The following is a 57,671-nucleotide window of genomic DNA, read 5'->3' as shown; positions in this document are numbered from 1 at the left end:
CAGGCGGAGCCCGAGTGGCTCCGCCCCGGCGTCCTCACCTCGCTCCGCTGGTCGCGCCTCGGCCTCGATCTCGCGATCCTCATCGGCGAATTGGCCCATCTCACCCCGTTCGAGGAGAGGAAGCTCCCCGGCACCACCGTCGAGAAGGCGATGACGATCTTCTCCGAGCACCTCAACGAGGGGTGGACCCTCGATCAGGTCAGCGCCGCCCTTGCGATCTCCTCCGTCCACCTGCGCCGCCTCTTCCGGCAGGTGCTGCAATCAAATCCCCAGCAGGTCTTCGAGAATATCCGCCTCACCCGGGCGAAGAATTTAATGATGCTCCACGACGTGAAGCTCGAGGAGGTCGCCGTGGAATGCGGCTACCAGAACGGGGCGATCCTCTCCCGCGCGTTCAAGCGCCGCTTCCGCGTCTCCCCGAGCGCCTGGAAAGGGAAGTCGAACCGGGGGCGCAAGCCCCTCTCCCTTTCCTAATCGGCCTTCTCATGCCCTCCCCCTCCTCTTTCGTCTTCACTCCCCAGGACTTCGGCGCCAAGGCCGACGGCGCGACGCACGACACCGCCGCGATCCAGGCCGCCGTCGAGGCGGCCCATCGGGCGCGGGGCACCGTCCTCTTTCCGCCGGGCCGCTATCTCTCCGGGACGATCCATCTGCGAAGCCACATCCAGTTCGAGCTCGGGTATGGTGCCGTGCTTATCGGAAGCCTCGAGAGAGAGGCCTATCAGCGCATTCCCGAGACCGGCGTCCCGGTCGAGGGCCAGGATTCCGCCTGCTGGTATTCCCTCCTCCTGGGCCACGGCCTAGATGGTGTCGTGATCACGGGCCGGGGGACACTGAACGGCAACGGCTCCCGCCTTTGCGAGGCTTTTGCCCACCACTATCCCCCGGTCGGCCCCCAGAAAAAGATCGACGAAAAATACCGCCCCCTTCTCATCAATCTCGTCGAGTGCCGCCGTTGCGAGGTTTCCGGTCTGACCCTCGAGGAGGGGGCCTCCTGGATGCAGAGCTATTCCCGGTGCGTCGATCTGCGGCTAGAAAATCTCCGGGTCGAGGGAATCTCCGCGTGGAACAACGACGGCCTCGACCTGTGCGACTCCCGCGAGGTCGTGATTCGGGGCTGTCACATCAACGCCGCCGACGATGGCATCTGCCTCAAGTCGACGCACCTCCCCGTCGAGGATGTCGTCATCTCCGACTGCGTCGTCCGGAGCAGCGCCAGCGGGATCAAGTGCGGCACCGCCTCGAGCCAGGGCTTCCGCAACATTTCGATCTCGAACGTGGTGATCTTCGACACCGCCCGTTCCGGCATCACCCTCCAGGTCGTCGACGGCGGGACGCTCGAGCAGGTCGCCGTCTCGAACGTCACCATGCGCAACGTCGGGAACGCGATCTACCTCCGCCTCGGCGACCGGAGCCGCCGCAACGCCGCCCACCGGAACGTCGGGGCCCTCCGGCAGGTGACGATCTCCAATGTCGTCGCCGAGGTCACCGGGTTCGATGCCGACGCCGGCTATCCATTCCGCGCCCCCCGGCACGAACCTCGGCTGAATCCCCTGCCCAGCGCGATCGTCGGCCTCCCCGACGCGAAGATCGAGGCAATCACGCTCAGCAATATCCGCCTGCTCTACCGAGGCGGTCTCCACGCCCCCGAGTCGATCCTGACTCCCGGCAACGAGGTGCCCGAGAGTCGGGCCGACTATCCCGAGTATGACCAGTTCGGCGAGCTTCCCGCCTGGGGCTTTTACCTCCGTCACGCCAGCGACATCGTCTTCCGCGATGTGCGGGCGCGGCTCGAGGGGGAGGATGTTCGTCCCGGCCTCGTCCAGGATGATGTCGAAGGGTTCGAGGTGAAGGGGTGCCGATTCGAGGGCAACGAGGTTCTCACTACCGCCTGATCCGATCATGCGTATCGAAACCGGACTTTCGGAGGGGCAGGTCCTCCAGCGCAGGGGGAAGCGGGGGGCGACGGTCGTTCTGAAGGGGATCACGACTTCCTCCACCCCTTCCCGTGTCACTGCGACGCTCTTCGAGGGGCACCAAACCCTTGCGGGCTGGAGGAACCGCGTGGTGGGACGGGCGGCAAAAGGGAACTTCTCGGCGTGCCTCCCGGAGATTCCGGCAGGCGGTCCCTACCGCCTCGAGCTTCGCACGGGGAAGGAAACGGCGCGCATCGCCTCGCTCTTTGTCGGCGATCTCTGGCTCCTTGCCGGGCAGAGCAACATGGAGGGAAGCGCCAACCGCTCCGGCGCCGCCCTGCCCGATCCCCGTATCCGGGCCTTCTCGATGCGCCGCGAGTGGCGCCTCGCCGAGGAGCCGCTCCACGTGAAGGCCGAGTCTCCCGACTCCTGCCATTGCGCCGCGCAATGCACCCCCGCCCAGGGCGAGGCGCTTCGCCGGAAAGAGTCGAAAGGCGTCGGACCCGCGCTCCACTTCGCACGCGAGATGTTGCGAAGGACCGGCGTGCCGCAAGGTCTCGTCTGCACCGCCCACGGCGGCACCTCGATGCAGCAGTGGGAGCCGTTCCGGAAGAACGGGAAAGGGATCTCCCTCTACGGCTCCTTCCTCCTCTCGGCGAAGGCGGCCGGGCCGATTTTCTCCGGCCTCCTTTGGTATCAGGGCGAGAGCGATGCCAACCCGGTAGACGAACCGCTTTATACAGGGCGGATGCGGAAGCTCGTCGCAGCGACCCGTCGCGATCTGCGCCAGCCGCGCCTGCCGTGGATCATCGTCCAGTTGGGCCGCCACATCCGTCCTCATACTCCTGCTGAGGCCGCCGCGTGGAACGGGGTGCAGGAGCAGCAACGCCTTCTGCCCGGGAAGATCACTGCTCTCGAGGTCGTCGCGGCCATCGACCTTCCACTGGACGATACGATTCATATTGGGGCCGACGGTGTCGCCAAGCTCGGCGACCGCCTCGCACGGGCCGCGGACCGCCTTGCGCTCGGCAACCGCCGGGAGCCGCTTCCACCCCGTCTCCGCTCGATCGGGGAACCGCGTCTCCTGCGGGAATCGTTTTCCCGGGTCATCGACGTCACGTTCGAGAACGTCCCCGGCGGCCTCCGTGCGTTGGGAGAACCGTCGGGCTTCACCCTCGTCGCCTCCGACGGGAACGAATGCCCCGGCGCCTACCGGACATCGCTGCGCGGCAACACGGCCCGCGTCCACATTCCCGCCGACGCCCCACCCGGCCTTCGTCTCTCCTACGGCTACGGGAAACGTCCCGCGTGCAACCTGACCGACGAGCGGAACATGGCGCTCCCCGTCTTCGGGCCGCTTCCTTTCGGGCGCCCCGCCGCCTACCTTCCCTTCATCACGGAGTGGCGGACCAGCGGGATCGTTTCGTCCGAACTGCCGCTCGGCAGGATCGCCCGCCCCCAGGTGGGCGGAGAAAACATCCGGCGATACGAAGGCGGGACGGGCGGCTTCGTCAACGAACACGTCCTCTGGCAGGGAAGGAGCGGGCAGGCCTACTTCGCTTCCCGGATGGATCTTCCCGAGTTGATGCGGCTCGAGATCCTGGCGGGCTATGACGGGCCGTTCCGGCTCTGGATCGGGGACGCGCCGGCGTTCGGCGACCTCGCTGGGATCAACCCATGCTTCCCCGACAAAGGGAGAAAAGAAATCGTCCTCGCCCCCGGCCTCCATGAGCTGACCGTGGCGATGGACCTCAACCACGGCCTGGCTTGGGGGTTCTATCTCCGTTTCCGCCGCCTCGACGTCTCTGCGGCGCAGATCGCCTCCGGCCAATACTCCCGTCCCACCTACCTTCCTTGAGTTTGAGCACGCTCGATTGGATCATCACCTTCGCACCGGTCCTCCTCGTCTTGGCGGTCGGCCTCTACTGCCGACGGCATGTCCGCAGCGTCGCCGACTTCATGTCGGGCGGGCGTCTGGCCGACCGGTACCTCCTCTCGATCGCGCAGGGGGAACTTCAAGCCGGTGCCGTCATGTTCGTAGCCGGTTTCGAGGTGATCTCCCACGCCGGGTTCGTCCTCGGGTGGTGGGCCTGGATCGCGTGGCCGATCAGCTTTGCGGTCGGGATCTCGGGGTTCGTCAACTACCGCTTTCGGGAGACCCGGGCAATGACGCTGGCCCAGTTCTTCGAGCTCCGGTACAGTAAATCGTTCCGCCTCTTTACCGGCTTTCTCGGCTTCTTCGCGGGCATCCTCAACTTCGGGATCATCCCCGCCGTTGGGGCGCGGTGCCTCGCCTATTTTCTCGGCTTTCCCGAGCATGTGGCCCTATTCGGAACCGCCGTCCCGACCTACGTCCTCCTCATGGGACTCTTCCTCTCGATGGCGCTCTTCGTCGCCCTGACCGGCGGCCTGGTCACCGTGATGATCATCAATTGCCTCGAGGGGATGATCTCCCAGCTTTTCTACCTGATCATCATCGCGGCGCTGCTCACGCTTTTTGACTGGTCGCAGATCATCGCAGTCTTGGAAAGACAGCCGCCCGCCCATTCCTTCCTCAACCCCTTCGACGCCGGCGGGATCAAGGATTTCAACGTCGGCTACGTCTTCATGGGCCTCGTCGTCAGCGTCTACGGGACGATGGCTTGGCAGAATGCGGCGGGCTACCAGGGGGCGGCTCTCAGCCCCCACGAGGCGCGGATGGGAACGGTGCTGGGCAGCTGGCGAAGCATGGGAAAGGGGGCCGTCGTCACCCTCCTCGGCATCTGCGCGATGACCTTCCTCGCCCATCCCGATTTCGCGGGCGGTGCCGCCGAAGTCGCGGGGGAGATCGGCAAGATCGCCGATCCGAAGGTCCAGGGGCAGATGACCGTGCCGATCGCCGTCTCCCACCTGCTGCCGTTCGGCGTGAAAGGCGTCCTCTGCGCCGTTCTCCTCATGGGTGTCTTCGGGGGTGATGCGACTCATCTCCATTCGTGGGGTGGCATTTTTGTCCAGGACGTCCTCGTTCCGTTACGGAAAAAACCGTTCGGCCCGAGGCAGCACCTCTTCGCCCTCCGCTGCTCGATCGCGGGCGTTGCCCTTTTTGCTTTCCTCTTCGGGGCGTTCTACCGGCAGATCGACTACATCATCATGTGGTGGGCTGTGACGACGGCGATCTACGTCGGTGGCGTCGGCGCGGCGATCATCGGGGGACTCTATTGGAAGAAAGGGACACCGGAGGGTGCCTGGGTCGCCCTGCTCGCGGGATCGACCCTCTCCGTCCTCGGGATCGTCGCCCGGCAGCTGAATCCCCGCTTCCCGCTCAACGGGATCGAGATCTCCCTCGGCGTCACGGGCATCGCGATCTTCCTCTACGTCACCGTCTCCCTTCTCACCCATCGGGAAGACTTCAACATGGACCGCCTCCTCCATCGCGGCGCCTACGCGAAGCCCGCCGACCCCGCGCTGGTTCCCGTGCCGGTGCCGGGAAAGAAGCCCTGGCTCGGGCGGCTGATCGGGATCGACGAGACTTTTTCCAAGGGGGACAAGTGGATCGCCGGGCTTCTCTTCGGCTGGGGACTGATGCTGGCCGGGATCTTCCTGGCGGGGACGACGTGGAACTACCTCGCGCCGTGGCCCGTCGCGGCATGGGCCTCCTTTTGGCATGTCGTTGGCATCGGCCTCCCCGTCTTCCTGACCTGCGTCACCGGCATCTGGTTCACCTGGGGCGGCATCCGAGGCATCCGGCGGTTCTTCTTCCGCCTCCACGGCGAACGCGCCAACCACCTCGACGACGGCACGGTCAAGGACCACCAGAACCTCGACGAGCGCGCCTGATCTCCCATAAAATTAGGCCAAAGAGAAGCTGAAGGCTCTTCTGAAATCTTGGCCCACCCTTCCGGAAATGGAAACCGGACAAGCAACGCCAAGTGCCGAGGCCACTAGGAATTGCCCCCCGGTCCGATCCAACGCAGGTTTGGAAGATTCCGAGATTTCTGCAAAGGTGGAGCCGCAGAATCTGCGAAGGATCCTTTTCGACGCCATCGTCAACGGCGTCTGCTGGCGGAGCGTTTGGCAGGACGCTCGGCAATATCGACGTTCGCCGCTTTCCAGCCTTTCGCTCCCCGAATCAGGAGGAAGGTTGCGATCCCTCCCCCGGCGATAGGGCCGAGGGCGATCTTCTCCCCGAGCCACTCAAGGCGGGCCTCAACGCTCCTTCCGGCGCGGGCCTGCACTCGCAGAACGAAACCTTTTCCGTCTTCCGCACGCTTGAGAGCCAAGAGATCGAGCGAGGAGGGATGAAGCGCGGCAAGTGACCCCTTCCGGTGCAGTGTCCCCTTCCCCGGAGGCGCGATCGTGACCAAGGGAGGTTGCTCCAGCTCTCGGGAGAGGCGGGGCAAGTCGGCACGGCCGGATGCCAGCACGAAGCGGAACTTCAATTCGCCCGCATCGACGGCAGGAAGCCAGGGCTTGTCCGAGGCCGGCGTCGGGACGTCGTCCGCATAGCGGCTGGCGCGAACGACTGTCGCGCCGATCCGCCCATCCAGGCCGTCGAAATTGTAAAGCGCGTCACTCACGAAGCCGAACCCCTCCCCACCCTTTTCCGGCACGCGGAACCAGCGCCCTCCCGGCACTTCGCCGCTCGGACCGCGGACGACCGAGGCGCCGGGTACCTCGAATTCGGCGGTGTCGCCGACCGGGAAGAGGAGCTTGAGGCGAGCGGACCTCTCGTTCCAAAGCACCCGGGCAGAGACATCGACCTTCTCGTCCCCACGGTAGAGGGAGCACGAAAGCTCGATGCGGGAACGCGCTCCGGAGAGACAGATCCATAAAAGAGCCCGCTCCGGGCCCGATTCAAGCAGTTCGAGGCCGGTCACCTCCCACTCTTCCCGAACCTGATCCAAATGAATCGACTCGGCCTCTTCCCTCATTCCGCCCCAAGAGCCCCAGACATCGTCGAACACCGAGGCCGCGAAGCCCCCGCGCGCGAAGACCTCCTTCCCCTTGTGGAGAAGCCGGATCGTGCGGGCACCCATCGCAGCCTCCAACCTGTAGATTCCGTTATCGATGGCGGCCCGGCCTGGCGTGGTTTCGCCGCGCGCCTTGCCCGACTCGGGCGTTTTGGCGAGGCGGCGCTTCCCTTCGACCCATCCCATTTCGAGGACGTTCCATCCGAAGGCCGGAAGGGTGACCGGAACGACGACCCGCTTCCGCCACGGCAGGTCGACGATGCTCCGGTTTTCCGTCGTCACCTCCTGAAAAGAGACCGCCGCCCCATTGTGACCCAGCACCTGGAGGGGGACCTCTGCGGCCCGATTCTGGTAGGGGAAAATCGGTCGGTAATCGAGACAGGCCTCGGCCTCGACGTGGCCGACAAACGGCCAGGGATGGGGGTTCCATGCCAGGAAGGCCACGCCGGAAGGATGTCCCTCGGCGGGAGCCGCGACCCGAGTGTCGACGCGGGCCGTCAGTCCGTTGAGAGCCCGAAGTTCGACCCGCTGACTTTCGTGAAGCACGCCGCCAATCCAGGCGATCTGGTCGTCCATGGCCCGTTCGATGCTCGATCCGGGAAGGATGTCATGGAATGAATTGAAGAGCACCCCGTCCCAGGCCCGGGAAAGATCGGCACCCGACCGTCGCGCGAGGGCGGCGATCACGGAATCGGTCTTTTCCGCGCGGTTGAGGAGGCTCTCGGCCCGCCGGTAAGGGAACTTCAGCTTCGCGACCGACGAGTAACAGCCTCGCAGACAGTAGTTCAGCTCTCCGCGCCGCGTCGGCAGCACCAGCTTCCTGCCCTGGATCTCTTGCCGCAATGCTCCGAAGAAGCGGTGGAGGCCGGAATGGAACACCTGCACTTCGGGATGGGCCTTCGCCCACGCGCGGATGTCGGCAAGCTGGCGACGGCAAGGGCCGCCGCCGTGGTTCCCGAGGCCGTAGAAGCAAGCCGCGTTCTCGATACGGCTGGTCTTGGCGGCGGCGAGGAGGCTGTCGAGGCGGCGAGGCATCTCGTCGTGTTCGGACCCGTACCAGCCGACCAACGGCCGATAGGCGAGAATACGGGCCCCACCGGCGCCCTCCCACCAGAAGGCGGGCTCCTCCAGCTTCAGCACCTTGTCGTCGGGACGGGTGAAGGCGAAGGAATCGATTCCGGCGGCGGCGAAGATCTCGGGCAGGCCCGCCGTGTGGCCGAAGGAATCGGCCTGCCACGCCACCGTCGGCCGCACTCCGAAGCGCGACTCAAAGTAGCGGAGGCCACGCGTGAAATGCCGCGCCAGCGTCTCGGCCCCGGCGAGGTTCGTGTCGGGCTGGATATAGGTCCCACCGACCACGTCCCAACGGCCCGCCTTCACATAACGGGCAATGCGGCGGAAAGTCGCCGGATCGGTTTCCTCGATGTGCTCGTAGATCAAGGACTCGCCGCGAATGAACGTCAGGTCTTTGTCCTCGTCCATCAAGTCGAGGATCGTCCTCACGGTGATGAGCCCTTCATTGAGCCCCTCCCTCCAATCCCACAGCCAGACAGGATCGAGATGCGCGTTGGAAATCAGATGGATTTGCATAATTGGAAAATCAGGTCGGAAAATGAAAGGCTTCCATCCTACCGGGCCGACCTCGGGAGCGTTACGCCAGGGCGGTATTTTCCCTAGGATGAAATCGATATCTTGCGCGTCATCGTCCTCCCATCGGACGGTGGTGAACGGCGGAAGCCCAGGGAGTCGCCGCCACCCCGCTCGGGCAGGCCAAGACCAAGACAAAGATGATCGCGCCAGCACATCAAAGATGTCGGGTTCATCCTAGGGAAAATACCGCCCTGGCGTAACGCTCCGGCACCCAGCCGGGATAGAACGGACGGCTTGTAATTTCGACATGAAACGACTCCATCTCGCCGTTCTCTTCCTATTCCTCGTCCGAATCGAATGCCCTGCCCAAGAAACCGGCAGTGCTCCGGAAACACTCAAGATCCTTACCCTGGGAAACAGCTTCGCGTGGAACGCTACCGAATATCTGCCCCGGCTGGCCGAGGCGGCGGGGAAACGCGTCGTCGTCTTTCCGGCGAATCTCTCGAACTGCTCCCTCGAAGAGCACGCGTCCTACCTGCGCGCCTACAAAGCCGATCCCAACGACCCGAAGGGAAGGCCCTACACGAATTTCAATTCGCCGGGCCGCGAAAAAATGAGCCTGCCCGAGGCGCTCCGGTCCGACGCCTGGGATGTCGTCACGCTCCAGCAGGCAAGCGCGCTCAGCTTCAAGCCGGAAAGCTACGAGCCTTATGCCTCCGAGCTGATCGCCGCCATCCACAAGGATGCGCCCCGGGCCCGCATCGTGGTCTTCGAGACGTGGGCCTATCGCGAGGATTTTCCCGGCTTCGCGGGCAGCGGGTTCACCCAGCAAGCCATGTTCGAGGGCCTCGCCTCGGCCTACCACGATCTCGCGGCCCGGAACAAGCTTCCGCTGATCCCCGTGGGGAGCGCCTTCCAGAAGGCGCGCCACGATCCGCACTGGACGTTCGTCTTCCCCGATCCCGCCTTCGACTACAAGAACCCGGTTGAGGATTCCCTCCCGGCGCAACCCGGCACGATCAACGTCGGCTGGTCGTGGGAGCGGGACGGCACCAAGAAAGTCTTCCGCCTCGATCCGAAGCACTGCAATACGGCGGGGAAATACCTCGCCGGAGCAACGTTCTTCGAGACGCTCTTCGGCGAGGACGTGCGGGCAAACACCTTCGCCCCCTCCGAGCTGCCCCCGGAAGACGGCGCGCGGCTTCGGGAGCTGGCTCACGAAGCCGTGACCGAGGAGGCCAAACAAGGCCGTCTGGCCGAAGCGACACCGTAAAAGGCCTCCTCAGGCCTCGATGGGGCCGCGGACGCGGACTGCCTTGCCTTTTCCTCCATCGAGGCGGGAGACGGCTTCGGGAACAGACCAGCCGAAGAGGACGTCGTCGGGGTTGGCCTTCGCCTCGGCGGCATGGCGTATCTGCCTGGCGCGATACTCGCTCGCCGAGATGCCGAAGTAGAGCCGGAAACGCCGGGCGAAATAATTCGGGTCGGGCCAACCGACATCGCTCGCCACTTCGGAAATGCGGCGATCGGTCTGGCTCAGGAGCCTGGCCGCCCGCTCCATCCGCATGTGGGAGAGGTAGGCCATCGGAGAGACGCCGAGCATCGACTTGAAGAGTCGTCCGAGATAGGAGACGTTGATGTTGAGTTTTTCCGAGAGCCCCTCGGCGGTCCAGGGCTCGGCGAGATGCTCCTCCATGAGGGACAGGCACCGCCGCACGGCGACGTGGATGGCGGGCACGGTCGGCTTCACCTCCCTCTCGAGCTTCCCCTTGGCGAGATGGGCCAGGATCACGATGAGGTTTCCCAGGCGCATCGCCTTTTCGGAAGGGTCGTGATTTTCGCCGAGAGCGACAAGCGCGTCGAGCGCCGGGATGCATTTCTCCAGCAGCGCGTCGTCGAGCGTGAGGACGGAAAGGCCGCCCCCCTTGTTCGCGAAACGCTGCCAGAGGAGGAGATTGAGGATCGGATCGTCGAGGGTCCAAAGGAGCTCGTGCATCAGCAGCTTCGCCTCGAAGCAGCAGACGTAGACGTCCATCCGTTTGTTGTCGTAGTGGCGGTGCCAAGCCCCGGGACTGATGACCATCGCTTTCCCGCGGCTGAATACGAAATCGTCCGCGGCAGTCTGTTGTCGGCCCTTCCCGCCGACACAGATCTGGAGCTCGACGAAGTCGTGATCGTGCGGGAGCTCCTCGGGATCGTGGTCGGGGAAGTGGTATGCCACGATCAACATGTCGGCCTTGAAGTCCTGCTTCCATTGCAGATGCCGCAGATCGGCGGTTTCGATCATCCGAAAAGACATACCCCTCCCTTTCTGCCACGCTGAAGGCATCATGGCGAGACGCAAAAGAGCCCTTAGTCGGCGATCCGGTAGATCGACGCCGTCCAGCGCGGGAGGGCCACATCGACCCCGTCCCGGGCCAACGCGGCGGCATTGCCCTTGAAGACAGCCTTGCCCGCCTCGTCGAGGAGCACGAAGGTCCCGGAGCGACGGACGAGGGGGTAGGCCCGATCCTTCGTTTCCTTGTCGGCCCGGTTATAGACCAGAAGATACTGCGGCCCCTCGACGATCTGGAGCCCTTCCGGAGTCTTCGCGTCGGCCCGCGCGCCGCTCTTTTCGAGGAAGGTGGCGAGTTGCGCCGCGGTGACCTTCTCAGCATCGTCAGCCCAGAGGACGGGAACCTTGCTGGCGGTGATGAGCTCGATGGCGCGGGGGTCGAGATTGCGTCGATCGGCCACGATCGCTTTGTAGCGGGAAAGGGAACCGCCCTCGACGACCTGTTCTAGCCCCGTCGGCACGCTCGCCCGGAAACGGTAGAGGAGCTGGGCGTCGGTGAAGTAGTGGACACCGGGGAGGTGGAGGGCGAGGACGAGCTTCGCGAAGGGGACGCAGGCGTAGTTCATCCCGTTCTGCGGTGGCACCGCGCCGGGGCTCTGGACGAAGGCGACCTCGGCCTTGGAGCGGTCGAGCGTCCCCGAGGCGAAGACGGGGGCGTAGCGCTTGAAGACGTGGGCATAGAGGGCCCGATAGGGCATGAAGTCCCCCTTATCAAGCCAGAGCGTCCACTCGAGGACGCCGCTCCATCCGGCGGCGTAGGCCTGGACCATCTGTGCTTCGATCACCCATTCGGCGCGATCGGGAAATTTCTCCGTCGGGAGGAAGTCCGCGTTCCCGTACTCGCCCGACTCGCCGTTGTAGATCGGGCACTCGATCCCGGAGAAAGGCATGAAGACGGAGGCCTGGGCGTAACCGAAGGACATCGCCGCGTTCCGCGCCAGGTAGGGTTGCTTCGACTGGGCCGCGTCGGGACGCGTCGGGACGGGGCCGTTGGCGAGGTAGAAGTGGGGGGCGACACCCGACGCGCGGTCGGGCGGGAGCCATGTGGCCGAGGCGCTCAGGTTGTCGTGCCCGTAGGCCGAGGGCATGGTGAAGGTGAGGCGATCGGGATCGCCGAGCTTCACGGCCTCGATGGCCTGGGCGGTCAGCTTCCGCCAGTTTGCCTCGGTTGCCATGAAGAGGTTGTGCGGCTCGTTGTAGGGAACCTCGATCGAGAGGATGTTCGGATTCCCCTTGAAGTGCGAGGCGAGCCATGTGTGGGCCGTGAGGATCGCTTTCCGGTGGCGCGGATTCGCGTCGTCGAGCTCGATAGTCTCGGTCGCCGAGGGGGCGAGCCACGCAATGGCGGCCCCGGGCTTCTTCGTCCCGAGGTCGGAGGGCTGGCCGCCTGCGTGGTAGTCATAGGGCTCGGTCGGGAAGCCGTGCCAGTCGAGGACGGTGTAGATCCCCATCTGCCCTGCCACCTTCACGTAGTAGTCGATCGCCCGAACGAACTCGGGATCGAGCTGGTGGACCTTCATCGCGTCGGCCCACCTCGGATCGTCGGGGAAGAGGCCCTCGGCAGGCTGGATGAGGCTCATGTTGAGCGGGACTCGGGCGACGCGCACGCCCCACGACTTCATCTCGACGAGGTGGCGGACGATCTCCCGGTAATCGGCCTTCCGGGGGAAATCGAGGAGGAAGGCGGAGTAGTTCACCCCGACGAAGCCGAAGGACTTCCCGTCGGCGATCAGCTGGGTCCCCTCGGCCCGCACGGCAGGGAGCGGCGCGTCGGCCAGGGCGGGGAAGACGAAGAAATGGACAGGGAAGGCTTTCTTCGCCGGGGCCTTCGCCTCGACGACGGTGGCGACGTAGTCGCCGGGCACGAGATCGCCGTTCTCCCGCGCCACCGTGAAGGCTCCATCAGCCCCGGCGGTGGCCGCGACGTCGAGCGTCGAACCGAAGGCATTGCCGGCGTCGGGCCGGACCGCGATGCGAACCTCGGCACCCGGCGTCGCGCCCCGGCCCGAGAAGGCGAGAGGCTCCTTTTTCCACGGGTCCTGCTGGGCGGCAACGTCGAGGAGGAGATCGACGGGGGAGACGATGGCCGCCTTGCGGATGTGGACTTCCTTCCCTTCGGGAAAGGCGAGGTAGAGCGCCGAGACGTCCTGTCCCTCGATCCACGCGGGGAGGGGGAGGAGGGCCGAGGCCCTGCCCTCGGACGAGGCCTTCAGCGTTCCCGACACCTTCGTCCCGAGGGCGCTGTCGCCCGAGCGCCAAGCCGCGTTCACGGCGAGGCCGTCCCCCCCCTCGGTCTCGACGAGAAGGCGGAGGCCGGAATCGGGGAAATCGGCTCCCTTGAGCCGGAGATGGTTCGGGAACCAGCGGGCGAGAGCCGCCTCGCCTGAGGAAGCGGAGAGGACGACGATGTCGCCCTCTTTCTTCACCGTACTCTGGCCGTAGGCGACGACATCACCGGGACGGGTGGCCGACGCGAGGGGAAGAATCACCTCGCGGACCGAGACGAGGTCCTCCGCGAAGGCGGGAAGGAGCGCCAGAAGGGACGGAACGACCAACGCGGCGACGGCGGCGCGGGAAAGAAGACCGGAGGACATGCTACTTTGCCTCTCCCGAAGCGGAGACGATCTCGATGCGATGGATGACGAACTTCCCGCCAGAGGGGAATTTGATGAGCAGGCCGGTGATGTTCTCGACGGCGAGGCCATCGACATCGGGGAGCGGCAGCAGCACAGCCTTCGTCGTACTCTCGATGGTCACGTTCGCCTCGGTCACGGGACCGAGCTCGGCAGGATCAACGTTCCCGCGCCACGCCAGAGTGACCGGCGTCGGACCGCTGCCGTCGACTTCCTCGATCTGGAGCCGGACGTTACCTCCCTTCCATCCTTTCACCGTAGGGACGGGGAGAGGAACGTGCTTCGCGAACCAGCGGACGAAGCCGGCGATCTTTCCCGGCTCGCTCGAGAAGGTGACGGCGTTCTTCGCCTCGGCCTCCTCCATCTTCGTCGTCCCGTAGGTGGCGAAGCCCCCGAGATAGGGCTCCTCGACAGGATAGAAGAGGGCCAGCGGCTGGCCTCCCTCCTCGGCGCGAAGAGGGGTGAGAAGGAGGGAGAACGCCGCAAGGAGGGCGAAGCAAAGGAGGGCAGAGGAACTCATGGTTCGGAAGGAGAAAGCGGGCACGGCCATCTTAGCCGTTCACCGCGACGAAGCGACGCCGAAGTTGCCTCATACCAAGGAAAGCGATCGCACCGAAGCCGAGGAGGGCCGTGGTGGCGGGCTCCGGCACGGCGACCGCCGTGGCGTCGATGCGCAGCGCATTGATGTAGGCGAAGGTCGCGGTGTTATCGGAGGCGAGGGAATCGTAGAGCGTGATGACCCCCGCAGCCGTCGGCGTCACGGTGAGGGTCAGAATATTAGCCGTGTTCACCGAGCCGTTCGGGCTCGCGTCGAGCGTCCCCGTGGCGGTCGTCCCGCCGACAAGCGTGTAGAGGCCGTCCCGATTGCCACCGCCGTTGCGGGAGGCGAAGATCGTGAACGTGTAGGTGTCAGTCGGAATGAGATTTGTGAAGGTGATGTAGGTGCTCGACGTTCCGCCCGTTCCGGTCGCGGCCCCGGTGTAGTAGAGATTGTTCGCGGCCGTATACTGCGCCCCTCCGAAGGCCGTCGCCGCCGCCCCCGTCATACCCAGGGTCGTTGGCGTCCCGTTGCCTGCCCCTGCCCCCCAACTGCCGACCATCTGGATACTGGCGGCGCTGAGGAGCCCCGTCGAATCGGAGAGCGCAGCGAGGGCGCTCGAGCTGATATTGTTCCAAGTGTAGCCGTTCGGGTTGCCCGAGCTTGTGGTCGTCGTAACGCCGTTGAAATCGATGAAGTAGGTCGTCGTCGCCGCCTCCGCCCAGGACGCCGAGAGCGAGAGCAACGCGGCAAGGGAGACGATCGCAAGGAGGATTCGTTGAGAGGGCTTGATTGCTTTCATAGGGTTCGGTTGATGGCAAAAGTTATCATTGCCCGCATCGTCCGCGTTAGCCTTTAGCCCGCTTTCCGCTAGCCTCCGTTTGATATCGGCAGCTTTTCCGTCGCAGCGCCGAAACGACGGGTGTATCTCCATCCGATGCCCTTTCCGCCTGCCTCCGACGCCCTTGCCAAGCTCTCCGTCGATCCCTCGGGGCGTTTCCTCGCTCAGGAGGACGGGCGGCCCTATCTCTGGATCGGGGACACGGCGTGGGAGCTTTTCCACCGCCTGACCGACGACGAAGCTGGCTTCTATCTGAAAACGCGCGCCGCACAGGGATTCACCCTCGTCCAGGCCGTCGCTCTCTCCGAACTTGGCGGCCCCGACACGCCGAATGCCCGGGGCGACCTCCCCTTTGTCGCAGGCGATCCGCTCCGCCCGAACGAACCGTACTGGGCCCACATCGACGCCGTCGTCGCGCGGGCCAACGAACTCGGCCTCCGCGTCGGCCTCCTTCCAACGTGGGGGAGCTATTGGCAGCAGCGGCCCGAGGGAAAAGGGTTCTTCGACGCTGTCACCGCCGAGGCCTACGGGGAGTGGATCGGAACCCGCTACAGGGAGGCCGGGCTCGCCTGGATCCTGGGCGGCGACCGTGTCCCCTCGTGCGCCGCCGAGATCGAAATCGTCGAACGGATGGCATGCGGCCTGCGCCGAGGCGATCGCGGTACCCACCTGATGACGTTCCACACACGCGGCGACGACGGCTCCTCGGCCTACTTCCACGACGCGCCGTGGCTCGACTTCAACTGCCGCCAGAACGGCCACGCCGTCGGCTACCCAGGCCGCTACGAAAAGACCCTTGCCGACTATCGCCGCCTCCCCGCGAAACCGGTGATCGACGGCGAGCCGGTCTACGAGGAGATCCCCATCGACCTCGACACCGCAAAGCCCTACGCGAACGACACCGACATCCGCCGCGCGGCCTATTGGAATCTCATCTCCGGCGCATTCGGCCACACCTACGGACACCACTCCGTCTGGCAGATGTGGGAGCCGGGGCGCGGCCTCGAGCCGGTCTATGCTCCGCGCTCCTCATGGCGCGAGGCCCTGTTCCGCCCGGGCGCAACTCAGATCGGCCACCTTCGCCGCCTTCTCGCCTCGCGCGCGTTTCTCCCCCTCGTTCCCCACCCTGAAATGGCCGAGATCCCGAACCTTGCGGCGGTCCCGGCCTCCTCGTCCGGAGTCGTCGCCTATGCACCCTTCGGCGGCCCCCTCCGGCTACGGACCGGCGCGATCCCCATTCGCCGTTTCCGGGCTTGGCGCTTCGATCCACGTACCGGGGAAACTTCCTACGACGGCACATTCGAGAACGTCGAGAGAGAGGGAGGCCTCCTCTTCCCCGCCACGGAAGAGGACGATTGGGTTCTCGTCCTCGACGACGCGGCCAAGGGAGCCCTGCCGCCGGGCTCGATGTCTTAGAATGTCAGAAAAAAAGCGCGCTCCGGCCTAACGGCGAAGACGGGATCGGAGTGATCCTAGCCCGAAGTGGAGCCCCCTCTTCCCATGAACCAGACCCGCACGCAGGACCACCAGGAAATCTTCGGCAAATCGTGGTGGATCTGGCCCGGGAACATCCATTGGGACATCCACAACAGTTACGCCCTCTTCCGCAAGACGTTCGACCTCGCCGAGGTCCCCTCAAGCGTCCCCTTCCGCATCACGGCCGACCAATCCTACCGGCTTTATGTGAACGGAAACTACGTCTGCGCCGGGCCCGCGCGGGGCTTCCAGAAAAGTTGGCCCTTCGACGAGGTCGAGATCGCCCCGCTCCTGTGCCCGGGCCGGAACGTCCTCGCCGTGCGCGCCCACAATCCCGGCTTCAGCAACTTCCAGTACCTCACCGAGGGCTACGCCGGGCTCCTCGCCGCAGGCCGCGCGGGAAGCGTCTTCCTGGGCACCGACACATCGTGGAAATGCCGCCGCCAGACCGGCGTGAATCCCGCCGCGACCCCCGTCAGCCTCCAGCTCTTCTGCCAGGAGCACATCGACCTCCGGGTCGAGGATCCTGCCTGGATGGAGCCCGATTTTGACGACTCAGGCTGGACGGAAAAAACCGCAACGACCCACTGGAATTCGATGCCGTGGAATCACCTCGAGGAACGGGGCATCCCCCTGCTGCGCGAGGAGACGGTCCTCCCGCGCGCCGTCCTCGGCCTCCGCGACGGGCGCTCCGTCGCCGATTCGGCCCAGTTGCGGAATGTTTCCCTCGGCATCAATGTCGAAGGCCTCTCCCACGAGCCCCTCGCCGGAGAGGACGTCATCGCCTTTGCCGACGCGGGAGACTTCGTCCTTCCCCCTTCAGGCCAAGGCCGCTTCCGCCGCGTCCTCATCGACTTCGGCCACACCGTCGTCGGCTCCCTCTCGCTCTATCTCTCCGACGCCCGCGGCGGCGAAACCATCGACACCCTCCACGGCGAGACGATCGACCCCGGGACACTCTCCCTCGACTTCACCCCCGAGGCCCATTCCCGAATGGCCTTCAGCCACCGTCTCGTCTGCCGTCCCGGCGTGAACACTCATACCTTCCATCACCCCTTCGGCTTTCGCTACATGATCCTCGTGGTCCGCGATTCCGAGACGCCGTTCCGCGTCCGGGCGTCGCTCGTGAGCAAGCTCTATCCGCTCGACGTCGCAGGGCGCTTCAACAGTAGCGACCCTCTCCTGAACGGGATCTGGAACGCCTGCGTGCGGACGCAGCAATGCTGCAGCATGGACGCCTACGTCGACACCCCCTGGCGCGAACAGGCCCAATGGTGGGGCGATGCCCGCGTTCAGGCCTGGAACACCTTCCACCTCTCCGGCGACGTCCGCCTCCTGCGCCGGGGGATCGGCCAGATCGCCTCGCAGATGACGCCGAACGGCCTCACTTACGGCCATGCGCCGACGATGGCCCACAACTGCATCCTTCCCGACTTCTCCCTCATTTGGATCCTCACCCTCTGGGACTACTACTGGCAGACCGGCTCCCTCGAACCCTTCGAGGCCCACCAGGAGACGATCGACCGGATCGTCGCCTTCTTCGAGGAAGCGACCGATCCCGCCTCTGGCCTCGTCCGCCACGACCCCCGATACTGGCTCTTCCTGGACTGGACCGACATCCACCGCGAGGGCTGCCCCACCCTTCTCAATTTCTGGTTCCTCACCGCCTTGGAGAAAATCGCGGCGATGCACGTCATCCGGGGCGACGCGGCGCTCGCTGCGGCCCGTACGTCCCGCGCCGCCGCACTGCGGGCGGCCCTTGCCCGACTCGTCGGCGCCGACGGCCTCATCCGCGACGGCCTCGATGAGAAGGGACGCGTCGTCGCCGAGTCCTCGATCCACTCGCAGACCCTCGCCCTCCTCTCCGGGCTGCGGGAGACCTCGCCACACGCGATCATCGATAACGTCCTCCTTCCCTTCCTCCGCGAGGAAAAGGCCTTCAAATCGGCCCCATCGGCCTACTGGATCACCTACGTCTTCACGGCGCTCCATGAGCGGGGCCACGGCGACGACGTCCTCCGCTACATCGCGAAGCACTGGGCCGCGATGGGCGACTACGGGACGACGTGGGAAAACTTCGCCCCGCGCCGGGGTGACGAGAGCTTCTCCCATGCCTGGTCGGCTCATCCCCTCTACCACCTGGAACAGATCCTCGGGGGCATCGTCCAGACGGCCTCGGGCTGGAAGGCAGTCCGCTTCGCCCCCCTTTTTTTTGGCGCGTCGTGTGAAATCCGCATCCCCACGCCCCTCGGGATTCTCGAAGCACGTTGGATCCGTGAGGCCGTCGGCATCTCCGTCGAGCTTCGCCTCCCGCCGGGCATCGAAGCCGAGGTCCGGCTCCCCGGCCTTCCCGCCGGGACGGCTCGCGGGACCTCGCGCTGGACGATCGCGCTCCCTCGCGAGGCGCGGAAAGACGCAGCTTCAGCGCGCACCGCCGCCCCCCATTCCTGATCCCTGCTCCTTGACTCCGGCCCTCTTCCCCCATGAAATGTGACACCGCCCCCCACACCTTGAACGATTCCGCCACCGCCGCCGCCTCCCCGCCCATTGTCTCTCCCGGGGATCGGATCCCGCTCTTCCAAAAGGCGATGTTCGGAGCCGGATTCGGCGTCGATTCGATCGCCATGGGGCTGCTCACGAGCCTCTTTTGGATGCCCTATTTCAATATCGGGCTCGGGCTCGATCCGGTCCTACTGAGCACCGTCCTCGTCATCCTCCAGGTCTGGAACGCCATGATCGACCCCGTCATGGGGAACCTCTCGGACAACACCCGCACGCGTTGGGGACGGCGGCGGCCCTTCATGTTCGTCGGGGCGATCCTCACCGGAGCCTCCTTCATCGCCATCTGGCACATCCCCGTCGGCGTCTCGCCCCTGCGGGACGGCGTCTACCTCTCCCTCGCCGGAATGGCCTTCTTCCTCTCCTTCTCCTCCTGGGCCATGCCTTACTACGGCCTTCAGCTCGAACTGACGCCGAGTTACGACGAGCGGACGAACCTCACCGCGTGGATCACCTTCTTCGGGAAGATCTTCGGCCTCGGCACGGGCTGGGCGATGGCCTTCGCCTCAAGCCGCTGGTTCGCCGATTTCGCCACGGGACGGCCCGACATCGTCCACGGCATCCGCGCCTCAAGTTGGATCTTCGGCCTCGTCATCACCGCCGTGGGGCTTCTGCCCGCCCTCTTCGTGAAGGAGCGCTACTACGAGCGGGAGGCCCGCTCCCAGGCCCACGATCCATTCTGGGCCAGTATCCGCGAATCGGCCCAGTGCCGCTCGCTCCGCATGCTCATCGCCATCTCGTTCTTCGTCGTCCTCGGCTACACCTCCATCGCCGTTCTCGGCGGGTACGTGAACATCTACTGCCTCACGGGCGGAGACATCGCCCTGGCCTCGGTCATCGCCGGATGGAAATCGACGGCGGTCTTCGTCACCGGCATTCTCATGCTTCCTCTCTGGACCTGGCTCGGCGAACGGCACGACAAGCGGACGATGGTCGCGTCGATGATCGGTTTCAGCATGTTCGGCCACTTGCTGAACCTCTTCTGCATGCGGGCCGACATGCCCTACCTGCAGATCGTGCCCGGCGTCTTCGAGTCCGGCACCATCGGAGCGCTCTGGCTCTACCTGCCCTCGATGAAGGCCGACGTGGCCGACCACGACGAGCTCCACACCGCGCGCCGCCGCGAGGGCGCGCTGAACGCCTTCTACTCTTGCTTCGTCAAGGCGGCCCTCGCCTGCGGCACCGGCATCGGCGGCCTCCTCCTCGCCCTCACCCACTTCGACGCCAAGGCCGCCTCGCAACCCCGCCCCGTCCTCGACCGGATGTTCTGGCTCTACATTTTCGTCCCCATCGTCTTCTGGGCGATCAGCTTTCTCTTTATCCGGCTCTATCCCCTGAGCCGGGAACGGATGAGTGAAATCCGCGCCGTCCTGGAAGCACGGCGGGGCCGTCTCTGATCGCGCCTCCGATATCACAAGAAATTGACCATCAACGGATTACGAGATTTTCTATTCTTTCCTCAGGTGAAATCACTAGCATGCCTAGGGGAAAAATGTCGTTATTTTGCTAGGGTAAGACAGCATCATGATTAACAGGACAGAGGCGTATTCGGATAGAATGACGCCACTACGAAGCCTATGTCTCCCGTCCTCCGCTTCCGTGCCTCCTCTCCGCGCCGCGGCTTTTCGCTGGTCGAGCTGCTCACCGTTTTGGCGATTGTCGGCCTCCTGGCGGCCATCGTCCTTCCCGGCCTCCTCTCGATCCAGCGGGCGCGCGCCCTGAGCGTCGCTTCCTCCGACATCGCGAGCCTCCTCGAACAGGCCCGCACCCACGCGATGGCGAACAACACCTACGTCTACGTCGGCCTCTTCGAGGCCGACGCCACGCGGACCGACACCGGGACCCGAGTCTCGGGCATCGGACGCATCTACGTCCAGGTCGCCGCCTCGCGCGACGGGACCAACGGCTACCAGAACGGCGACTGGGACTCCTCGAACCTCGCCGCCGTCGGCCCGCTTCGTTCCTTCGACGGCGTCCACCTCGTCCGGGACGGCGCGGTGATCCACGCCGCCCTCGGCTCGATGGATGCCTCCGACGGTTCAAACATCGATCTCTCCTCCCCCCCCACCACGCCCTTCGCCGGGCCGGTCGGCTCCGCCCAGCGCGTCTGCATCTTCGACAGCGTGATCCAGTTCAGCCCCGCCGGGGCGGCCTCCGTCGTTACCTCCCTCTCGGGCGTCGCCGCCGTCCGCCCCTACATCCAGTTCGGCCTCGAACCCGCCCGGGGGAACCAGGCCGCGACCGTGCTGGCGAACTGCGCCGGCTTCCAGATCGACGGGATCACCGGCTCGATCCAGGTCTTCCGTCCCAGCAAGTAAGCCAGGCGAAGAACGTGTCCATAAATCCTTTTCCCCGCTCCCGAGGCTTCTCCCTCATCGAGGTGGTCGTCGCGATGGGGATCTGCAGCTTCTGCCTCATCTCGATCTTCGGCCTCCTCGTCGTCGGCATGAAAACGAACACCGATACCGTCGAGCAGAGCGTCGCCGCCGGTCTGGCCCGCGCCGTCGTCGCCGACCTCTGGAGCGGGATCGGGAACACCTCCGCGTCGACGCGGAGCCCCCTCTACAAGATCGCCCTGCCCAGCGGGACCACCGCCTCGGCACAGCCGGACAAGACCCTCTTCTTCGCCGAGGACGGCACGCTCAAGGCCAACGTGAACCAGGCGCGCTACCGCGTCGACGTCAGCTTCGGCGAGCGCCCGTCGGCGAGCGCCCCGGCCCCGATGAGCATCCTCGTCACCTGGCCCGCCTCGGCCAACCCGACCGCAGGCCAATGGCCCTCCCGGCACGTCGGCAATTTCCAGGTCCTCACGGCCCTGAGCCTCTACTGATCCCCATGCTACCCAGGCCAGCCACTTCCGGAGGAAGGGGATTCACCCTCACCGAGATCCTCGTCGCCGTCGCGGTCCTCTCGATCCTGATGCTCCTCATGGTCTCCGTCATGAACGCCTCCTCCTCGGCGAGTCGCACCGCCCAGAACCGGCTCGACTCGGAAGGCCAGGCGCGCCTCGCCATCACCACGCTCGACCGGGACCTCGCCCAGGTCATCCAGTCGCCCGATGTCGATTTCTTCGTCGACAAGTCATCCCTCAACGACCGGATCTTCTTTTATTCCGAGACCCCGGGCTACCCCTCCGGCTCCTCGACGCCGAGCAACGTCTCCCTCGTCGGCTACCGGATCAATGCGACCTCGGGGAGCGCCTCCTACAACCAGCTCGAACGTTACGGTGCCGCCCTGCAATGGGACGGCGCGATGCAGGAGGGCCTGCGCTTCCTCACCTACCCGACGGGCGCGGTCACGAGCGCCCCCGTCGCCTCGACGCGCCTCTCCGCCGACGCCGTCACCGCCTCCGGTTCCTCCGATTCCCGCTTCCACGTCCTCGCCGCCGACGTCTTCCGGTTCGAGCTCTGCTACCAGCTCCGCGACGGCACCTACTCGACCGTCCCGATCCTCACCTTCGCGCCATCGACCTGGCTCTCCGGCACATTCTATACCGCCGCCGCCGCGCCGCCCTCGCCGCAGAACGGCGCGCCGACCTACCAGATCGGCTCCCGCTGGTACGACGGCAACGGGAAGCAGGGCTATATCTGCGTCAACGCCGTCGCGCCCGCCGTCTGGCGGGCCGTCGGCTGGCAGGACGTCACGGCCGTCGTCGTCACGATCGCCACCCTCGACACGGCGAACCGCCGCGCCCTCGCCTCCTCGGGCCGGAACCTCGACGCCGCCGCCGCCCTCTTTCCGAAGACCGCACAATCCGACCTCCAGTCCTCGCCCGCCATCCTCCCGGGGACGAAATGGCTCCAGATCCTCTCCGGCCCGACGCTCTCCTCCTCCCTGCCCTCCCAGATCGCCGCCGCGATCCACGTATACCAACGCTACCTCTATCTGAACGCCCCCTGAACCGCGTATGAACCGCCTCCCGTCCTCCCAGTCCCGAAGCGGGGCGGCCCTCGTCGTCGTCCTCGCCTTCGTCGCCCTCATCGTCTCCGTCGTCGTCGCCTTCCTCTCGCAAAGCCAGCTCCAGCATCAGGTCTCGCAGAGCAGCGCCAACGACACGTCGGCCGAAATCCTCGCCCGGGGTGCCCTGAACATCGTCGTCGGCGACGTGCGGCAGGAAATCCTCGCGAACTCGACGGCCTCGACCGTCGGCCAGACCACCCTTTATATCCCGAACGGCGCCGCCAACGTCGTTCCCACCCTCGTCGGCTCCTCCGGGGGGGCAGGCGTCGAGAACCTCCTCAAGCGGAGCGCTTCCGGCCTCGCCTTCTATCCCGGCGGTCCCGTGCGCGCCGCGGCCGCGCCGAGCACCACGACCTCCCTCAACGGCCGCTCCGTCACCCGCTCGCGCTGGAACAAGCCCCTCCTCCTCACCAAGGCGAACCTGAATTCCTCGACCGATCTCTCCCCCATCGCCAACTTCACCGCTCCGGATTGGATTCTTGTCGACCGCACCGGTCGAAATCCGACCGCGTGGAGCCCCGCCTTGGTCACCTCGAAGGGGGGCGGCACCAATGCCTTGGACGAGAGCGTTGCCGGAAGTTCCTCCTCCGTCGTCGGCCGTTACGCCTACACGGTCTACAACGAGGGCGGCCTCCTCGACGCGAACGTCGCGGGCTATCCCTCCGCATCCGCGCCGAATGGCACCGGCGGCATCGCCAGCTTCAAAACCGCCGAATCCTTCGCCGACCTCACCCAGATCGGCCTCACCCAGGCCCAGGTGAACGCCCTCGTCGCCTGGCGCAATGCCGCCAGCCTCAACGCCCAGGGCTCCTTCCCCAATCTGAGCGTCGACACCGCCGCCACCGGCCAGACCAACTACTTCACCCTCGTCTCGACCAACACCTCGGGCTTCCTCTCCCCTCCCGCTGCCACCCTCTCCCCGACCGGGTCCACCGATCGCCTATTCGTCAGCCGCCAGAACCTCATCCACTTCCTCGTCGACGGCCTCGGCCAGGGAAGCTCCTCCTCCTCTGCCAGCCTGCAGAACTCCCTGCGCTACCTCGGCACCTCGATCCGGGCCGTCAACAGCCCCACGTGGACGCCCTCCTCCTCCCGGGCCAAAGTCCAGGCCGGTTACGCGGGACAAGGCCTGGACGACCTCTTCAACCCCGGCATCCTCGCCACGCGCGTCACGAAGACTTTTGTGCGGGACAGCGACGGCACCCAGGCGCAGATCGGCGAGCCGCTCGTGAAATACCGCTTCCCCCTCTCCCGCCTCGCCCTCTTCGGCAACAACAACAGCGCCATCTCCAGCACGACCGGCGACATCTACAAATACTTCGGCCTCACCCGCTCCACGGCGGGGGCCACGTGGGTCTACAACCACGGGAACACCACGAAAATCCTCCGCCTCTCCGAGGTCGCCGACGCCGGCCGCGAGCCCGACTTCTTCGAGCTCCTCCAGGCGGGCATCCTCCTCGGTTCCCTCGGGCAGACCTTCGACAATTCTTTCAACGACAACATCAACGCCTACGACTACTACGTCTACAACCAGATCATCCAGATCGGCGCGAACCTCATCGACCAGTACGACACCGATTCCTTCCCCACCGTCATCTCGCTGAACAGCCAGGAGATCTACGGCGTCGAGTCCCTCCCCTACCTCATCGGCATCTTCAACCTCGTCCACCGGAACAACCTAGCGACAGCACCGAGCTTCTGGTACCAGCCCCAGATCTGGAACCCCCAGAACACGGCCAACGCGCCCACCGCCGGGCCCACCCAGTTCCGTTATATCGTCCGCGTCACCTCCGGCGCGAACATCTACGTCTCCTTCGTCGTCAACACCACCTCCCCCACCGTCGTCTGGACGACGCCCTCGACGAGCCTCAGCACCGCCGACGGCGTCTACTTCTCCTCCAGCGCATCCAACAGCAATTTCAAGCTCCCCGTTCTCCTCACCCAGCCCACGGGCGGCACCGCGGCAGGGAACAACCTCGTCGGGGATACGCCCGGCAACCTCGGCGTCTGGATCGGCCAATGCCCGGACACGAACGCCGCCGACACTTACCAGCAGGCCGTCGACAAGATCAGCGCCTCGCGCGTCGCCCACTCGCTTCAGTACCAGAACGGAACCTCATGGATCACATACGACCAGATCAAAAACATCTACGGGAACCTCGGCCACTATTGCTACGACAAGTACTTCAACTCCGATCCGGCCCCCCACGGCTACTTCAATATCCGCTCCGACCCGCGCTCCGACCGCTTCGGCGCGCTCGGCTCGATCAACAACGCCGACCCGTCGGGCATCCCCTGGGTCACCCCCCGCCCCACGGCAAGCCTCAACGCCCTCTATTCCCACTCCGGCACCAAGATCCCCGCCCCTGCGGGCTGGACCTACGGCGGCCCGCAGCCACTGACCCCGGCCACCTTCTACCCCGGTTCCCTCGCCGACAACGTCACAGGCTCCTACACCCGCTACACCGATCCCGACGGCGTCCTTCGCCCCGGCATCGGCGGCTATGCCGACGGAACACTCGCCGACGGCGGCTACCCGATGGCCAACGACAACGCGAACATCCTTCACAGCCGCCCCGTCGTCCTCAACCGCCCCTTCCGTTCCGTCGCCGACATGGGGTATGCCTCGCGCGGAGCCCCGTGGAAAAACATCGATTTCTTCCACTCCACCAGCGCCGATGCCGCCCTCCTCGATCTCTTCACCGTCCGCCCCTCCCCCCCCGTCCCGATCGAGGCCGGCCGCCTCGACCCGAACACCCGCCAGATCCCCGTCCTCCAGGCCCTCCTCAACGGAGCGATCAAAGAGGAGGCCGCCACGCCCTCCACCTCCCTCGGCACCGCCGACGCCCAGGCGATCGCCGCGAAGCTCGTCGCCCTCAGTTCCATCACCCCCCTCGCGAACCCCTCGGAGCTCGTCACCCGGTGGGCCTCCGGGATTTCCTACACCACCGCCACCGACGGGATCATCAAAGCCCGCCGCGAGACCGCCGTCCGGGCCCTCGCCGACGTCGCGAACACCCGCACCTGGAACCTCCTTATCGACCTCGTCGCCCAGACCGGCCGTTATCCCGCCACAGCCGGGAATCTGAACCAATTCCTCGTCGAAGGCGAACGCCGCTACTGGCTCCATCTCTCCATCGACCGTTACACGGGGAAAATCATTTCCCAGAACATAGAGCTCGTCCATGAATAGAATTCTTCTCCTCCTCCTTCTTTTTCCAACGGCCCTCCCCGCGCAGGAACTCGCCGGCGCGGCGCCCGATTCCGCCCCCGTGCCGCCCTATGTCGAGGACCCGCCCGCCTCGTTCTCCTGGAAGATCGTCCACGCGCCCCGTCCGCCCGCCCCGGACGCGCCGTCCCTCCCCGCGACCGTCCACTTCCTCAAAGAATCGAAACTCTCCCGCACCCCCTCGGCGATGCGGATCGTCAAGACGTGGAGCGACGGCGTCACCACCGAGGAATGGCGCTACCAAAGCCTCACCCTCTTCACCCAACCGAATAGCGGCGAGATCTACGTGATGGAGGAGAGCGACTCCCTCCGCGCCTCCTTCGCCACCATGTCGACCTCGGCCTTTCCCGAGTTCTCCTGGATCAACGCCGCCTCGTACGTCGGCACAGAAACCTATAACGGCTCGCCGGCCTACGTCTTCGCCCAAGCCGCCGTCGCCGACTCACCCATTTCCCCTTCGACAGGCCGCCGCGCCATCGAAGCCCACCCCGCACTCAAAGCGTGGATCGACGTAAAGACCAAACTCCCCCTCGCCTACGACGACGGCGTCGCACTCCATACCTACGAGATGGGCCAACCCCCTTCCACCCCCCTCGTTCCCAGCGCCGCCTTCCTTGACCGCATCGAAAAATACAAGAAAGAGATCGCCAGCCTGAAACACGAACGCCTCAAACTGTAGGACGCCAAATCGAAGTGACAGGAGCCAATACCAATACCAAGACCCGACAACGACGCATCGTCACGATCGGAAATGACCTCGCAACATAGCTCATGCGTTTTCCTGGCACGGAGCGAGCCTTCTCCTAAGAATGCGATGATGCCGAGCCAGCATGGGGACGGGGCATCGCATTCCAGACGGGGTTCCCTTCATAGGGCTTCGCAGTGGATTGGATACGCGCGATTTCGGTGTGGGGATTTGAAGATCCCCGCCATCGTCAATGACGTTGATTTTGCCGCCCCAAATAAGGCGGCACACCATCAGCGGGGAAGGGATGCCGTCCTGTCACGGGCTTGGTCACGGTCACAGCCGAAAAAAGTGCAAAATGGCGTTGTTCAGTGCAACGCCATGCAACGGGAAGCGATCGAACCTCTTTGAAACGCAACGCCGAGCAAGCAACGCAAATCGCTGATAATGAGCTAGTAAAAACCTGAAACTAGCGCGCCCGCCACGTCGCGTCACTCTGAAACCGTCGACGGGGACGAGGCCTTCCTGCCCGGGTCGAGGGAGGGCGATATTACTCCCGGTATTTCCTATCCGGCAAGGAAAATGGGAGCGCACGAGAGGAGGAACGGAAAGGTCCGGTCCGCTTACTTCGCGGCGGCGGAGGCGCGCTTGCGGGGGGCCTTCTTCTGCACGGTGCGGGTGCCGGTCTTGCGCGAGGCGGCGGCGCGGCGGCCTGATTCCTGGCGGCTCGCCTTCTTCGCCTTGGCGGGGGTGCGGCTGCCGGTGCCGCCTTTCTCCCCGCCGCCGCTCTGCTTGTTGACGGTTTGCCAGGCCCGCTTCTCGGCGGTCTTCTTCGAGGTGCCGCGCTTCTCGTAGCTCTTCTCGATGTGCTCGGCCTGGCGCTTCTGCTTGGCGGTGTATTTGACTTTGGAACCTTGGGGCATGGATTGGGAGCCGCAGGGATCGTGCCGGAGGAAGAGACTCCGCTTTTAACTCCTTCGCCTTCAGAAAAATCGGGCGGAATGCTCTTGGGTATAAACGCGCCGTGCGGGTGCGAAATGCAAGGGTGCGAGAGCCTCCTTACAGATTCTGCGAGAACGCGATGAACGTCCGGTAATTATCGAGGATGGAGAGAAGCGCCAGGCGGGTGGCCTCGACTTGCTGGGTGACGGGGGCCTGTTGCGGGGTCTCGAAGACGATCTCGAAGGGCTGGGGGCCGCGGGCGAAGGCCTGTTCCCGGCCGGTGGCGTGGTGCGAGGCGTCGGGCGCGGAGAGGATGCCTTCATACCCTTCGGTGATGATGCCGTCGCGGGCGGGCCAGCCGTCGATGACGGGGGAGGGATCGTGGGGGAGGGCCTCGGCGGCGGCGCGGAGGGCGGGGGCGAGGATCTCGGCGCTCAGCGTCGCGCCCCGGGCGTAGCCGTAGACGCCGCGGCTGTCGGAGTCGGCATGGAGGGAGACGATGCCGTCGAAACGGTGGTCGATCAGTTCCTGTTCGATGAGGAAGACCTCGGGCTCCTCGGAGCCGCTCCAGAATTCGCGGTTGAGGTCCTTGCCGGTGGCGGAGGCGCGGGTGCCGCGCTCGTAGCCGGTGGGGTTGACGAGGGGATAGAGGAAGAGGACGTAGCCGCGGATGAGCTCGGGATCGGCGACGATGCTGCGGAAGAAGGGAAGGAGGCCGAGGATGCTCTCGGGCTCGTCGCCGTGGAGGCCGCCGAAGATGCCGATGCGGATGGGCCGGTCGCCGCCCTCGGGGCCGGTGACGATGAAGCGGGGGAGGGAGTATTCCTTCCCGGGGATGCCGTTCCGGTCGGTGACGCGGAAGCGGCCGACGGTCCCGGAGATCACGTCGTCGGAGGCGGAGGCGACGAGATGGAAGGGCCGGAGGAGGGACTCGACGGCGTCGGCGGTCTCGCCGGTCGGGAAGTCGATGCGGGGCAGGAGGTGGAGGTTCGGGGCGTGCATGGAGGGGGTGGGTGGATAGTTCAAGCAGGCGGGAGGATGGATGGATAGACAGAGGGGAAGGAGAGGGGAAGCCCCGCCGCGCGGGGAGAGGAAAGAACTCCCCGCGCGGCATCCCCAAAGAGCGAAAGGGCTACCTGGCCGCCGGGGCGGCCGCGTTGCCGGTGGGCTTGTATATCTGGTCGAAGACCGCGCCGTCGACGAAGAACCGCTTCTGGGCCTTGGGCCAGCCGCCGAAGACGTCGTCGATCGTGAAGAGGTTGATCTTCGCGAACTGCCCGGCGTACTTCGCCTTGGCCGCCGGATCGCGGGGGCGGTAGTAGTTCTTCCCGATGATGTCCTGGGCCTCGGGGGTGTAGAGGTAGCGGAGGTAGGCGGCGGCGGCGGCGCGGGTGCCGTGCTTGTCGACGTTGGCGTCGACGACGGCGACGGAGGGCTCCGCGAGGATGCTGACCGAGGGGTTCACGATTTCGAACTTGTCGGCGCCGAATTCCTTCAGCGAGAGGTAGGCCTCGTTCTCCCAGGTGATGAGGACGTCGCCGATGCCGCGCTGGGCGAAGGTGATGGTCGACCCGCGGGCGCCGGAGTCGAGGACGGCGACGTTCTTGTAGAGCCTCGTCACGAAGTCCTGCGCGTCGGCGTCGCTGCCCGATTTCCGGAGCTGGTAGCCCCAGGCGGCGAGGAAGACCCAGCGCGAGGAGCCGCCGGTCTTCGGGTTCGGGGTGACGACGTCGACGCCGGGCTTCGCGATGTCGTCCCAATCCTTGATCCCCTTCGGGTTCCCCTTGCGGACGAGGAAGACGATGGTCGAGGTGTAGGGGGAGCTGTTGCCGGGAAGGACCTTCTGCCAGTCGGGGGAGAGGAGCTTCGACTTCGCGAGCCGGTCGATGTCGTCGGCGAGGGCGAGGGTCACCACGTCGGCCTCGAGGCCGTCGAGGACGGCGCGGGCCTGCTTGCCGGAGCCGCCGTGGGACTGGTTGATCGTGAGGGTGTCGCCCGTCTCGGCCCACTTCTGGATGAACTTCTTGTTGATCTCCTGGTAGAGCTCCCGGGTCGGGTCGTAGGAGACGTTAAGGAGGGAGAGGTCCTTCGCCGTGGCGGGGGAGGCCGGGAGGGTCGCCGCCAGGAGGATTCCGGCAAGGAGGGAAAAGAGGGCTCGATGGGTCGGTTTCATGATCAGGGAATAAAGGAAATGGGGAAAAAGGGAAAGGCCGGGCCTTGGATTGTTTTCGGTCAACCCAAAGACCCGGCCCGATGGTCAGCGGCGGTCGGCCCGTCCGATTACTTCGCCGCGGGAGCCGTGTTCGCGGCGGTCGGCTTGTAGATCTCGTCGAAGACGCCGCCGTCGTTGAAGAAGCGGGGCTGCGCCTTCTTCCAGCCGCCGAAGGCCTCGTCGATGGTGAAGAGCTTCACCGAGCCGAACTGGGAGGCATACTTCGCCTTGGCCGCCTCGAGGCGGGGACGGTAGTAATTCTTCCCGATGATGTCCTGCGCCTCGGCGGTGTAGAGGTAGCGGAGGTAGGCGGCGGCGACGGCGCGGGTGCCGTGCTTGTCGACGTTCGCGTCGACGACGGCGACGGGGGGCTCGGCCAGGATGCTGATCGAGGGGGTGACGATCTCGAACTTGTCGGGACCGAATTCCTTCAGCGAGAGGTAGGCCTCGTTCTCCCACGCGATGAGGACGTCGCCGATGCCGCGCTGGGTGAAGGTGAGGGTCGCGCCGCGGGCGCCCGAGTCGAGGACGGGGACGTTCTTGAAGAGGTCGGCGACGAACTTCTTCGCCTCGCTCTCGCTGCCGTTCTTCTTCTGCGCGTAGCCCCACGCGGCGAGGAAGTTCCAGCGGGCGCCGCCGCTGGTCTTCGGGTTCGGCGTGATGACCTGGACGCCGGGCTTGATGAGATCGTCCCAATCCTTGATCCCCTTCGGGTTCCCCTTGCGGACGAGGAAGACGATGGTCGAGGTGTAGGGGGAGCTGTTGTTCGCGAGGACCTTCTGCCAATCGGGATGGATCAGGTGGCCCTTGTCGGCGAGGACGTCGATGTCCCCGGCGAGGGCGAGGGTCACGACGTCGGCCTCGAGGCCGTCGAGGACGGCGCGGGCCTGCTTGCCGGAGCCGCCGTGGGATTGGTTGATCGTGAGGGTGTCGCCCGTCTCAGCCCATTTCTTGATGAAGGCCTTGTTGATGTCCTGGTAGAGCTCCCGGGTCGGGTCGTAGGAGACGTTGAGGAGGGTGACGTCCTTGGCGAAGGCCGAGGAAGCCACGAGGCTCGTCGCGAGAAGAGCCCCGGTGAAGAGGCGAATCAATGAGGTGGAGGTCGTTTTCATGGAGGTTGGGGTGGAGGGGGTGGTTTCTACAAAATGACGAAGGGGCAGGGTCCGATTTTCTGCGTTCTAAAACCGATACTATTCTATAGGTCTATAAAGTCAATAGGAAACATATTCTTATTTTCACTTTTTGGAGATTCGCTTCCGGCCAGGAAATACTTTTTTCTTTTCCTACGTAAATAATCGCCTATACAAGTCCTTCAATGTCATTTCACTGCGACATCGCCGGATTTCTGGCCCAGGTCGAGCCCGTCCGCAGCGGCGCGCTGGAACGATTCCTCTCCTTTTTCATCCGGCCCGAGGTGACGTGGTGCCTCGCCACCGGCATTTTCCTCTTTGCCGTCGGCATGTGGGCGTGGCTCCGGTTCCGCCTCGTCCATGAGGCCTCGATGGCCCTTGCCCGGGCGAAGGGGACGATCAAGCGTTTCGACTCCCCGGAGGAGTTCACCGAGAACGCCGACGCCCTGTACGAGGAGCTCCGCAAGAACCCCCTCCTGGGGCCCGAGTGGCAGAACTTCTGGGACCACCTCGTCCCGCCCGGCCACGGGAAGCCGATCCGCCGCACGCGGGAGTCGGAATACTACTTCAACGAGAACCTGCTGAACCACGCCGGGGTCAACCTCCGCTTCTACGTCGCCTTCCCCGGCTACCTCCTCGGCATCGGCCTTCTCTGCACCTTCTTCGGCCTCGTCGCCGCCCTCTACGTCGCCAGCATGGCGATGGACCAGGAACCGGACAAACTCGTCGGCATCCTCCAGAACCTCCTCTCCGCCGCCTCCTTCAAGTTCATCAACTCGATCGCCGGCCTCGGCAGCTCGATGCTCTTCTCCTGGCAGATCCGCGAGATCTTCCACGACTTCTCCCTCCAGACCGGCGCGTTCTGCCGCTCCCTGAACGAGCTGATCCCCTGCGTCTCCCCCGAGATGCTCCTCGCCGAGCGCGCCGACGAGACGGCGAAGCAGACCGAAGTCCTGAAGCGCCTCCCCGACGAGATCAGCAAGGGGATCGAGACGAAGCTCGCCTTCAGCCTCATCCGCCTCGTCGATCCCCTCGCCGAGAAGGTCGAGGCGGTCGCGAACCGGATCACCGACATCTCCCGCGAGGCCGTCCAGTCGATGGTGAAGGAGTTCCGCTCCCAGCTGGTCGGCGCGGCGACGGAAGAGATCGCCGTCCTCATCCGGGGCCTCGAGTCGACCCGCGCCTCGGTCGAGGGGATGGGCGCGATGCTCTCCGACTCGGCGAAACGCTTCGACGAGGAGATGACGAAGGCCTCCACCCACGTCTACGAGCGGATGGCCGACGGCGCGGGCCGCGTCGAGCAGAGCTTCAAGAACACCGCCCAGCAGCTCGAGGGCTCGCTGAACCCCCTCACCGGGAAGATCGTCGCCCTCACGGAGAGCTTCTCGACGATGGAGTCGAAGATGAAGACGAACCTGGAGCTCTTCGGCGGCACCGTCGACGGCCTCCGAACCCTCCTGGCCGACTTCCGTACCACGACGGAGCAACTCGCCAACGCCAGCACCCCCCTCACCGCCGCCTCGCAGGACCTCTTCACCATGTCGAAGCGGATCCAGGAGAGCAACGAGGCGACCGTCCAGGCGCTGAAGCAGCTCTCCTCCTTCAGCCAATCGCTCAGCGACACCACCTCGCAGACCCGCGCCATCTGGGACAACTACCGGGAACGCTTCGAGAAGGTCGACGACGATCTCAAGGGGATGGTCGAGCAGCTCGGCAACGGCTTCAGCCGCTATCACGACATGGTCGACAGCTTCATCCGCCAGCTCGACCAGAGCCTCGGCAAGTCGACCCAGGCCCTCGGTGCCTCCATCGTCGAACTCAACTCCACGCTGGAAAAGATCGAGGCGGCCAAGCACCGCTAACCGAGGCATCGCTGAGGCCCCCTTCAGCCCACGATCATGCAGTCCCGCTTCAACCAGAGGATCCGTCCCTCCCACCTCGACGCCGAGGAGGAGAACTACTTCATCTCGTTGAGCGACCTCATGGTCGGGCTCCTCTTCATCTTCCTCATCCTCTTCACGTTCTTCGCCCTGCGGATGAGCGTCTTCCAGCTCCAGAACAGCGACCTCAAGGGAATCAACGAGACCCTGAACGCGAAGCAGGTCGCCCTCCAGGAGGAGGTCGCCAAGCTCGAGAAGACCCGCCAGGAGAACCTCCTCGCCCAGCAGCAGATCGTCATCGCCCAGGGCCAGATCACCACGGCGCAGCAGCAGCTCACCGCGATCCAGGAGAAGCTCGCCGCCTCGCAGGAGAGCATCCGGCAGCTCCGCACCGCCCAGGATATCCTCACGAACTCCGACCGCATCCGCGCCGAGCTCCTCCGCAAGATCCAGTCCGAGGCCGCCAAGAAGAACATCGTCATCCAGGTCGACGAGGAGCGGGGCGTCCTCCACCTCCCGAACGAGCTCCTCTTCGACGTCGGCCAGGCCGTCCTGAAGCCGAAGGGCGAGGACGTCATCCGGCAGGTCTCGACGATCATCAAGACCATCCTCCAGAACTCCCCCGTCACCTCCCGCCTCGACTCGATCTACATCGAGGGCCACACCGACAACCAGCCGATCCACACCCCGGAGTTCCCCGACAACTGGTACCTCTCCACCGCCCGCGCCCTCACCACCTACCGCACCATCATCGCCACCGAGCCCGACCTCGGGAAGCTCCTCAGCAGCCACGACCAATCGCTCCTCGGCATCAGCGGCTACGGCGAATACCGCCCCATCGGCGACAACAACGCCGAGGACGGCCGCAAGCTCAATCGCCGCATCGACATCCGCTTCGTCCTCGCCGCGCCGAAGTTCTTCGCCATGCCCCCCATCTCCCTCCCCGGCTCCCCCGCCGCCCCGTCCGCCTCCGGCGGCACCGGCGGCAGCGCCAATCCCGGCAGCCCCGGCGGGAGCGGGCCCGCCGCCCCGCCCCTCCCGCCCCAGGGCGCGATCGAGACCGGCAACGGGAGCGCCACCACCGCGTCCCTCCCCTCCGGCAACGGCGCCACGGGCAACCCCTGATTCCACTCCGATCATGAGTCCCAAGGCGACGCCCCAGCCCCAGGAGCCGGAGAAAAGCAAGACGGGCAGCGCCTTGCCCGATTCGATCCCCCGCAACCTCCCCGGCACCCTCCGGGAGCGGATCGCCTTCCAGACGAAGAACCTCCAGCGCCAGCGTTTCTCCCTCGGCACGCCCCGCACCGTCCAGGCCGGGACCGCCCTCCTCCGCGACGTCGGCTCGATCACCCTCCCGGAGCCCCTCCCCGCCGCCGACCGCGCCGCCCTCGCCGAGCGGTTCTTCGCCGCCGCCGAGACCAACCACTGGGAGGAGATCGGCGAGCTCGACTGGAGCGCCGTCTGGCAGGTCCTCTGGTACGAGTCCCCCCAGCCCCTCCTCCTCCACTCCCGCTTCCAGATCCGCTACCGGCAGCGGCTGGAGCGGGCGAAGTTCTCCCGCGACCACCGCCGCCTCATCCCGATCTACCTCGCCGACTTCGACCCCTCCCGCGAGGGGATCGAGTGGATCGCGAAGCTCCTCCGCAAGACCCTCCTCCAAAAGACCTTCACCGACCTCGAGTTCTGGCGGCAGCAGGACTTCGACCACGAGCTCTTCTCCGTCGAGCTCGCCCCGAAGAAGATCGCCCAGACCATCCTCCTCTCGACGAAGCAATCGGCGCGGGACTTCCTCGCCGAGATGGGGATCACCGGCCCCCTCCTGACCCGGGGCCTCGGCCGCGCCGCCTACGTCAAGGCGATCGAGCGCCTCGCCGAGAACCCCGTCGCCGTCGCCGAGGGGACCCTCTCCGCCTTCGTCGACTGGAGCCTCGCCCCCTCCGCCACCGCCCCGACCGGCGTCGACCTCCTCTTCCCCGACCTCCGGAAGGAAATCTACTGCTTCGTCCTCGACCCCTGGCAGGGCAAGACCGCCCCCTCCCCCATCCGCCGCCTCAACGCCCACTTCTTCGGCAACACCCCCGGCCGCCCCGGCGAGGCCGACCACTCCTGGCACGAGCCCGAGGAAGACCGGCCCGACCGGATCAACCAGCTCGATTGATGAAGTCCCTTCCCCTTCTCGCCCTCCTCCTTCTCCCCTTCCTCGCCTTCGCCGCCCCCGAAAGCACCTACGACAAGGTGATGAGGAGCGGGACGATCCGCGTCGGCTACCTCGCCTCGCCCCCCGGCGTCATCAAGGACCCCAACACCGGCAAGCTGACCGGCATCGCCGTCGAGGCCCTCGACAAGGCCGCCGCCAACCTCCAGCTGAAGACCGCCTACGTGGAGGAAGGCCAGTGGAGCACGATGATCGAGGGGCTGGCGACCGGCCGCTACGACGTCGTCATGATGGCCTGGGCCTCCGGCGCCCGCGCCCGCCTCGCCGACTTCTCCATGCCCCTCTTCTACAGCGCCGTCAACGCCTACGCCCGGCCCGACGACAAGCGCTTCACCCCGGGAGCGTCCCTCGATCAAATCCTCTCCGCCAACCCCGACCTGAAAATCGCCACCGTCGACGGCGATGTCACCGAGGTCATTGCGAAGAGCAAGTTCCCCAACGCCAAGACCTACTCCCTCCCCCAGAACGCCGACATCGCCTCCCTCCTCCTCTCCGTCTCGACGAAGAAGGCCGACCTCGTCTTCGAGGAGGCCGCCTCGGCCAAGTACTTCCTCGACCACAATCCCGGCACCCTCCGCGAGGTCTCCAACGGCACCCCCGTCGGCGTCTGCCCGAACATCATGCTCATCCCGCGCGGCCAGCCCGAGTTCAAGGCGATGCTGAACAACGCCCTCGCCGAGCTCGTCGACCTCGGCTACGTCGACACCCTCATCAAGCAATACGAGCCCTTCCCCGGCGCGCTCCTCCCCCTCTCGACCCCTTACCGAGTGCCGGGAAAACTTCCCAAATAAAGGCAAGCCGTGGACTTCCTCCACTCCGTCGCCGACATCCTCGTCCGCTACCGGGAAGGGCTCGCGGGCGGCCTCCTCGTCACGCTGAAGCTCTGCGCCGTCGTCTGGAGCTGCGGCCTCGCGCTCGGCAGCCTCCTCGGCGTCGCCGCGGCCCGCCTGCCGAAGAGCGTCGGCTGGCCCGTGCGCGGGGCCTCCTTCGTCCTCGGCGGGATGCCGCTCCTCGTCTTCCTCTTCTGGCTCCACTACCCGCTCCAGAGCCTCCTCGATGTCGTCATCGATCCCTTCTACACCGCCGCCTTCGCCCTCTCGGTGGTGAACGTCTTCCTCGTCTCCGACATCGTCCGCCACGCCGTCACCGACTTCCCCCGGCAATACGTGATCGCGGGCGAGGTCTGCGGCATGGACCGCCGCGCCATCCTCCGCCGCATCGAGGCCCCGCTCGTCCTCCGGCAGATCCTCCCCGGCCTCCTCGCCGCCCAGGTCACGATGCTGCAGTGCACCCTCTTCGCGAGCCTCATCTCGGTCGAGGAGATCTTCCGCGTCGCCCAGCGGATCAACTCGACGATCTACCGCCCCGTCGAGATCTACACCGCCCTCGGGGTCCTCTTCCTCGCCGTCTGCCTCCCGCTCAACGGCCTCGCCCTCTGGCTCAAGCACCGCTTCACCCGCGACCTCTCGGAACAATAGGAACAATGAGCGCGCCTTTCCTGAAAGCGGAGAACCTGCGGAAAACGCGCGACGGCCAACCCGTCCTCGACGACCTCTCGCTCGAACTCCGCGCCGGGGAAATCACCGCCATCGTCGGCCCGAGCGGCGGCGGCAAGTCGACCCTCCTCCGCGCCCTCTCCCTCGTCGAGAAGCCCGACAGCGGCACCCTCCGCATCGACGGCGTCCCCTACCTCTTCCCGGACGCGGAGAATCCCGCCCCGCCCTGGCCGAAGCTCACCGTCGTCTTCCAACAGTTCTTCCTCTGGCCCCACCTCACCCTCCGGGAGAACATCGCCCTCCCGCTCGTGAGCGCCGGAAAATCGAAGGAGGAGATCGCCGACCTCATCGCCCCCCTCGCGCAGACCTTCGGGATGGAGTCCTTCCTTTCCCGCCACCCGAACGCCGTCTCCGGCGGCCAACGCCAGCGGGCCGCCCTCGCCCGCGCCCTGGCGCTGAAGCCCCAGTGCCTCCTCCTCGACGAGATCACCTCGGCCCTCGACCTCGAACAAGCGCGCATCCTCTTCGACCACCTCCTCACCCTCCGCGAGCAGGGCATCGCCCTCGCCCTCGTCACCCACTCCCTCGGCTTCGCCCGCGCCCATGCCGACATCGTCCACTTCCTCGACCAGGGCCGCCTCGCCGAAACCGGAGGCCGGGAAATCCTCTCCACCCCGCAGAGCGACCGCCTCCGGCAGTTCCTTCTTTCCTGATCCGCTCCGGGATCATCCTCTCGATAGAAACCTCCGCCCACCTGTGCTAAGATGGTCTTCATGCCTTTCCGATTCCCCGCCCTCGTCTCCCTCCTACTCCTTCTTGCCGGAGCCGCCGCCCTGCGGGCCGACACCCCCTCGACTGCCGTTGTTGCCGCGCCCGCACCGGCTCCCAAGCCCGCACCGGCCCCCGTTCCCCCTTCGTCCCCGGCACTCGAGGAAGTCTTCGCCGATCCGACCTACCAGTTCACCGGCGTCGCCGTCTCGGTCAGCGGGCGGCTCTTCGTCTGCTACCCCTACTGGCTCGACGCCCACCGCTATTCCGTCGTCGAGGTCGCGAAGGACGGCTCGACGAAGCCCTACCCCGACGCCACGTGGAACAGCTTCCAGAAAGGCGAGAACGGGCAGGATAAATTCGTCTGCGCCCAGGCCGTCTACGCCGACGACTGGGGTTCCCTCTGGGTCGTCGACTCCGCCGGGATCGGCCTCGGCGACGTCTACCAGCACGCGAACAAGGTCGTCCGCATCGACCTGAAGACGAACAAGGTCACCCGCGTCTACCGCTTCCCCGAGGCCGTCGCCGGGGCGAAGAGCTATCTCAACGACATCCGGGTCGACGGCCCCCGGGGCTTCGCCTACCTCACCTCGTCGAGCAACGGCGGGATCGTCGTCCTCAACCTCGCCACCGGCGAATCCCGCCTCGTCCTCCACGGCCATCCCTCGACGCTCTCCGACCCCGCCTACCGCTTCGTCGTCGACGGGCGGGAACTGGCCACCGCCGCGGGCCCGGCGAAGATCCACTCCGACGGCATCGCCCTGAGCCCCGACAGGAACAAGCTCTACTTCAAGCCCCTCACCGACAACAAACTCTACCGCATCGACACCGAGCTCCTCCGCGATCCGAAGGTCCCCGAGATGCCAATCGAATCGGCGGTCGAATCCCTCGGCCGCTTCGTCGCCACCGACGGCATGGAGATGGACGCCAAGGGCAACCTCTACCTGGGCGACATCGAAAATAACCGCATCATCAAGATCACCCCCGACCTCCAGAAGCTGAGCCTCATCCAGGACTCCTCCCGCCTCCTCTGGCCCGACAGCTACAGCCTCCACGGCGGCTACCTCTACCTCACCTGCTCCCAGATCAACCTCATGCCCGCCTTCCACGACGGCCAAAACCGCTTCCGCCCGCCGTTCCGGATCTATCGGCTGAAGCTCTGAACCATGAAAAAGCCCTGACGCTGCCGCAAACCGAAGCGGCAAAGTCAGGGCTGGCTGGATTTAAAAAACCTCTCTACTTCACTGCCAGCTTCTGGCGGCGCAATGCAAGGTCGGCATCGTGTTCCGCCTTCGTGACGGGCTTCATCAATCCCTCCTTGTCGATGAAGAATTCGGAAAGGATCTCCTGCGTCGCGACGTCACAAATGCGGAGACGCGCAGGACTGAGCTCATCGGCGGCGATGGAAACCACAGCGATCTTCAGATCGTTCGAGGGAACGGTCCGCATCGCCCCGGCGAGAGGCCGACTTCCCGCACGGTCGTCGACGACCACCCGGTCTTTGTAGAAGACCAATTGCCCGATGCTGCCGGACCCGGCACCGACCTCCTGCTGCAAGATCACGGAACCTCCTTGGGAATAGATCCGGGTCACGCTCTGATCGGGATTCTTCGTCTCCTTTACTGTCACCGGCTGGTCGAAGGTCGCCGCCTGGGATAAAATCGGCGTAAGGAACAGACTCAGAGCCGTCGCACACACTAGGGATTTCATAGTGAGGATATGACAATGCCGCGCCCGTTTCGTTCATTTTTAAAATCCAAAAGAAGCACATCACGCTACAAATCGAAAAACGGAAACCACTCTCCTCAATCGGGGCTGGCTTGACTCCGCCCCTCAAATCAGGCATCTTACGCTTCCTTCCTATGAAGCAGCTTACCCTTCTCTCCGCCCGACTTACCGGGCCCGGCTTCCCCTTCGGGGCCGTGGGGCTGCTTCCTGCGTAGTTCGCTGCGCTTTGCTCGCCCCTCGCCTTCGGAGGAGAAAACCGGGTTCACCCTGTCACCCGATGCGTCGGGTTGTTTCTCCCTTCAATTCCGTCTATAACCGAGTTTTCCCATGATCCCCGTCCCGTCCGCCAAATACCGTCCGATGCAGCCCGTCGTCATGCCGTTCGACATGAGCGGCCGCCAATGGCCCTCGCGCCAGCTCACCGCCGCCCCGCGCTGGTGCAGCGTCGACCTCCGCGACGGCAACCAGGCCCTCGCCGTCCCGATGAACATCGAGCAGAAGCTCGAGATGTTCGACGCCCTCGTGAAGATCGGCTTCAAGGAGATCGAGGTCGGCTTCCCCTCCGCCTCGGAGACCGAGTACAACTTCATGCGCCGCCTCATCGAGGAGGGCCGCATCCCCGACGACGTGGCGATCCAGGTCCTCGTCCAGGCCCGCGAGGACCTGATCGAGCGGACCGTCGAATCGCTGAAGGGGGCGAAGAAGGCGATCATCCACCTCTACAACTCGACCTCCCCCGCCCAGCGCCGGATCGTCTTCGGGCTGGAGAAGGCCGAGATCGTGAACATCGCCGTCCGAGGGACGAAGTGGATCCAGGACCGCGTGAAGGCGGGCCGCCTCCCCGGGACCGAGGTGACGTTCCAATACTCGCCGGAGAGCTTCTCCGCCACCGAGGTCGACTTCGCCCTCGAGGTCTGCGAGGCCGTCGTCGCCCAGTGGCAGCCGACGCCCCAGGCCAAGATGATCCTCAACCTCCCCGACACCGTCGAGGTGGCGATGCCGAACGTCTATGCCGACCAGATCGAGTGGTTCCTGACCCACGTGAAGAACCGCGAGTCGATCGTCCTCAGCCTCCACACCCACAACGACCGCGGTACCGGCGTCGCCGCGACCGAGCTGGCGCTGCTGGCCGGGGCCGACCGCGTCGAGGGGACCCTCTTCGGCAACGGCGAGCGGACCGGCAACCTCGACATCGTGATCGTGGCGCTGAACCTCTACACGCAGGGCGTCGCCCCCGGCCTCGATTTCTCCGACCTGAACGGCATCCGCGCGATGTACGAGAAGGTGACCAAGATGGAGGTGCCCCCCCGGCAGCCCTACGGCGGCGACCTCGTCTTCACCGCCTTCTCCGGCTCCCACCAGGACGCGATCAACAAGGGGATGAAACTCCAGAAGGAGGCCGCCTTCAAGGGCCAGTGGGACGTCCCCTACCTGACGATCGACCCGAAGGACATCGGCCGCGAATACGGCGAGATCATCCGCATCAACAGCCAGTCCGGGAAGGGCGGCGTCGCCTGGGTCCTGGAGACCGAGTACGGCCTCGCCCTGCCGAAGCCGATGCACAAGGAATTCGGCCCCCTGGCGAACGACCATGCCGACAAGCTGGGCCGTGAGATCAGCGCGGAGGAGATCCACGCGCTCTTCAACGAGGTCTACGTCACCCAGCCCGGGGCGAAGTATCACCTGATCGAGTTCCACTCCGAGAGCGACCGCCTGAAGCCGCCGACGGCCCGCGGCGAGGCGATCCTCAACGTCGACGGCGAGGGCGTGACCGTGCGGGGAACCGGCAACGGCCCCATCGCGGCCTTCGTCGCGGCGATCTCCCCGCTCGTCGGGCCCTTCGAGGTCATCCACTACTCGGAGCATGCCCTCGGGACGGGGGCGAAGGCCGAGGCGATCGCCTACATCCAGCTGAAGTTCCCCGACGGGAAGACGGTCTTCGGCGCGGGCCGCAACACGAGCATCGAGACGGCCTCGATCGGGGCCGTCGTCAGCGCCCTGAACCGGGCCGGGAAGAAGTAGCGGCCCGATCGCGGAATACGGAAAGGGCGGCGCGGGAAATTCCCGCGCCGCCCTTTTTCGTCGGAAGAAAGCCTGAAAAATCAGAGGGAACCGACCGGCTTCGGCATGATCAACGCCAGGATCAGGTAGACGAGGACGCCGGTCCCGTACAGGAGGATGAGGAGCGCCCAGATGACGCGGACCAGGGTCGGGTCGACGTCGAGGTATTCGGCCACCCCGGCGCAGACGCCGAAGATGAGCTTGTTCGCGCTTTTCCGAAGATGCTTCTTCCCGTTATCGCCGAGGCTGTTCATCCCCTACTATATCAGATTTCCCGCCGTCCCGCCAATGCGTACCCCAGCGTCACGCTGTCGGCGAACTCGAGGCCGCCCCCGGCGGGGAGCCCGGTGGCGAGGCGGGAGACGGCGACGCCGCGCGCCTTCAGCAGGGGGGCGAGGTAGAGGGCCGTCGTCTCCCCCTCGACGTCGGTGCCGAGGGCGAGGATGACTTCCTTCGGCGGCCGCGTCGCGAGGCGGGCCAGCATCGGGGCGATCCGCAATTCGTCGGGGCCGATCCCCTCGAGCGGGGAGAGCTTCCCGCCGAGGACGTGGTAGAGGCCGCGGAAGCCGCCGCCCGCCGCCTTCTCGAACTTCACCACGTCGTCGGCCTGCTCGACGAGGCACCAGAGGGAGCCGTCGCGGCTCCCGTCGCGGCAGATCGGGCAGAGGACGCCCTCCTCCCCGCCGTGGCCTTCCTCCGCCTCGCGCTCCGCGTAGAAGCCGCATTCCCGGCAGGCGACGATGTTCCGCCCCGCCTGCGTCAGCGCGGCGGCAAGGCGGCCGCCGACCTCGGGGCCGGCCCCGACGAGGAAGAGGGCGAGCCGCTCCGCGCTCCGCGCGCCGACGGAGGGAAGCTGCCGCAGGGCGGCGATCAGCTCGCTGAAACTGGGGGGATAGTCGGCCACGGTCGCAGGCGCGGTCGGTCTTCCGAGGGGGAACTAGAACCCGGGCAGGCCCATGCCGCCGGTGAGCTTCGACATCGAGGCCTGCGCCTCCTTGCGGCCCTGGTCGATCGCGTCGCGGACGGCGGAGAGGATGAGGTCCTCCAGCATCTCGGCATCGCCTTCCTTCACGATGGCGGGATCGATCTTGAGGGAGAGGAGGCTCCCCTCGCCGCTCGCCACGGCCTTCACCGCGCCGCCGCCGCTCGTCGCCTCGTACTTCTTCGTCGCCAGCTCGGCCTGCATTTTCTGCGCTTCGGCCTGCATCTGCTGGGCCTGCTTCATCAACTTCGCAATGTTCATAGGTAAGGGGGGAGGTGCTTGGCGTTCGCTGTCAGCTGTTCTTGGTCGAGACGACGCGGGCCTGGAAGAGGTCGAGCGCCTTGCGGATCAGCGGATCGTCCTTGTATTCCTTCTCGCTGATCCGGATCGGCTCCTTGGAGAGCGGGGCCGAAGCGCCGGGCGCGGGGGCGGCGTTGGAGGGCGCGGGAGGCTCGTTCGTCGGGGCGGCGACGGGGGCGGGAATGAGGGCGGGGTCCTTCGACGCCTCGTCGATGGCGAGGAAGACGATCCCGACGGGACGGCCGAACTCGGCGCGGAGGACCTCCTGGAGGATCGGGATGTTCCGGGGCGACATGAAGGCGGCGATTTTGTGCTTCAGGTTCGCGGGCAGGGCGATCTCGATCTCGTCGCCGCGCATTTCGGCGACCCGCGTCGTGGCGATGCTCGCCGCCTCGAGGGGCCGCTCCTGGGCGAACTGGGCGACCGCCCGCGCCCAGACCTTCGCCGGATCGACCTTCTTGGCCGGGACCGCTTCGGGAACGGGAGAGGGAGCCGGGACCGCTGCCGCCGCCGGAACGGGCGCCGGAGCAGGAATCGGAGCCGCCGCCGCCGGAGCGGGGCGAGAGGCGGGAGCGGGGACCGGGGCCACCGTCGCCGCCGGAGCCGCGGCGGAGAACGAACCGGCCTCCGCGGCCCCGCCGAGGCGGTGGAGGATCGCCTCGATGGAGACCCGTTCCCGGAGCTGGGAGAGCTGGAGGAGCGTCACCTCGAAGAGGACGTCCTTGCTCAGCGCGTAGCGGAGACGCCCTTCGAGGGTTCCCAGCTCCTCGAGGATCGCGATCGTCCCGCGCGGGGTGAGGTTCGCGGCGAGGACGGAGAAGGCCTCCTTTTCCCCGGCGGCCAGCTCGGCCTCGACGGCCTCGGGGGCGGTCTGCCAGAGGGCGAAGTCGCGGAAGAATTTCAGCAGGTCGTGGGCGAGGCGGGTGATGTCCTTCCCGGCGGCGGCGAGGGAGCGGCTCTGCCGGAGGAGGCCGGAGGCGTCCCCGTGGACGATGGCCCGGGCGAGGTCGGCGACGGGGCCGATCCCGGTGAGGCCGAACATCTCCAGGACGGCGGCCTCCTCGACGCGGTTCCCGAAGAAGCCGATGACCTGGTCGAGGGCGACCTCGGCGTCGCGCAGGCCGCCGTCGGCGTGGCGGGCGATGACGCGGAGGGCCCCTTCCTCGGCCGTCGCCCCTTCCTTGGCGCAGATGTGGCCGAGGTGGGAGACGATGGCGGCGTCGGGGATGCGGCGGAAGTCGAAGCGTTGGCAGCGGGAGAGGACGGTGGCGGGGACCTTGTGGACCTCGGTCGTCGCGAAGATGAACTTCACGTGGGCGGGCGGCTCCTCGAGGGTCTTCAGGAGGGCATTGAAGGCCGCCGAGGTCAGCATGTGGACCTCGTCGATGATGTAGATCTTGAAGCGGCCCTTCGTCGGGGCGAAGCGGACGTTGTCCCGGAGGTCGCGGACCTGCTCGACGCCGTTGTTCGAGGCGCCGTCGATCTCGAGGACGTCCATGCAGCGGCCCTCGGCGATTTCCTTCGCGATCTCGGAATCGGGGTCGAAGTCGATCTGGGGGCCGCCGGGGGCGTTCAGCGCCTTGGCGATGATGCGGGCCGTCGAGGTCTTTCCCGTGCCGCGCGGGCCGACGAGGAGGTAGGCCTGGGCGAGGCGGCCCTGCCCGATGGCGTTGGAGAGCGTACGGGTGATGTGCTCCTGTCCGATGACTTCCGCGAAGGTGCGGGGGCGGTATTTCCGGGCGAAGACCTGATAGGGCGCAGGAGCGGGAGCGGGGGCAGCGGAGGTGAGGGCAAAATCAAGATCACTCATGGGACGCAAAAAACCAAGAGCGGCAACAACGACGGTCAAGTTACCGTTGCTTCCTTTCGGACCTGGCGGGGTTACCCTGCCGGCGCTCTGCCGCTCTTGGCTTTATCAAATTACGGGATCACCCCGAAATTGCAAGGGCGGTTCTGGGGACGGCCCCGGGGAACCCGCCCTTCGGCCCCAATTACTTGCCGAGATTATACCAGCTCTTGTTCGCCCCGGCCTTTTTCAGCGATTCGTAGAGCGGCTTCGTGTAATCGGGGATGAGGGTCTTCGGGTCGAAGATCTTCGCCGCGTCGGCGGTGCCGTAGGCGGCGCGGTTCACGCCCTTCTCCCCGCCGACGCTCTGGCCGCCGATGGCGGCCCCGGCGAAGACGCCGTTGGAGACCGAATAGATGTAGAGATCGACCGGGGGAAGGCCCGAGTCGGCGACCGTCGAGTCGGAGTCGGGACCGGCCGTCGCCCGGGCCAGCGCCTCGAAGTTCAGGTGGCCGTCGCCGACGAAGGGCTTCCAGCCCTGATCGGTGTTGAAGATGTAGATGTAACGCTGGACGTCGACGCCGATCTGGAAGCCGACGCTCGCCCCGTTCTGGCCGAAGGCGAAGGGGGCCGACCACGAGCCGTTCGCCTGCCGGAGGAGGAGGACGCCGTCGCCGCCCGAGCCGCCGAAGCCGAAGGCGCCGCGCGTCACCTCGATGAAGGCGACGGCGCGGGCCTGCTGGAGGATGCGGGGCGGGATCGGCTTGCCCGAGTTCTGCTTCGTCTCGAGGATCGAGATCGCCTCGCCGACGAGCTTCGGCAGGCGCTCCGCCGAGGCGGAAGCAGCGGTGAAGGAGAGGGCGAGGACGCCGGCGAGGGCGGCGAAGAGGCCCGAACGGACAAAGGATTTGATCATGCGGGAGAGAGCCTATCACTCTTTCCCGCGCCGATCAAACGCGTCCCCCGATTCCTTTCGTCAGGGTCCTTTCAGGGCGGGAGGGGTGGCGGGGGCGGCGCTCCCCTTCGGCGCGTTGGGGAAGGTCTTCTCGATCTCGGGAGCGATGGCGTCGGCCCAGATCTGGTAGCCCTTCTCGTTGGGATGGAGCATGTCGGGCATGATGTCGGCGGTGAGGGTGCCGTCGGGCTGGAGGAACTTGTCGCCGATGTCGAGGAAGGTGACCCGCTTGCCGCCGTCGTCGAGGGCCGCGATCTGCTTGTTGATTTCCTTGATCTTCGCCCGGACCGCGTCGGTCGGCAACGCGCTGCGGGGGAAGACGGCCAGGAGGAGGAGCCGGGCGTGCGGGCATTGGACGAGATAGGCCGCCACGAGGTTCTTGATCCCGGCGGCGATCTGGTCGGCGCTGTCGCGGCCGGTGTTGTTCGTCCCGATCATGAGGACGACGAGCTTCGGATCGGCCTTCGCGCCCTGGCCCTCCTTCAGACGCCACAGGACGTGCTCGACCTTGTCGCCGCTGATGCCGAAATCGACGGCGTTCAGCGGGGCGTAGCGGGCCTCCCACACGGTCTTGCCCTTGGTCTGCCAGCCGTCGGTGATCGAATCGCCGTCGAAGATCAGATCGTACTGCTTCCCCTCGGTCCGGTTCAGCGTTCCCTGAACCCGGTCGACCCAATCCATCCGGGGCGCAGCGAATTCGGCCGGATTCGCCCCCTCGGGGGGCTTCGGCAGGGGCCAGACATCGGCCGCCGGGATCTCGGCGAAGGCGGGAAGGACCGCGCAGAACAACACCAACCCCAGAACCAAGCCCAGAAAACGTCGCATCATAGGCCCCCTATCTTTCCCGACCCGGTCCCGATTGCAACTATTTCCCTTCATTCGCAGACACACTCCCCAACGCCACGACAGGCCGCTGCGGCGTCCAATCGATCCGGCGGCGGAAGAAATCGACCCAGCCGAGGAGCGCCCCGAAGTGGCGGAGGAGCTGGAAGAAAAAGGGCTCGGTGAAGGTCGCCAGCAGCGCCCCCGGGAGGAGGCCCCGGTCCCCCTGCCACCGTTGCCAGAGGCGGGCGGAGAGGAGATGGAAGGTCGCGTCGTAGAGGAACTTCCCGGCGAGGATCGCCAGGATGATCGGGTTCCACATCCGCCCCGTGGCGAGGAACCAGACCAGCACGCCCGAAGCGGCCAGCGAATAGAGCGGGAGGAGGCAATCGACGGCCTTGAGGGGGATCATGTAGGAGCCGACAGTGCCGTACTGGGCCTTCCCGGCCATGTCCCGGTTGCGGAAGAGGACCTGGAGGAAGCCGCCGAACCACCGTCGCCGCTGCCGCAGGAACTGGGCGATGCGGGCCGGGACGTCGGTCACCGCGCGGGCCGCGCCGCAGAGGCCGACCTTCCAGCCGAGGCCCATCTCCCCGCTGTGGCGGTGGATGCGGTAGACGATGTCGTAGTCCTCGACGAGGCTGCCCGGATCGTACCCGCCGACGGCGGCGAGGGCCTGGCGGCGGTAGGCCCCGAAGGCCCCGGAGACGAGGACGAGGCAGCCGCGCCGCCGCCACGAGGCGCGCCAGAGGAAGGAGCGGAGGTACTCGAAGGTCTGGAAGAACTGGAAGAGCCCGCCGCGCCAGCCCGTCCCCGGGGCGCACTGGGGCGTCAGCACCCCGCCCGAAACGGCGAGGAACGGATCGGCGGAGAAGGAGGCGCGGAGCGCCTCGAGCGCGCCCGACTCGACGAGGGTGTCGGCGTCGAGGGTGACGACGACCTCCCCGGCCGTCGCCCGCCAACCCTCGTTCAGCGCCCACGCCTTGCCGCCGCCCTTCCGCACGAGGAGCCGGAGGCCCGGCCACGTGCGCGAGACGAAGACCGGCGTGCCGGAGGCGGTGCCGCCCGCCGCCCGCATCATGAAATGGTCCCGCATCCACGCCCCGGTCCCGTCGGTCGAGCCGTCGTCGACGACGACGATGTCGATCTCCTCGCCCGCCCGCTCGGTCTTGCGGAGCGCCTTCTGGAGGGTCTCCAACATGAAGGGGAGCGCCGCCCGCTCGTTCCGGGCGCAGATGACGAGGGAGAGGGAGACCGGCTGCGGCAGGGGGGAGTCGGGAATCGGGGAGAGACCGGGGGCCATCCTTTCCTTTTCCTTTTCCTCTTGGATCGCCGCCCGGGCCGCGGCGTAGGAGGAGGCGAGGAGCCAGCCGTCGAACCCGACGTAGACCGCGACCAGGATCCACGCGAGCCAACCCTGGACGAAAAACCCGAGGATCAGGCCCGCGACGAGGATGACCAGGGCGGTCGAGAAGAGGACCCAGAAATAGGGGCTGCGGGGCAGGGCGGGCATGGGATCGGGAAAACGGAAAGGAGACGGAAGGGGTGGAAGAGCGTACTCCATTCCCTTCCGTTTGCAATCCCCGCCCGGTCCCCGGCCCGTTACCGCCGCCCCCGCCACAGGAGATAAAGGACGGGATAGAGGAGCAGCTCCAGGAGCGCCGAGGTGACGATCCCGCCGACCATCGGCGCGGCGATCCGCTTCATCGCCTCGCTCCCCGTCCCCTCGGTCCAGAGGATCGGGAGGAGGCCGAAGAGGATCGCGCAGACCGTCATCGCCTTCGGGCGGAGCCGCCGGACCGCGCCCTCCCGGATCGCCTCCAGGGTGTCGGCGCGGGTGCGGAGCGTTCCCGCCGCCCGCCGCTCGTCGAAGGCCTCGTCGAGGTAGAGGAGCATCACCACGCCGGTCTCCGCGTCGATCCCGGCCAGCGCGATGAGGCCGATCCAGACGGCGACGCTCATCTTGAAGCCGAGGAGCCACAGGAGCCAGAACGCCCCGATGAGGGAGAACGGCACCGCCAGGAGGACCAGCGCCGTCCGCGCCATCGAGCCGGTGTTAAGCCAGATCAGGAAGCCGAGGATCAGGAGGGTGACGGGGATGACGAAGGCGAGGGCGTGCTGCGCGTTCCGGAGGGACTCGAACGTCCCCGCCCACTCGACGGCGTAGCCCTGCGCGGCGGGGAGAGGGACCCGCTCGGCGATCCGCCGGTTGGCGTCGGCGACGTAGGCCCCGATGTCGGCGACCGAGGCATCGAGATCGACGAGGACGAAGCCGACGAGGCGTCCCCCCTCGCTCCGCACCTCGGGCGGCCCCGCCGCGAAGGCGATCCGGGCGACGGAGGAGAGCGGGATGCCCTGGCCCGCATCGCCGACCCGGACCTCCCCCAGCGCCTCGACGTCCTGGCGGAAGGGCCGGTCGTAGCGGACGGCGACGGGATACCGCTCCCGCCCGGCGACGAGTGTCGTCACCGGCGCGCCGCCGATCGCCGACTCGACGGCGGCGTTCACCTCGGCGACCGTCACCCCGTAGCGGACGAGGGCGTCGCGGTCGGGAACGATGTCGAGGTAGCGGCCGCCGGAAAGACGCTCCGCGAAGACGCTCCGCGTTCCCGGCAGGTCGGAGAGCGCCCGCTCGATTTCGCGGGCGGCCCGGTCGATCGATTCGGTGTCGGGGCCATAGACCTTCAGGCCGAGGGCGGAGCGGAAGCCGGTGGCGAGCATCTGGGTCCGGGTCTGGACCGGCATCCAGAAGAGGTTCGCCATCCCGGGCGTCCGCGTCGCCCCGTCCATCTCGGCGAGGAGCTTCTCCCGCGTCATCCCGGGCCTCCAGGCCGACTCGGGCTTCAACCGGATCGTCGTCTCGAACATCGAGAGCGGGGCGGGATCGGTCGCCGTCTCGGCCTGTCCCGCCTTGCCGAAGACGCTCTCGACCTCGGGGAAGCCCTTCAGGATCGCATCCTGCCGCCCCAGTTGCCGCGCCGCCTCGGCGGAGGAGAGCCCGGGCGGGGCCGTCGGCATGTAGAGGATGTCCCCCTCGTTCAGCGGCGGCATGAACTCGGAACCGAGGCGGAGGAGGGGGAAGAGCGTCGCCAGCCCCAGGAGCAGGGCGAGGGCGAGGGTCCGCCTCGGGAAACGGAGGACGAGGTCGACGGCGGGACGGTAGAGCCCCTCGAGGAAACGGTTGAGCGGATTGCGCCCCTCCGGCGCGATCTTCCCCCGGATGAAGAGGACCATCAGCGCCGGGACGAGGGTGACGGAGAGGAGCGCCGCGAAGAACATCGCGAAGGTCTTCGTCGAGGCGAGGGGGCGGAAGAGCCGTCCCGTTTCGTCCTGGAGGGCGAAGACCGGGATGAACGAGACGGCGACGACGAAGAGCGAGAAGAAGAGGGGCCGCCCCAGCTTCCGCGCCGCGTAGAGGACCGCCTCGGTCCGCTCGGCGACGCTCTCCGCGCCGCCGCGGCGGGCGATCTCCCGATGCGCGCCCTCGACCATCACGATGGCCGCGTCGACCATCGCCCCGATGGCGATGGCGATGCCGCCGAGGGACATGATGTTCGCGGAGAGCCCCGCCGCATGGAACGGGATGAAGGCGAGGAGGACGGCGAGCGGGAGCATGAGAATCGCGACGAGCGCGCTCCGCAGGTGGCCGAGGAAGAGGAGGCAGACGAGGCTGACGATGAGGGCCTCCTCGACGATCTTGTCCCGGAGCGTCGCCACCGCCTTCCCGATGAGGACGGAACGGTCGTAGACGGCGACGACCTCGACCCCTTCGGGGAGGGAGGGCTTCAGCGCGGCGAGCTTCCGCTTCACCCCGTCGATCGTCGCCGGGGCGTCGGCCCCGTTCCGCATCACGACGATGCCGCCGACGGTCTCCCCCTCGCCGTCGAACTCGGCGATGCCGTTCCGCAGGTCGGGGACGACCTCGACGCGGCCCACCTGGCCGACGACGACGGCCGACGCACCCTTCCCCCTGATCACCGCCTTGTCGAGATCGGCCGCCTCGCGGAGGTATCCCCTCCCCCGGACGAAGTAGGCGGCCCCGGAAACCTCGAGCGTCCGGCCCCCGGCCTCGCCGTTGCTCCGGCGGACCGCGTCGGCGACCTCGGCGACGCCGATGCCGTAGGCGCTCAACTTCGCCGGATCGAGGGTCACCTGCCACGTCTTCACGAAGCCGCCGACCGGGGCGACCTCGGCGACGCCGGGGACCGAGGCGAGGGCGTAGCGGAGCGTCCAGTCCTGCAACGTCCGCAATTCGGCGAGGCTGTGCCGCCCGCTCCGGTCGACGAGGGCGTACTGGTAGATCCAGCCGACGCCGCTCGCGTCGGGGCCGATCTGGGGATCGATCCCCTCCGGCAGCATCCCGCGCACCGAGGCGAGCTGCTCGACGACGCGGGAGCGGGCCCAATAGAGATCGGTCCCCTCCTTGAAGAGGACCGTGACGAAGGCCTTGCCGAACATCGATTGCCCGCGCACCGCCTTGACGCCGGGGGCCGAGACGAAGCGGCTCGAGATCGGGTAGGTCACCTGATCCTCGACGAGGGCGGGACTCCGGCCCGGCCATTCCGCCGTGACGATGACCTGCGTGTCGGAAAGGTCGGGCAGGGCGTCGAGGCTCGTCTCATGGAGCGAGGCGACGCCCCAGACGGCCCCCAGCAGGCAGAGGAAGAAGACCGGGACGCGGTTCCGCCCGCACCAGTCGGCGATCGAGCCGATCACGGCATCCTCCCTTCATTTCCCGCGTTGCCCTCACTGCCCCGGTTCTCGTCCCCCTCGAAGACCCTCAGCGCCCCCTGGATGCGGCTCTCGGAATCGATCAGGAAATTCGCGCTCGTGATCACCCGATCCCCCTCGGCGAGTCCCGAGACGACCTCGACCTCCTCGCCGAACCGGGCTCCGGCGACGACGAAGCGGGGCTCCAGCCGCCCCTCCCCCTTGTCGAGGAAGGCGACCTGCCGCGTCCCCGTCGGCAGCAGCGCCGAGGCGGGGACGACCAGCCTTTCGCCCAGGGCGACCGCGCTCTCGACCGAGGCGATCATCCCGGGGGAGAGGCGGCCGTCGGCATTCGCGAGCCGAAGCCGGGCCGTCCGGCGGCGGCTCCCCTCGGCGAAGCCGGGGGCGAGGTAATCGACCCGCGCCTCGGCTTGGAAATCGGGCAGGGCCTCGACCCGGACCGTGAACGCCGTCCCCGGAGCGACGTAGCGGGCGGCCGCCTCGTCGAACGCGGCCTCGACCCAGACGGTCGAGAGATCGGCGAGGCGGAGGAGCGATTGCCCCGCCTCGAAGCGCATCCCCTCGACGGCGCTTTTCTCCGTCACCCAGCCGGAGACCGGCGAGAGAATGTCGAGCGTCCCCTTGAGTCCCTTCCCCGTGCGGAGGTCGAACTCGGAGACCGTCGCGGCGAAGCGGTCGAGCTCGGCGATCTGCGCCCCGGAGAGGTCCCAGATGCGGAGCCGCGCGCGGAACCGCTCCAGTTCCTGGTCGGCGGCGAAGGCGTTCTGCGTGAACTTCGCCCCGCCGGTCCGGTTCCGCGCCCGCCAGGCGGCGACGTAGGCCTTCTGCGCCTCGATCCAATCCTCGACGAGGACGGTCATCAGGCGCTCCCCCTTCGCGACCGGCTTGCCGACATAATTGGCGGCCAGATTCTCGACGTATCCCCCGCCGCCCTTCACGTTGATGTCGCGGAACCCGGCCTCGTCGTAGGCCAGCGTCGCCGGGGCACGCAGCGGGAAAGCGACCCGCTTCCGCTCGACGGTCCCCGTCCGCACCCCGATGGCGGCGAGCCGCTCCGGCGGGATCGTGAAGGGATCGGCCTTCGTCGTGGCGGCGGAGGCGGAGGAAACGGCCGTCGAGGCCACGGGGATGAGATCCATCCCGCAGATCGGGCAATGCCCCTTCGGATCGTGGGAGCGAACCTCGGGATGCATCGCGCAGGTGTAGTCGGCGACGGGATTTTCGGTGCGTCTTTCCCTGCACCCGGCCAAGGCGAGCGCAAGGCCCGCGCCGATGCCGTAGAGGAAGCGGCGGCGGGAGGGAACGACGGAGAGGGGGGGAAACGGATTCATGGGAGATCGGGTTGATCCGCCGGAACCAAGCCACGATAGAGCCGGGTCCGACGAAAGGACGGAGGGGCGAAGGGCGCAGGACCATGCCGCGCCCGTCTCGTTCAGGACGAACGAGCGATCAGATCAACCACGAGCCGAGGAGGGAACGGGCCGCCGTTCCGTCCGAAGCCGCGAAGGCGGCAGAACGGAAACGGGGCGAGGAGGCCAGGGCCGCGACTTCGGCCCCGCCCGTGCGGGAATCGTCCGTCGTGAAGACGACGAGGAAGGAAAGCGGGGAAACGGAGAAGTCCGCCTTCACGCCGCCCTGGGTGAGGGGCGGCAGTGCCTGCGGAAGGGAGGCCTGGGAATCCTCGGCAGAGGAAACTGTGCAGCAGCAAGAGGGCGAAGTCCCCTCTTCCATCGCGCAGGCATCGGCCTTGGCCGTAGCCATAGCTGTAACGACCGGCATGCCTTCACCGCAGAGAGAGACGGCGGCGAGGCACGACGAAGGGAGAGAAAGGATGAAGAGGGCGGCGAGAAGTGCCGCACCAAAGAAGACCGTCCCGAAGCGCGCCCGAAGGCGGCGAAGAACGGTGGAGGCCTTCATGGGGATAAATCGTATCCCGGCTGCGGCCAAAAAGCAATCCTACCAAATGTCCGTCGATAAATACCAATTCCCCTCGATCCGTTTATACTGTCGTTTCCACCCTTCGGAGGGCAGCCGTTTGCGAAAATGAACATAGAGGCGCTCAACCATGTCGGCAGGTTCCCGGCTCAGATAGGAAACCTCCACGTGTTTGGTATCTCCAGCCCATCCCGTCGCCCATAAAAGGATGAAGACATCGGGGTTTTCCCCTTCTCCACGCGAGACGCCCACGCCATCGACTTTTTTGAGGAGAGCCAAATAGAGATCGTAACGCTCAACCGGAAAAGAGCTCCCGGACTGAGGACCAAGATAAAGCGGATCAACCGTTTGCACCCCCCAGCCAGCCGCCCGAACCAGATGGGTATCGGCCTGCAACATTCCGCGCAGTTGTTCGAACTCCGCCCGATGCTGGGCGAAATTCCGAATCAACGATTCTTCCTTGGGGGGAATGGAGACAAAATAAAGATACGCCATCAGCGCCACGGGGACGCCGATGATCACTCCGGCCATCCAGGCCAACACGATCCAGAATCGCCTCACGTTCCTCGATTCATATTGAAATGGAGAGGGGCGATTCTCAAAAAAAAGGACCTGCCTAACCGCTGCCGAGGCCCTGGCCGGTGCCGGAGTCTTCCTTCGGGGCCATGTTGATGGCGTCGGTGGGGACGAAGCCGGTCTCGCCGCTGACGAGCTGGACCTTGTAGTAATCGCCGCTGCTGCCGATGATGCGGAGGCGGGTGCCGAGGCCGAGGTGGCGGTCGGGAACGTCCTGGGCGGGACCGCTCTTGTTGAAGTCGGCCCCTTCCTTCGAGACGATCCAGTTGAACTCCGCGTTCCCGCCCGCGACCGTCGCGCAGCCCCCGAGGAGGAGGACGAGCGCGACGGAGAGCGAGGCGAGGAGGCGCATGGGATCAGCCGTGGCAGCCGCCGCTTAGACGGCGACGGAGAGGTATTCCCGGGGATCGGTGATCCGGCCCGTGAGGGCCGAGGCCGCGACGGTGTAGGGGGAGGCGAGGAAGACCTGCGAATCCTTGTGGCCCATCCGTCCGGGGAAGTTCCGGTTCGTGGCCGAGATGCACTTCAGCGGCTTGTTCATCCGGCCGAAGGTGTCGACGGGGCCGCCGAGGCAGGCCGCGCACGAGGCGTTCTCGGTCATCTGGACGCCCGCGTCCTCCATGATCGTCCAGACGCTCTTGCCGTCCCAGATCGTCGTCTTCAGCTCGTCGACGACGTTGGGGGTGGCCGGAACGCCGAAGGTGTCGATCTTCACCTGGTGGCCCTGGATGATCTCGGCGAAGGCGAGGAAGTCCGAGGTCTTGCCGCCGGTGCAGGAGCCGACGTAGGCGCGGTCGAGGACGATGTTGCCGAGTTCCTTCGCCAGGGCGCGGTTGCCCGGGTTCGGGTGCATGGCGACGGTCGGCTCGAGCGCGGAGAGGTCGACCTTCGCGTCGTAGGCGAACTTCTGGTCGCGGTCGATCTCGACGGGCTCGTACTTGGAACGGGTGCCGTTGGCGGCGATCCGCTCGTTGACGTAGTCGAAGGTCTTCTGGTCGGCGGGGAAGATGCCGTTCTTGGCACCGGCCTCGATGGCCATGTTGGCGATCGTCATCCGGTCGTCCATGGAGAGGGAGCCGACGCCCGGCCCCTCGTACTGCATGGCGCGGTAGGTGGCGCCGTCGAAGCCGATCATGCCGATGACGTGGAGGATGACGTCCTTGGCCATGACGCCGGGGGCCATCTCACCCTCGAGGTAGAAGCGCATCGTCTCGGGGACCTTCACCAGGAGCTTGCCGGTGCCCATGACGAAGCCCGCGTCGGTGTTGCCGATGCCGGTCGCGAACATGTTGAACGCGCCGCCCATGCAGGTGTGGCTGTCGGTGCCGAAGAGGATCTCGCCCGGGCGGACGTGGCCCCGCTCCGCCATCGCGGTGTGGCAGACACCGGCGAAATTCTTCCCGTACTGCTTCTTGAACTGGCCCTGGGCCGCGTCGAAGTGCCAGGCCCCCTCGGGATCGTCGATGACGTCGTAGAAGTAGGGGAGGCCCTGGGCGCGGGAGAAGTCGCGGAGGATGTCGACGTTGCGGTTCGACATCGAGTCGGCCGTGAAGATGTAGTGGTCGGGGATGATGACGATGCGGTCCTTCGCCCAGACCTTCGCGTCCTGGCCGAACTCGCGCTTGAAGACGCCGATGGTCCCCGGCCCGCAGACGTCGTGCGTGAGGAGGACGTCGGCGTTCACCCAGATGTTGTCGCCGGGGGCGGCGTGCGTGCGGCCCGAGGCGCGGGCGAGGATTTTCTCCGTAAGAGTCATAGAGTCGATCAAGGTAACCCCGGAAGGGGTTTGTTACAATCCTATTTCACCCGCCGTACGCTTCACGTACGGGAGCCTTTCAGAGATGAAAGGGGGGATGAAAGCGGGGAAAAGAAGGGAAACAGGCGGGGATCGCCCCGCCTTTCCCCTATTCCCGCGCCCGGCCTCGGACGGCGGGCGTCGCCTTCAGGGCCTTGCCCTTCGCCTTCTGCTCGAGGGCGGCGCGGGCCTTGGCGGCGGCGAGGAACTTCTTCTCCCCGGCCCGGCCCAGGTCGGCGCTGTTCAGCGCCTTGAGGGCCTTCGGGACGTCGGAGGGGCGGAGGACGAGGAGCCCCTGCTTGGAGTTCGACGGGGTGGCGCAGTAGGCGTAGTCGATGTTGATCTTCGCCTCGGCGAGGAGGTTCGCGATGGTGGAGAGGCTCCCCAGGCGGTTGGCCCCCTCCAGGAGGATCACCTCGTTCTCGATGACGAGGGTGCCGTGCGACTCGAGCGCCAGGAGGGCGGTCTTCGGCTTGTCGACGACGACGCGGAGGACCATGTGGTCGACCGTGTCGGAGGTCGTCAGCGCGAGGATGTTGACCCCGGCGTGGGCGATCACGTCGGCGGCGGCGCCGATCGAGCCCGGCTTGTTCGTGAGGAACAAGGCGAGCTGGGTGCCGACCTGGATCGAGGGGTAGAGGCTGGCCGCCATAATCCCTTAGACTTTCGCCGGCTCGACCGGGTCGGCGGGCTTCGCCGGGGCGAGCGCCGCGACGGGGGGATGGGGGACGACCTTCCAGAACAGGGTCCGGAAGCGTTCCCAGTCGGCCAGGATCTCCTTCGCCCGGGCGCTCCCCGTGGCGTCGAGGTGCTGCTTGATGATCGCCTTCAGCGTCAGGGGATTGCCCTGCGCGTCGGTGCGGATCACCTCGTCCTCGGTGCCGAGGCGGTCGATCCCGACCATCGCCGGATTGTAGAGCTTGTCGAAGTTCCCCTCGAGGTCGAGGACGTAGGCGAGGCCGCCCGACATGCCCGCGCCGAAGTTCTTCCCCGTGCCGCCGAGGACGACGACGAGGCCGTTGGTCATGTACTCGCAGCCGTGGTCGCCGACCCCTTCGACGACGGAGAGGGCGCCGCTGTTGCGGACGGCGAACCGTTCCCCCGCCTTGCCGCGGGCGAAGAGCGTGCCGCCCGTCGCGCCGTAGAGGTTGGTGTTCCCGAGGATCGAGTTGTCGTGCGCGGCGAAGGTCGCCGAGGCCGAGGGGACGATGACGATCTCGCCGCCCGACATGCCCTTGCCGACGTAGTCGTTCGCCTCGCCGGTGAGGTGGATGCGGACGCCCTTCACGAGGAAGGCGCCGAGGCTCTGGCCCGCGCTGCCGGTGAGGGCGATCTGGATCGTGTTCTCGGGCAGGGACTCGTCCCCGGCGCGATAGGCGACCTCGCCGGAGAGCTGGGTGCCGACGCTCCGGTTGACGTTCTTCACCTTGTACTTGAGGGAGACGGGACGCCGGGTCTGGAGGGCGCTCTTGGCGTCCTGCAGGATCTCGTCGTCGAGGGTCCGCTCCTCGAGCTTCGTGTTCGCGTTCCACGTCCGGTACCGGGGGACGGTCTCGTCGATGGGGGGGACGGCGAGCATCGGCTTCAGGTCGAGGGTGTTCGCCTTCGGATGGCCGGGGATCTCCTTCTGCTCGAGGAGCTCGGCGCGGCCGATCATCTCGTTCATCGTCCGCATGCCGAGGGAGGCCATGATCTCGCGGACCTCCTGGGCGACGCCGTTGAAGAACGTGATGATGTTGTCGGGGGTCCCCTTGAACTTGGCCCGGAGGCGCTCGTCCTGGGTGGCGACGCCGACGGGGCAGGTGTTCAGGTGGCACTTGCGGACGTAGACGCAGCCCGCCGCGATGAGGGCGATGGTGCCGAAGTTGTACTCCTCCGCGCCGAGGAGCGCCGCGACGGCGATGTCGAAGCCGGTCCGCATGCCGCCGTCGGTCCGCAGGGTGACGCGGTTCCGGAGGCTGTTCAGCAGGAGGACCTGCTGGGCCTCGGCGACGCCGAGTTCCCACGGGCCGCCCGCGTGCTTCACGGAGGAAAGCGGCGAGGCGCCGGTGCCGCCGTCGTGGCCGCTGATGAGGATGATGTCGGCATGAGCCTTCGCGACGCCCGCCGCGATGGTGCCGACGCCGGCCTCGGAGACGAGCTTCACGCAGATCTTGGCGCGCGGGTTGACCTGCTTCAGGTCGTAGATCAGCTGGGCCAGATCCTCGATGCTGTAGATGTCGTGGTGCGGCGGGGGCGAGATGAGCATCACGCCGGGCGTGCTGTGCCGGAGCTTCGCGATGAGGGCGGAGACCTTGTGGCCGGGCAGCTGGCCGCCCTCGCCGGGCTTCGAGCCCTGCGCCATCTTGATCTCGATCTCCTCGGCGCTGGCCAGGTATTCGGCGGTGAGGCCGAAGCGCCCGGAGGCGACCTGCTTGATGGCGCTGTTCTTCGAGTCGCCGTTCTCCATGGTGCCGAAGCGGATCTTGTCCTCGCCGCCTTCGCCGGAGTTCGACTTGCCGCCGATCCGGTTCATCGCGATCGCGAGGGCCTCGTGGGCCTCGGGCGAGAGCGCGCCGAGGGACATGCCCGCGGTGGTGAAACGCTTGCGAATCTCCTCCAGGGGCTCGACCTCGTCGATCGGGATCGGGGTGCCGGGCTTGATGC

The 57,671-nt window shown here is 66.5% G+C and carries 46 protein-coding genes and 1 other RNA gene (2 of these 47 cut by a window edge); 21 read left to right on the top strand and 26 right to left on the bottom strand.

Annotation, left to right across the window (positions count from 1 at the left end):
* The 4 genes in view from BLU04_RS07595 to BLU04_RS07580 are tightly spaced (at most 11 nt apart) and all read left to right on the top strand, a layout consistent with a single transcriptional unit that may run on beyond the window.
* Window positions 1–474: the 3' portion of an AraC family transcriptional regulator gene (locus BLU04_RS07595; RefSeq protein ID WP_093284222.1), read on the top strand. The gene continues 333 nt to the left of window position 1, outside the view; 474 of the gene's 807 nt are visible here — the last part of the coding sequence; the start codon falls outside the window, past its left edge; the stop codon is at window positions 472–474.
* 11 nt (window positions 475–485) lie between these two features.
* Complete coding sequence (locus BLU04_RS07590) at window positions 486–1,895, top strand: glycosyl hydrolase family 28 protein (RefSeq protein WP_162274657.1); 1,410 nt, start codon at window positions 486–488, stop codon at window positions 1,893–1,895.
* 7 nt (window positions 1,896–1,902) lie between these two features.
* The gene (locus BLU04_RS07585) at window positions 1,903–3,774 is read left to right on the top strand and encodes a sialate O-acetylesterase (RefSeq protein WP_093284217.1); all 1,872 of its coding nucleotides are present in this window, start codon (window positions 1,903–1,905) and stop codon (window positions 3,772–3,774) included.
* Window positions 3,775–3,776: 2 nt separating this feature from the next.
* The gene (locus tag BLU04_RS07580; RefSeq protein ID WP_093284214.1) at window positions 3,777–5,732 is read left to right on the top strand and encodes a sodium:proline symporter; all 1,956 of its coding nucleotides are present in this window, start codon (window positions 3,777–3,779) and stop codon (window positions 5,730–5,732) included.
* Between the two features lie 209 nt (window positions 5,733–5,941).
* Here the strand turns inward: BLU04_RS07580 and BLU04_RS07575 are convergent, their stop codons facing one another.
* Entirely contained in the window at window positions 5,942–8,455 is a 2,514-nt protein-coding gene (locus tag BLU04_RS07575) for an alpha-mannosidase (protein ID WP_093284212.1), read from the bottom strand.
* Between the two features lie 307 nt (window positions 8,456–8,762).
* On the opposite strand from BLU04_RS07575, the gene BLU04_RS07570 reads away from it, so the two are divergent.
* A complete protein-coding gene (locus tag BLU04_RS07570) occupies window positions 8,763–9,728 on the top strand; it encodes a DUF4886 domain-containing protein (RefSeq protein ID WP_093284209.1) in 966 nt (321 codons plus the stop codon).
* A gap of 9 nt (window positions 9,729–9,737) precedes the next feature.
* Here the strand turns inward: BLU04_RS07570 and BLU04_RS07565 are convergent, their stop codons facing one another.
* The 4 genes from BLU04_RS07565 to BLU04_RS07555 form a co-directional block, all read right to left on the bottom strand.
* A complete protein-coding gene (locus BLU04_RS07565) occupies window positions 9,738–10,742 on the bottom strand; it encodes an AraC family transcriptional regulator (RefSeq protein ID WP_157895194.1) in 1,005 nt (334 codons plus the stop codon).
* A 65-nt stretch (window positions 10,743–10,807) separates the two neighbouring features.
* A complete protein-coding gene (locus tag BLU04_RS07560; protein WP_162274656.1) occupies window positions 10,808–13,384 on the bottom strand; it encodes a cellulase family glycosylhydrolase in 2,577 nt (858 codons plus the stop codon).
* A 1-nt stretch (window position 13,385) separates the two neighbouring features.
* Window positions 13,386–13,943: a hypothetical protein gene (locus tag BLU04_RS16385; protein WP_157895193.1), complete on the bottom strand. Its 558-nt coding sequence runs from the start codon at window positions 13,941–13,943 to the stop codon at window positions 13,386–13,388.
* Between the two features lie 31 nt (window positions 13,944–13,974).
* Complete coding sequence (locus BLU04_RS07555) at window positions 13,975–14,763, bottom strand: PEP-CTERM sorting domain-containing protein (protein WP_157895192.1); 789 nt, start codon at window positions 14,761–14,763, stop codon at window positions 13,975–13,977.
* A gap of 135 nt (window positions 14,764–14,898) precedes the next feature.
* Between BLU04_RS07555 and BLU04_RS07550 the strand changes: the two genes are divergently transcribed.
* The 8 genes from BLU04_RS07550 (at window position 14,899) to BLU04_RS07515 (ending at window position 26,705) form a co-directional block, all read left to right on the top strand.
* On the top strand, window positions 14,899–16,218 hold the full coding sequence (locus tag BLU04_RS07550) for a DUF4038 domain-containing protein (protein ID WP_093284199.1): 1,320 nt from the start codon (window positions 14,899–14,901) through the stop codon (window positions 16,216–16,218).
* Window positions 16,219–16,302: 84 nt separating this feature from the next.
* Window positions 16,303–18,729 carry an alpha-L-rhamnosidase C-terminal domain-containing protein gene (locus tag BLU04_RS07545; protein WP_093284197.1) on the top strand — a complete coding sequence of 809 codons (2,427 nt, stop codon included), beginning with the start codon at window positions 16,303–16,305 and terminating at the stop codon, window positions 18,727–18,729.
* Between the two features lie 32 nt (window positions 18,730–18,761).
* The gene (locus tag BLU04_RS07540; RefSeq protein ID WP_093284194.1) at window positions 18,762–20,234 is read left to right on the top strand and encodes an MFS transporter; all 1,473 of its coding nucleotides are present in this window, start codon (window positions 18,762–18,764) and stop codon (window positions 20,232–20,234) included.
* A 180-nt stretch (window positions 20,235–20,414) separates the two neighbouring features.
* Complete coding sequence (locus BLU04_RS07535; RefSeq protein WP_093284191.1) at window positions 20,415–21,155, top strand: prepilin-type N-terminal cleavage/methylation domain-containing protein; 741 nt, start codon at window positions 20,415–20,417, stop codon at window positions 21,153–21,155.
* A gap of 14 nt (window positions 21,156–21,169) precedes the next feature.
* Entirely contained in the window at window positions 21,170–21,667 is a 498-nt protein-coding gene (locus BLU04_RS07530) for a prepilin-type N-terminal cleavage/methylation domain-containing protein (RefSeq protein WP_093284189.1), read from the top strand.
* A 5-nt stretch (window positions 21,668–21,672) separates the two neighbouring features.
* Window positions 21,673–22,737 (top strand): prepilin-type N-terminal cleavage/methylation domain-containing protein, encoded by a 1,065-nt coding sequence (locus BLU04_RS07525; RefSeq protein ID WP_157895191.1) that lies wholly within the window; start codon window positions 21,673–21,675, stop codon window positions 22,735–22,737.
* A 7-nt stretch (window positions 22,738–22,744) separates the two neighbouring features.
* On the top strand, window positions 22,745–25,990 hold the full coding sequence (locus BLU04_RS07520; protein ID WP_093284184.1) for a hypothetical protein: 3,246 nt from the start codon (window positions 22,745–22,747) through the stop codon (window positions 25,988–25,990).
* A complete protein-coding gene (locus BLU04_RS07515) occupies window positions 25,983–26,705 on the top strand; it encodes a hypothetical protein (protein WP_093284181.1) in 723 nt (240 codons plus the stop codon). The genes BLU04_RS07520 and BLU04_RS07515 overlap by 8 nt, the downstream gene beginning before the upstream one ends.
* Before the next feature lie 629 nt (window positions 26,706–27,334).
* On the opposite strand, the gene BLU04_RS07510 is transcribed toward BLU04_RS07515, so the two are convergent.
* The 4 genes from BLU04_RS07510 to BLU04_RS07495 all read right to left on the bottom strand — a co-directional run bounded on the left by BLU04_RS07510 (window position 27,335) and on the right by BLU04_RS07495 (window position 30,977).
* A complete protein-coding gene (locus tag BLU04_RS07510) occupies window positions 27,335–27,634 on the bottom strand; it encodes a termination factor Rho (RefSeq protein ID WP_093284178.1) in 300 nt (99 codons plus the stop codon).
* A 136-nt stretch (window positions 27,635–27,770) separates the two neighbouring features.
* Window positions 27,771–28,655 carry a M14 family metallocarboxypeptidase gene (locus BLU04_RS07505; protein WP_093284176.1) on the bottom strand — a complete coding sequence of 295 codons (885 nt, stop codon included), beginning with the start codon at window positions 28,653–28,655 and terminating at the stop codon, window positions 27,771–27,773.
* Between the two features lie 130 nt (window positions 28,656–28,785).
* Window positions 28,786–29,826, bottom strand: coding sequence for a sulfate ABC transporter substrate-binding protein (locus tag BLU04_RS07500; RefSeq protein ID WP_093288529.1), 1,041 nt, complete (start codon window positions 29,824–29,826; stop codon window positions 28,786–28,788).
* Window positions 29,827–29,933: 107 nt separating this feature from the next.
* Window positions 29,934–30,977 carry a sulfate ABC transporter substrate-binding protein gene (locus BLU04_RS07495; protein ID WP_093284174.1) on the bottom strand — a complete coding sequence of 348 codons (1,044 nt, stop codon included), beginning with the start codon at window positions 30,975–30,977 and terminating at the stop codon, window positions 29,934–29,936.
* Window positions 30,978–31,180: 203 nt separating this feature from the next.
* Here BLU04_RS07495 and BLU04_RS07490 point away from each other — a divergent pair, with 203 nt between their 5' ends.
* The 7 genes from BLU04_RS07490 to BLU04_RS07460 are packed head-to-tail and all read left to right on the top strand — an operon-like array spanning window position 31,181 to window position 38,517.
* The gene (locus BLU04_RS07490; protein ID WP_093284171.1) at window positions 31,181–32,857 is read left to right on the top strand and encodes a hypothetical protein; all 1,677 of its coding nucleotides are present in this window, start codon (window positions 31,181–31,183) and stop codon (window positions 32,855–32,857) included.
* Window positions 32,858–32,893: 36 nt separating this feature from the next.
* Window positions 32,894–34,000: an OmpA family protein gene (locus BLU04_RS07485; RefSeq protein ID WP_093284169.1), complete on the top strand. Its 1,107-nt coding sequence runs from the start codon at window positions 32,894–32,896 to the stop codon at window positions 33,998–34,000.
* A 13-nt stretch (window positions 34,001–34,013) separates the two neighbouring features.
* Window positions 34,014–35,033 carry a hypothetical protein gene (locus tag BLU04_RS07480; protein WP_093284166.1) on the top strand — a complete coding sequence of 340 codons (1,020 nt, stop codon included), beginning with the start codon at window positions 34,014–34,016 and terminating at the stop codon, window positions 35,031–35,033.
* The gene (locus BLU04_RS07475) at window positions 35,033–35,881 is read left to right on the top strand and encodes a transporter substrate-binding domain-containing protein (protein ID WP_093284164.1); all 849 of its coding nucleotides are present in this window, start codon (window positions 35,033–35,035) and stop codon (window positions 35,879–35,881) included. Before BLU04_RS07480 ends, BLU04_RS07475 begins: the two co-directional genes overlap by 1 nt.
* A 9-nt stretch (window positions 35,882–35,890) precedes the next feature.
* Window positions 35,891–36,568: an ABC transporter permease subunit gene (locus BLU04_RS07470; protein WP_093284161.1), complete on the top strand. Its 678-nt coding sequence runs from the start codon at window positions 35,891–35,893 to the stop codon at window positions 36,566–36,568.
* Between the two features lie 5 nt (window positions 36,569–36,573).
* Window positions 36,574–37,299: an ATP-binding cassette domain-containing protein gene (locus BLU04_RS07465; protein WP_093284159.1), complete on the top strand. Its 726-nt coding sequence runs from the start codon at window positions 36,574–36,576 to the stop codon at window positions 37,297–37,299.
* Between the two features lie 60 nt (window positions 37,300–37,359).
* Window positions 37,360–38,517, top strand: a complete 1,158-nt coding sequence (locus tag BLU04_RS07460; protein WP_093288526.1) for an L-dopachrome tautomerase-related protein — start codon at window positions 37,360–37,362, stop codon at window positions 38,515–38,517.
* A gap of 73 nt (window positions 38,518–38,590) precedes the next feature.
* Here BLU04_RS07460 and BLU04_RS07455 read toward each other — a convergent pair whose 3' ends face one another.
* Window positions 38,591–39,064 carry a hypothetical protein gene (locus BLU04_RS07455; protein ID WP_093284156.1) on the bottom strand — a complete coding sequence of 158 codons (474 nt, stop codon included), beginning with the start codon at window positions 39,062–39,064 and terminating at the stop codon, window positions 38,591–38,593.
* A gap of 345 nt (window positions 39,065–39,409) precedes the next feature.
* Here BLU04_RS07455 and leuA point away from each other — a divergent pair, with 345 nt between their 5' ends.
* A complete protein-coding gene (gene leuA, locus BLU04_RS07450) occupies window positions 39,410–41,104 on the top strand; it encodes a 2-isopropylmalate synthase (protein WP_093284152.1) in 1,695 nt (564 codons plus the stop codon).
* 80 nt (window positions 41,105–41,184) lie between these two features.
* Here the strand turns inward: leuA and BLU04_RS07445 are convergent, their stop codons facing one another.
* The 16 genes from BLU04_RS07445 to gltB form a co-directional block, all read right to left on the bottom strand.
* Entirely contained in the window at window positions 41,185–41,397 is a 213-nt protein-coding gene (locus BLU04_RS07445; RefSeq protein ID WP_093284150.1) for a PspC domain-containing protein, read from the bottom strand.
* Window positions 41,398–41,408: 11 nt separating this feature from the next.
* Complete coding sequence (recR, locus tag BLU04_RS07440) at window positions 41,409–42,047, bottom strand: recombination mediator RecR (RefSeq protein ID WP_093284148.1); 639 nt, start codon at window positions 42,045–42,047, stop codon at window positions 41,409–41,411.
* A 33-nt stretch (window positions 42,048–42,080) separates the two neighbouring features.
* Window positions 42,081–42,386 (bottom strand): YbaB/EbfC family nucleoid-associated protein, encoded by a 306-nt coding sequence (locus tag BLU04_RS07435; RefSeq protein WP_093284146.1) that lies wholly within the window; start codon window positions 42,384–42,386, stop codon window positions 42,081–42,083.
* A 31-nt stretch (window positions 42,387–42,417) separates the two neighbouring features.
* Window positions 42,418–44,235 (bottom strand): DNA polymerase III subunit gamma/tau, encoded by a 1,818-nt coding sequence (gene dnaX / locus BLU04_RS07430; RefSeq protein WP_093284143.1) that lies wholly within the window; start codon window positions 44,233–44,235, stop codon window positions 42,418–42,420.
* An 8-nt stretch (window positions 44,236–44,243) separates the two neighbouring features.
* An RNA gene (ffs, locus tag BLU04_RS07425) (signal recognition particle sRNA small type) lies at window positions 44,244–44,337 on the bottom strand.
* 79 nt (window positions 44,338–44,416) lie between these two features.
* Entirely contained in the window at window positions 44,417–45,127 is a 711-nt protein-coding gene (locus BLU04_RS07420; RefSeq protein ID WP_093284141.1) for a lipid-binding SYLF domain-containing protein, read from the bottom strand.
* Between the two features lie 60 nt (window positions 45,128–45,187).
* Complete coding sequence (locus BLU04_RS07415; RefSeq protein ID WP_197673065.1) at window positions 45,188–45,994, bottom strand: GDSL-type esterase/lipase family protein; 807 nt, start codon at window positions 45,992–45,994, stop codon at window positions 45,188–45,190.
* A gap of 37 nt (window positions 45,995–46,031) precedes the next feature.
* A complete protein-coding gene (locus BLU04_RS07410; protein WP_157895190.1) occupies window positions 46,032–47,501 on the bottom strand; it encodes a glycosyltransferase family 2 protein in 1,470 nt (489 codons plus the stop codon).
* An 89-nt stretch (window positions 47,502–47,590) separates the two neighbouring features.
* On the bottom strand, window positions 47,591–50,704 hold the full coding sequence (locus BLU04_RS07405) for a CusA/CzcA family heavy metal efflux RND transporter (protein ID WP_093284136.1): 3,114 nt from the start codon (window positions 50,702–50,704) through the stop codon (window positions 47,591–47,593).
* The gene (locus BLU04_RS07400) at window positions 50,701–52,050 is read right to left on the bottom strand and encodes an efflux RND transporter periplasmic adaptor subunit (RefSeq protein WP_093284133.1); all 1,350 of its coding nucleotides are present in this window, start codon (window positions 52,048–52,050) and stop codon (window positions 50,701–50,703) included. Before BLU04_RS07400 ends, BLU04_RS07405 begins: the two co-directional genes overlap by 4 nt.
* Window positions 52,051–52,168: 118 nt before the next feature.
* Entirely contained in the window at window positions 52,169–52,636 is a 468-nt protein-coding gene (locus tag BLU04_RS07395) for a hypothetical protein (protein ID WP_157895189.1), read from the bottom strand.
* A 39-nt stretch (window positions 52,637–52,675) separates the two neighbouring features.
* Window positions 52,676–53,176, bottom strand: a complete 501-nt coding sequence (locus tag BLU04_RS07390; protein WP_157895188.1) for a hypothetical protein — start codon at window positions 53,174–53,176, stop codon at window positions 52,676–52,678.
* A gap of 94 nt (window positions 53,177–53,270) precedes the next feature.
* On the bottom strand, window positions 53,271–53,582 hold the full coding sequence (locus tag BLU04_RS07385) for a hypothetical protein (RefSeq protein WP_093284125.1): 312 nt from the start codon (window positions 53,580–53,582) through the stop codon (window positions 53,271–53,273).
* Window positions 53,583–53,606: 24 nt separating this feature from the next.
* Window positions 53,607–54,986, bottom strand: a complete 1,380-nt coding sequence (locus BLU04_RS07380) for an aconitase family protein (RefSeq protein WP_093284123.1) — start codon at window positions 54,984–54,986, stop codon at window positions 53,607–53,609.
* Between the two features lie 148 nt (window positions 54,987–55,134).
* Window positions 55,135–55,677 (bottom strand): amino acid-binding protein, encoded by a 543-nt coding sequence (locus BLU04_RS07375; RefSeq protein ID WP_197673063.1) that lies wholly within the window; start codon window positions 55,675–55,677, stop codon window positions 55,135–55,137.
* 6 nt (window positions 55,678–55,683) lie between these two features.
* Window positions 55,684–57,671, bottom strand: the end of a protein-coding gene (gene gltB / locus BLU04_RS07370; RefSeq protein ID WP_197673061.1) for a glutamate synthase large subunit. Its footprint extends 2,593 nt past the window's final position; only the last 1,988 of its 4,581 coding nucleotides appear in the window; its start codon lies beyond the right edge, outside the window; the stop codon is at window positions 55,684–55,686.

The organism is Verrucomicrobium sp. GAS474, from assembly GCF_900105685.1.
Taxonomy (GTDB): domain Bacteria; phylum Verrucomicrobiota; class Verrucomicrobiia; order Methylacidiphilales; family GAS474; genus GAS474.
Note: the sequence above shows the minus strand (reverse complement) of the source record. Positions and strands in the feature narration are given on the sequence as shown.

Bases quoted from the DNA above. Each gene is read 5' to 3' on its own strand.
- BLU04_RS07590 (WP_162274657.1), top strand. From the start codon at position 486: ATGCCCTCCCCCTCCTCTTTCGTCTTCACTCCCCAGGACTTCGGCGCC.
- BLU04_RS07585 (WP_093284217.1), top strand. From the start codon at position 1,903: ATGCGTATCGAAACCGGACTTTCGGAGGGGCAGGTCCTCCAGCGCAGG.
- BLU04_RS07575 (WP_093284212.1), bottom strand. From the start codon at position 8,455: ATGCAAATCCATCTGATTTCCAACGCGCATCTCGATCCTGTCTGGCTG.
- BLU04_RS07570 (WP_093284209.1), top strand. From the start codon at position 8,763: ATGAAACGACTCCATCTCGCCGTTCTCTTCCTATTCCTCGTCCGAATC.
- BLU04_RS07565 (WP_157895194.1), bottom strand. From the start codon at position 10,742: ATGATCGAAACCGCCGATCTGCGGCATCTGCAATGGAAGCAGGACTTC.
- BLU04_RS07560 (WP_162274656.1), bottom strand. From the start codon at position 13,384: ATGTCCTCCGGTCTTCTTTCCCGCGCCGCCGTCGCCGCGTTGGTCGTT.
- BLU04_RS16385 (WP_157895193.1), bottom strand. From the start codon at position 13,943: ATGAGTTCCTCTGCCCTCCTTTGCTTCGCCCTCCTTGCGGCGTTCTCC.
- BLU04_RS07555 (WP_157895192.1), bottom strand. From the start codon at position 14,763: ATGAAAGCAATCAAGCCCTCTCAACGAATCCTCCTTGCGATCGTCTCC.
- BLU04_RS07550 (WP_093284199.1), top strand. From the start codon at position 14,899: ATGCCCTTTCCGCCTGCCTCCGACGCCCTTGCCAAGCTCTCCGTCGAT.
- BLU04_RS07545 (WP_093284197.1), top strand. From the start codon at position 16,303: ATGAACCAGACCCGCACGCAGGACCACCAGGAAATCTTCGGCAAATCG.
- BLU04_RS07540 (WP_093284194.1), top strand. From the start codon at position 18,762: ATGAAATGTGACACCGCCCCCCACACCTTGAACGATTCCGCCACCGCC.
- BLU04_RS07535 (WP_093284191.1), top strand. From the start codon at position 20,415: ATGTCTCCCGTCCTCCGCTTCCGTGCCTCCTCTCCGCGCCGCGGCTTT.
- BLU04_RS07525 (WP_157895191.1), top strand. From the start codon at position 21,673: ATGCTACCCAGGCCAGCCACTTCCGGAGGAAGGGGATTCACCCTCACC.
- BLU04_RS07520 (WP_093284184.1), top strand. From the start codon at position 22,745: ATGAACCGCCTCCCGTCCTCCCAGTCCCGAAGCGGGGCGGCCCTCGTC.
- BLU04_RS07515 (WP_093284181.1), top strand. From the start codon at position 25,983: ATGAATAGAATTCTTCTCCTCCTCCTTCTTTTTCCAACGGCCCTCCCC.
- BLU04_RS07510 (WP_093284178.1), bottom strand. From the start codon at position 27,634: ATGCCCCAAGGTTCCAAAGTCAAATACACCGCCAAGCAGAAGCGCCAG.
- BLU04_RS07505 (WP_093284176.1), bottom strand. From the start codon at position 28,655: ATGCACGCCCCGAACCTCCACCTCCTGCCCCGCATCGACTTCCCGACC.
- BLU04_RS07500 (WP_093288529.1), bottom strand. From the start codon at position 29,826: ATGAAACCGACCCATCGAGCCCTCTTTTCCCTCCTTGCCGGAATCCTC.
- BLU04_RS07495 (WP_093284174.1), bottom strand. From the start codon at position 30,977: ATGAAAACGACCTCCACCTCATTGATTCGCCTCTTCACCGGGGCTCTT.
- BLU04_RS07490 (WP_093284171.1), top strand. From the start codon at position 31,181: ATGTCATTTCACTGCGACATCGCCGGATTTCTGGCCCAGGTCGAGCCC.
- BLU04_RS07485 (WP_093284169.1), top strand. From the start codon at position 32,894: ATGCAGTCCCGCTTCAACCAGAGGATCCGTCCCTCCCACCTCGACGCC.
- BLU04_RS07480 (WP_093284166.1), top strand. From the start codon at position 34,014: ATGAGTCCCAAGGCGACGCCCCAGCCCCAGGAGCCGGAGAAAAGCAAG.
- BLU04_RS07475 (WP_093284164.1), top strand. From the start codon at position 35,033: ATGAAGTCCCTTCCCCTTCTCGCCCTCCTCCTTCTCCCCTTCCTCGCC.
- BLU04_RS07465 (WP_093284159.1), top strand. From the start codon at position 36,574: ATGAGCGCGCCTTTCCTGAAAGCGGAGAACCTGCGGAAAACGCGCGAC.
- BLU04_RS07460 (WP_093288526.1), top strand. From the start codon at position 37,360: ATGCCTTTCCGATTCCCCGCCCTCGTCTCCCTCCTACTCCTTCTTGCC.
- BLU04_RS07455 (WP_093284156.1), bottom strand. From the start codon at position 39,064: ATGAAATCCCTAGTGTGTGCGACGGCTCTGAGTCTGTTCCTTACGCCG.
- leuA (WP_093284152.1), top strand. From the start codon at position 39,410: ATGATCCCCGTCCCGTCCGCCAAATACCGTCCGATGCAGCCCGTCGTC.
- BLU04_RS07445 (WP_093284150.1), bottom strand. From the start codon at position 41,397: ATGAACAGCCTCGGCGATAACGGGAAGAAGCATCTTCGGAAAAGCGCG.
- BLU04_RS07435 (WP_093284146.1), bottom strand. From the start codon at position 42,386: ATGAACATTGCGAAGTTGATGAAGCAGGCCCAGCAGATGCAGGCCGAA.
- dnaX (WP_093284143.1), bottom strand. From the start codon at position 44,235: ATGAGTGATCTTGATTTTGCCCTCACCTCCGCTGCCCCCGCTCCCGCT.
- BLU04_RS07420 (WP_093284141.1), bottom strand. From the start codon at position 45,127: ATGATCAAATCCTTTGTCCGTTCGGGCCTCTTCGCCGCCCTCGCCGGC.
- BLU04_RS07415 (WP_197673065.1), bottom strand. From the start codon at position 45,994: ATGATGCGACGTTTTCTGGGCTTGGTTCTGGGGTTGGTGTTGTTCTGC.
- BLU04_RS07410 (WP_157895190.1), bottom strand. From the start codon at position 47,501: ATGCCCGCCCTGCCCCGCAGCCCCTATTTCTGGGTCCTCTTCTCGACC.
- BLU04_RS07400 (WP_093284133.1), bottom strand. From the start codon at position 52,050: ATGAATCCGTTTCCCCCCCTCTCCGTCGTTCCCTCCCGCCGCCGCTTC.
- BLU04_RS07395 (WP_157895189.1), bottom strand. From the start codon at position 52,636: ATGAAGGCCTCCACCGTTCTTCGCCGCCTTCGGGCGCGCTTCGGGACG.
- BLU04_RS07385 (WP_093284125.1), bottom strand. From the start codon at position 53,582: ATGCGCCTCCTCGCCTCGCTCTCCGTCGCGCTCGTCCTCCTCCTCGGG.
- BLU04_RS07380 (WP_093284123.1), bottom strand. From the start codon at position 54,986: ATGACTCTTACGGAGAAAATCCTCGCCCGCGCCTCGGGCCGCACGCAC.
- BLU04_RS07375 (WP_197673063.1), bottom strand. From the start codon at position 55,677: ATGGCGGCCAGCCTCTACCCCTCGATCCAGGTCGGCACCCAGCTCGCC.